Annotated in this window: 45 protein-coding genes (2 of these 45 cut by a window edge); 22 read left to right on the forward strand and 23 right to left on the reverse strand. The window is 53.1% G+C overall.

The genetic code is table 11. From position 1 onward, the window contains the following. A protein-coding gene (gene ggt, locus IMQ48_RS03975) for a gamma-glutamyltransferase (RefSeq protein WP_196207996.1) crosses the window boundary here: on the forward strand, positions 1–778 show its 3' portion. 965 nt of this gene lie to the left of the window's left edge; the window shows 778 of its 1,743 coding nt (coding positions 966–1,743); its start codon lies off the left edge, out of view; it ends in the stop codon at positions 776–778. A gap of 44 nt (positions 779–822) precedes the next feature. Here the strand turns inward: ggt and IMQ48_RS03980 are convergent, their stop codons facing one another. The 6 genes from IMQ48_RS03980 to yhhY all read right to left on the reverse strand — a co-directional run bounded on the left by IMQ48_RS03980 (position 823) and on the right by yhhY (position 6,612). After that, positions 823–1,857, reverse strand: a complete 1,035-nt coding sequence (locus IMQ48_RS03980; RefSeq protein WP_196207997.1) for a phosphotriesterase — start codon at positions 1,855–1,857, stop codon at positions 823–825. Further along, on the reverse strand, positions 1,854–2,825 hold the full coding sequence (locus IMQ48_RS03985) for a DMT family transporter (protein ID WP_196207998.1): 972 nt from the start codon (positions 2,823–2,825) through the stop codon (positions 1,854–1,856). The genes IMQ48_RS03980 and IMQ48_RS03985 overlap by 4 nt, the downstream gene beginning before the upstream one ends. A 53-nt stretch (positions 2,826–2,878) precedes the next feature. Then, on the reverse strand, positions 2,879–3,640 hold the full coding sequence (locus IMQ48_RS03990; protein WP_196207999.1) for a glutamine amidotransferase: 762 nt from the start codon (positions 3,638–3,640) through the stop codon (positions 2,879–2,881). 15 nt (positions 3,641–3,655) lie between these two features. Next, on the reverse strand, positions 3,656–4,870 hold the full coding sequence (locus IMQ48_RS03995; protein WP_196208000.1) for a PfkB family carbohydrate kinase: 1,215 nt from the start codon (positions 4,868–4,870) through the stop codon (positions 3,656–3,658). A 322-nt stretch (positions 4,871–5,192) separates the two neighbouring features. Further along, positions 5,193–6,077: a hypothetical protein gene (locus IMQ48_RS04000; protein ID WP_196208001.1), complete on the reverse strand. Its 885-nt coding sequence runs from the start codon at positions 6,075–6,077 to the stop codon at positions 5,193–5,195. A 46-nt stretch (positions 6,078–6,123) separates the two neighbouring features. Continuing rightward, on the reverse strand, positions 6,124–6,612 hold the full coding sequence (gene yhhY / locus IMQ48_RS04005) for an N-acetyltransferase (RefSeq protein WP_196208002.1): 489 nt from the start codon (positions 6,610–6,612) through the stop codon (positions 6,124–6,126). Positions 6,613–7,082: 470 nt separating this feature from the next. Here yhhY and IMQ48_RS04010 point away from each other — a divergent pair, with 470 nt between their 5' ends. The 5 genes from IMQ48_RS04010 to gntU all read left to right on the forward strand — a co-directional run bounded on the left by IMQ48_RS04010 (position 7,083) and on the right by gntU (position 12,075). Further along, a complete protein-coding gene (locus tag IMQ48_RS04010; protein WP_196208003.1) occupies positions 7,083–8,120 on the forward strand; it encodes an oxidoreductase in 1,038 nt (345 codons plus the stop codon). Positions 8,121–8,242: 122 nt separating this feature from the next. Continuing rightward, positions 8,243–8,938, forward strand: a complete 696-nt coding sequence (gene yhhW / locus IMQ48_RS04015; RefSeq protein ID WP_115257283.1) for a quercetin 2,3-dioxygenase — start codon at positions 8,243–8,245, stop codon at positions 8,936–8,938. A gap of 129 nt (positions 8,939–9,067) precedes the next feature. Continuing rightward, the gene (gene gntR / locus IMQ48_RS04020; protein ID WP_096759245.1) at positions 9,068–10,063 is read left to right on the forward strand and encodes a gluconate operon transcriptional repressor GntR; all 996 of its coding nucleotides are present in this window, start codon (positions 9,068–9,070) and stop codon (positions 10,061–10,063) included. Positions 10,064–10,204: 141 nt separating this feature from the next. Next, the gene (gene gntK, locus IMQ48_RS04025; protein WP_196208004.1) at positions 10,205–10,735 is read left to right on the forward strand and encodes a gluconokinase; all 531 of its coding nucleotides are present in this window, start codon (positions 10,205–10,207) and stop codon (positions 10,733–10,735) included. Next, a complete protein-coding gene (gene gntU / locus IMQ48_RS04030) occupies positions 10,735–12,075 on the forward strand; it encodes a gluconate transporter (protein ID WP_115257284.1) in 1,341 nt (446 codons plus the stop codon). Before gntK ends, gntU begins: the two co-directional genes overlap by 1 nt. Positions 12,076–12,359: 284 nt before the next feature. Here gntU and yhgN read toward each other — a convergent pair whose 3' ends face one another. Then, the gene (yhgN, locus tag IMQ48_RS04035) at positions 12,360–12,953 is read right to left on the reverse strand and encodes an NAAT family transporter YhgN (protein ID WP_003023480.1); all 594 of its coding nucleotides are present in this window, start codon (positions 12,951–12,953) and stop codon (positions 12,360–12,362) included. A gap of 190 nt (positions 12,954–13,143) precedes the next feature. Here yhgN and asd point away from each other — a divergent pair, with 190 nt between their 5' ends. From asd to glgP, 6 genes are all read left to right on the forward strand, one after another. Next, positions 13,144–14,250 (forward strand): aspartate-semialdehyde dehydrogenase, encoded by a 1,107-nt coding sequence (gene asd, locus IMQ48_RS04040; RefSeq protein ID WP_096759248.1) that lies wholly within the window; start codon positions 13,144–13,146, stop codon positions 14,248–14,250. 314 nt (positions 14,251–14,564) lie between these two features. Then, positions 14,565–16,748 (forward strand): 1,4-alpha-glucan branching enzyme, encoded by a 2,184-nt coding sequence (glgB, locus tag IMQ48_RS04045; protein ID WP_196208005.1) that lies wholly within the window; start codon positions 14,565–14,567, stop codon positions 16,746–16,748. Then, positions 16,748–18,721, forward strand: a complete 1,974-nt coding sequence (gene glgX / locus IMQ48_RS04050; protein WP_196208006.1) for a glycogen debranching protein GlgX — start codon at positions 16,748–16,750, stop codon at positions 18,719–18,721. The genes glgB and glgX overlap by 1 nt, the downstream gene beginning before the upstream one ends. Before the next feature lie 17 nt (positions 18,722–18,738). Next, positions 18,739–20,034, forward strand: coding sequence for a glucose-1-phosphate adenylyltransferase (gene glgC / locus IMQ48_RS04055; RefSeq protein WP_196208007.1), 1,296 nt, complete (start codon positions 18,739–18,741; stop codon positions 20,032–20,034). Next, positions 20,034–21,467, forward strand: a complete 1,434-nt coding sequence (glgA, locus tag IMQ48_RS04060; RefSeq protein WP_196208008.1) for a glycogen synthase GlgA — start codon at positions 20,034–20,036, stop codon at positions 21,465–21,467. The genes glgC and glgA overlap by 1 nt, the downstream gene beginning before the upstream one ends. Before the next feature lie 19 nt (positions 21,468–21,486). Next, positions 21,487–23,934, forward strand: a complete 2,448-nt coding sequence (gene glgP / locus IMQ48_RS04065; RefSeq protein ID WP_196208009.1) for a glycogen phosphorylase — start codon at positions 21,487–21,489, stop codon at positions 23,932–23,934. A 182-nt stretch (positions 23,935–24,116) separates the two neighbouring features. Here the strand turns inward: glgP and glpD are convergent, their stop codons facing one another. After that, positions 24,117–25,625, reverse strand: coding sequence for a glycerol-3-phosphate dehydrogenase (gene glpD, locus IMQ48_RS04070; RefSeq protein WP_196208010.1), 1,509 nt, complete (start codon positions 25,623–25,625; stop codon positions 24,117–24,119). A 191-nt stretch (positions 25,626–25,816) separates the two neighbouring features. Between glpD and glpE the strand changes: the two genes are divergently transcribed. The 3 genes from glpE to IMQ48_RS04085 all read left to right on the forward strand — a co-directional run bounded on the left by glpE (position 25,817) and on the right by IMQ48_RS04085 (position 27,977). Next, a complete protein-coding gene (gene glpE, locus IMQ48_RS04075; protein ID WP_135324964.1) occupies positions 25,817–26,143 on the forward strand; it encodes a thiosulfate sulfurtransferase GlpE in 327 nt (108 codons plus the stop codon). Between the two features lie 170 nt (positions 26,144–26,313). Then, entirely contained in the window at positions 26,314–27,144 is an 831-nt protein-coding gene (glpG, locus tag IMQ48_RS04080; RefSeq protein ID WP_196208011.1) for a rhomboid family intramembrane serine protease GlpG, read from the forward strand. A 74-nt stretch (positions 27,145–27,218) separates the two neighbouring features. After that, complete coding sequence (locus IMQ48_RS04085) at positions 27,219–27,977, forward strand: DeoR/GlpR family transcriptional regulator (protein ID WP_196208012.1); 759 nt, start codon at positions 27,219–27,221, stop codon at positions 27,975–27,977. Positions 27,978–28,022: 45 nt separating this feature from the next. Here the strand turns inward: IMQ48_RS04085 and malT are convergent, their stop codons facing one another. Then, positions 28,023–30,728: an HTH-type transcriptional regulator MalT gene (gene malT, locus IMQ48_RS04090; RefSeq protein ID WP_196208013.1), complete on the reverse strand. Its 2,706-nt coding sequence runs from the start codon at positions 30,726–30,728 to the stop codon at positions 28,023–28,025. 631 nt (positions 30,729–31,359) lie between these two features. Here malT and malP point away from each other — a divergent pair. Both malP and malQ read left to right on the forward strand, forming a co-directional pair. After that, positions 31,360–33,753: a maltodextrin phosphorylase gene (gene malP, locus IMQ48_RS04095; protein WP_196208014.1), complete on the forward strand. Its 2,394-nt coding sequence runs from the start codon at positions 31,360–31,362 to the stop codon at positions 33,751–33,753. 9 nt (positions 33,754–33,762) lie between these two features. Beyond that, positions 33,763–35,850 (forward strand): 4-alpha-glucanotransferase, encoded by a 2,088-nt coding sequence (malQ, locus tag IMQ48_RS04100; protein ID WP_196208015.1) that lies wholly within the window; start codon positions 33,763–33,765, stop codon positions 35,848–35,850. 31 nt (positions 35,851–35,881) lie between these two features. Here the strand turns inward: malQ and gntT are convergent, their stop codons facing one another. From gntT to gntX, 3 genes are all read right to left on the reverse strand, one after another. Continuing rightward, complete coding sequence (gene gntT, locus IMQ48_RS04105) at positions 35,882–37,198, reverse strand: gluconate transporter (RefSeq protein WP_045448464.1); 1,317 nt, start codon at positions 37,196–37,198, stop codon at positions 35,882–35,884. Between the two features lie 316 nt (positions 37,199–37,514). After that, positions 37,515–38,090 (reverse strand): Fe-S biogenesis protein NfuA, encoded by a 576-nt coding sequence (gene nfuA / locus IMQ48_RS04110; protein ID WP_196208016.1) that lies wholly within the window; start codon positions 38,088–38,090, stop codon positions 37,515–37,517. Between the two features lie 58 nt (positions 38,091–38,148). Further along, the gene (gntX, locus tag IMQ48_RS04115; protein ID WP_196208017.1) at positions 38,149–38,832 is read right to left on the reverse strand and encodes a DNA utilization protein GntX; all 684 of its coding nucleotides are present in this window, start codon (positions 38,830–38,832) and stop codon (positions 38,149–38,151) included. Positions 38,833–38,869: 37 nt separating this feature from the next. Between gntX and bioH the strand changes: the two genes are divergently transcribed. After that, entirely contained in the window at positions 38,870–39,640 is a 771-nt protein-coding gene (gene bioH / locus IMQ48_RS04120; protein WP_196208018.1) for a pimeloyl-ACP methyl ester esterase BioH, read from the forward strand. A gap of 45 nt (positions 39,641–39,685) precedes the next feature. Here bioH and IMQ48_RS04125 read toward each other — a convergent pair whose 3' ends face one another. The 6 genes from IMQ48_RS04125 to greB form a co-directional block, all read right to left on the reverse strand. Next, entirely contained in the window at positions 39,686–40,624 is a 939-nt protein-coding gene (locus IMQ48_RS04125; RefSeq protein WP_196208019.1) for an Rpn family recombination-promoting nuclease/putative transposase, read from the reverse strand. 195 nt (positions 40,625–40,819) lie between these two features. Further along, on the reverse strand, positions 40,820–41,056 hold the full coding sequence (gene feoC / locus IMQ48_RS04130) for a [Fe-S]-dependent transcriptional repressor FeoC (RefSeq protein ID WP_003023516.1): 237 nt from the start codon (positions 41,054–41,056) through the stop codon (positions 40,820–40,822). Between the two features lie 11 nt (positions 41,057–41,067). Continuing rightward, entirely contained in the window at positions 41,068–43,386 is a 2,319-nt protein-coding gene (gene feoB, locus IMQ48_RS04135; protein WP_196208020.1) for a Fe(2+) transporter permease subunit FeoB, read from the reverse strand. A gap of 18 nt (positions 43,387–43,404) precedes the next feature. Beyond that, positions 43,405–43,632: a ferrous iron transporter A gene (feoA, locus tag IMQ48_RS04140; RefSeq protein WP_096759266.1), complete on the reverse strand. Its 228-nt coding sequence runs from the start codon at positions 43,630–43,632 to the stop codon at positions 43,405–43,407. A gap of 431 nt (positions 43,633–44,063) precedes the next feature. After that, a complete protein-coding gene (locus IMQ48_RS04145; RefSeq protein WP_196208021.1) occupies positions 44,064–46,397 on the reverse strand; it encodes a Tex family protein in 2,334 nt (777 codons plus the stop codon). Positions 46,398–46,493: 96 nt separating this feature from the next. Further along, on the reverse strand, positions 46,494–46,967 hold the full coding sequence (gene greB, locus IMQ48_RS04150; protein ID WP_005121627.1) for a transcription elongation factor GreB: 474 nt from the start codon (positions 46,965–46,967) through the stop codon (positions 46,494–46,496). Positions 46,968–47,193: 226 nt separating this feature from the next. Between greB and ompR the strand changes: the two genes are divergently transcribed. Both ompR and envZ read left to right on the forward strand, forming a co-directional pair. Further along, the gene (gene ompR / locus IMQ48_RS04155) at positions 47,194–47,913 is read left to right on the forward strand and encodes a two-component system response regulator OmpR (protein WP_001157751.1); all 720 of its coding nucleotides are present in this window, start codon (positions 47,194–47,196) and stop codon (positions 47,911–47,913) included. Continuing rightward, positions 47,910–49,262, forward strand: a complete 1,353-nt coding sequence (envZ, locus tag IMQ48_RS04160; RefSeq protein WP_196208022.1) for a two-component system sensor histidine kinase EnvZ — start codon at positions 47,910–47,912, stop codon at positions 49,260–49,262. The genes ompR and envZ overlap by 4 nt, the downstream gene beginning before the upstream one ends. Before the next feature lie 80 nt (positions 49,263–49,342). Here the strand turns inward: envZ and pckA are convergent, their stop codons facing one another. Then, positions 49,343–50,965, reverse strand: a complete 1,623-nt coding sequence (pckA, locus tag IMQ48_RS04165) for a phosphoenolpyruvate carboxykinase (ATP) (protein WP_196208023.1) — start codon at positions 50,963–50,965, stop codon at positions 49,343–49,345. Between the two features lie 378 nt (positions 50,966–51,343). On the opposite strand from pckA, the gene IMQ48_RS04170 reads away from it, so the two are divergent. Beyond that, positions 51,344–53,062 (forward strand): DUF4153 domain-containing protein, encoded by a 1,719-nt coding sequence (locus tag IMQ48_RS04170; RefSeq protein WP_196208024.1) that lies wholly within the window; start codon positions 51,344–51,346, stop codon positions 53,060–53,062. 50 nt (positions 53,063–53,112) lie between these two features. Here IMQ48_RS04170 and hslO read toward each other — a convergent pair whose 3' ends face one another. From hslO to igaA, 4 genes are all read right to left on the reverse strand, one after another. Beyond that, entirely contained in the window at positions 53,113–53,991 is an 879-nt protein-coding gene (hslO, locus tag IMQ48_RS04175; protein WP_096759272.1) for an Hsp33 family molecular chaperone HslO, read from the reverse strand. A gap of 24 nt (positions 53,992–54,015) precedes the next feature. Continuing rightward, positions 54,016–54,417, reverse strand: coding sequence for a ribosome-associated heat shock protein Hsp15 (gene hslR / locus IMQ48_RS04180; protein WP_146718096.1), 402 nt, complete (start codon positions 54,415–54,417; stop codon positions 54,016–54,018). A gap of 10 nt (positions 54,418–54,427) precedes the next feature. Beyond that, positions 54,428–55,096 carry a GMP/IMP nucleotidase gene (gene yrfG, locus IMQ48_RS04185; protein WP_196208025.1) on the reverse strand — a complete coding sequence of 223 codons (669 nt, stop codon included), beginning with the start codon at positions 55,094–55,096 and terminating at the stop codon, positions 54,428–54,430. A gap of 62 nt (positions 55,097–55,158) precedes the next feature. Continuing rightward, complete coding sequence (gene igaA / locus IMQ48_RS04190; protein ID WP_196208026.1) at positions 55,159–57,294, reverse strand: intracellular growth attenuator protein IgaA; 2,136 nt, start codon at positions 57,292–57,294, stop codon at positions 55,159–55,161. A gap of 323 nt (positions 57,295–57,617) precedes the next feature. On the opposite strand from igaA, the gene nudE reads away from it, so the two are divergent. Continuing rightward, positions 57,618–57,671, forward strand: partial view of an ADP compounds hydrolase NudE gene (gene nudE, locus IMQ48_RS04195; protein WP_003827667.1) — the beginning only. 507 nt of this gene lie beyond the right edge of the window; the window shows 54 of its 561 coding nt (coding positions 1–54); the start codon lies at positions 57,618–57,620; its stop codon lies off the right edge, out of view.

Below are 57,671 nucleotides of genomic sequence, written 5' to 3' on the forward strand. Positions count from 1 at the left end.
CATGCAGGTGATGGCGGAGGCGGAGAAATATGCTTACGCCGACCGATCGGAATATCTGGGTGACCCGGATTTTGTGAAGGTGCCGTGGCAGGCGCTGACTAACAAAGCGTATGCCAAATCGCTTGCCGAGCAGATCGATATCAATAAAGCCAAACCCTCCAGCCAGATCAAACCGGGCAAGCTTGCCCCGTATGAAAGTAACCAAACCACCCACTTCTCGGTGGTGGATAAAGACGGCAACGCCGTGGCGGTGACGTATACCCTGAATACCACCTTCGGCACCGGTATTGTGGCGGGTAACACCGGCATTCTGCTCAATAACGAAATGGATGACTTCTCTGCCAAACCGGGTGTCCCGAACGTTTACGGGCTGGTGGGCGGCGATGCCAACGCGGTAGGGCCGAATAAGCGCCCGCTGTCGTCCATGTCGCCGACTATCGTGGTAAAAGACGGTAAAACCTGGCTGGTTACCGGCAGCCCTGGCGGAAGCCGAATTATCACAACCGTGCTGCAAATGGTAGTCAACAGCATTGATTTTGGGATGAACGTCGCCGAAGCGACCAACGCGCCGCGCTTCCATCATCAGTGGTTGCCGGATGAGGTGCGCATCGAGAAAGGCTTCAGCCCGGACACCATCAAACTGTTGGAACAGAAAGGGCAAAAAGTCGCGCTCAAAGAGGCGATGGGCAGCACCCAGAGCATTATGGTCGGGCCGGATGGCGCACTGTATGGCGCGTCCGACCCGCGTTCCGTGGATGATTTAACGGCGGGATACTGATTATTGATTAATAGCCCGGTTTCAGGCACCGGGCTATTTGTTAGTTATGCCGTGAGTAGCCGCGCTGGATTATCAACACAGAGCTTGCGAAGAGTATCGTTGTCTACTCCACGTGAAGCTAGATAGGCGAGGAAAACATTCGGGACAAATCCCCAACCATTCCCCCCATTTTTTGCCCACATTTGTTTGAGAAAAACATCATGGCTCAAAACGATCTGATCGGCGTAACCCAATTCAATCAGATGTGCAACCGCATCAGCGGTCTCCTGAACGCCTGGGGCGATACCTTCTTTAGGGAAAGTGATATCCAGACCAATCATGTCAAATTCAAGCCATACGCCGCGGTCGAGCATTTTACGTTGATAGGCAACATCCTTGCCTGAAGGGTCTGAATGCGCCAGCGAAACTTTTGCCGGAGAGACGTTCATCTCTTCAAGGACAATATCCAGCACCTCATCACCTAGCCGTAGCCACCCTGGCATATGGATATTCATCGCTGTATGAGGATTATTGCGTTGTGCCAGAGACGCCGCCCGTAGACTGTTACGCTCCGCTTGGGTAAACGCGGGGGATACGCCAATTTCGCCGATCATACCGGCGCGAATATCCGTCTCGCCAATCCCCTGATTCAGTTCCTTATCGATAAGTGAGGCTAACAAATCGACAGGTTTGTGGATCCTGGTGCTTTCAAACTTCTCCAGATAAGGTCCTGATGAAGCGACGATATTCAAACCGGTTTTTAATGCAACTTCCCGCAACGATGAGGCGTCCCTACCGATAGACTCAGAACCCGTCGCGTCGACAATAGTCCTGCCTCCTAGTGACATAAAATTATTGATTTCAAAGATGACATCATCAATCTCTTTTCTGTCCATGTTATCGGCGCAGCAGTATGGGTCGTGTTTCAGTCCCCACTGTAGGTCAGCGCTGACTTTTTTCCCTACCAGTTGCTGTGAAAAGGCATAATGTGGTTCATCAACAACGGATGACAGATCGTTAAACAGATGCTCATGCGGTAGCGTCAGACCCATATCCGTGTGCGCCACAGGACCCGTCACGGTTTGCAGAAAACCTTTCATCCTGACACCTCCATTTTTTGCGCCATTTTGGATGCTCTGTATTCAGGGATGGTGGTAACAATTGCGCCCACTAATGCGAATAACGTGCCGATGATGGTGACCAGATAGACCGTATTGCCTAAGGATGGGATTAATTCATCAATTAACACCGACCCAAGCAACTGGCCTGCGGTAGAAGCTACACCCAGCATCAGCAGACCTAAGCCTCTGACCAGAATCGCCATCAGCCCGATGGACAGCAGACCCAGCGGGCCACCGAGATACATCCACCACATATCGGGTAACTGGACGGTGACATGACCTAATGCGACACGTATCGCCAGCGCAGCGCCCAGGACGCAAAAGCCAACGATGAAGTTCCAGGTAATGGAAACCAGCATGGAGCCCGTTGCCTCAGCGACTTTGGCATTCCCTGCAGGCTGCCAGCCAGCGAGTAATCCTGCCAAAAATGGAAGGATAGCGAGCAGGATAAAAGAGGTTGAATGCCACTGTGGCGACACGACAAAAATCGTGGCAATAACCGCAAACAATGCGCCAGCAACGCGCCATGGCGTGAAATATTTCTTCTCATCCACACCAACGCCGAAACGGTCGCACAGCAGACCGGAAAGGAGCAGGGCGGAAATTAATGCAGTTTGAAAAGTGGCAACGCCCAACGCACTGGCTGATGCCCCTTCAGAAAATACAACCATCGCCCCACATAACCCGGCAAACCAATTCCACAGCGGAATTTTTCTCTTTTTAATCAGAGTGGGGATCGACGCGAATTGCTGGCGTGTATTTTTTCGCGCAATAATAATAAAAAACATGACGACCAGACCGCTGGCGAATGAGATTACTGCGCAAGCATTACCATCCTGCAACCAGTGTCCCAATTGCCCATTAACGGCAGACTGCATTGGGGAAAGCATACCGGCTAGGATGGTTGCAAGCATCAGTAAGGGAGTTGAGTACTTATTCTTGTTCATACATCAATCCTTATTTTTTATAAAAGGAGTAACTTTTGTTACTCCATTGTTTTTTATTTTCTGGCGATGAATTGAAGCGTGTTAACCCACAGGTCGGTATAAAACGGCCAGGACATAAATTGCTGTGTTCCCCAGTGCGGCGAACAGTCACTCATAAAGCAGGCGGTTTTACCCTGTTGGTATTCACCGAACACTAACAGCGGGTCATTATTTATTGTTAAAACGACATCGGCATCTTCTCTGGCGACAACCTGGTTATATCCAAGAAACACCGGGTAGTCTGAGAATCCGTTAACGACAGGATGTTCAGGCGAGACAGCCTCAGCGTAGATACCTTCTGGTTTTTCTACCCGGTCATCGCCGTCAAGCATAATAATTGGCAGGACCTCGGCAAGAATGGTGTTCTTGTAATTGGCTTTGGCCTCAATGCCCATAAATGAAAGATAGCCGCCAATCATGAGCAGTCCACCACCATTTTTGACATACTCTTTAATAGATTCCAGAGCATTTGGCTTTATTTTTAGCTGATAGAACGTCTCGTTTTGCAACAGAAACGTATTACTGCCTATATCGCTAATGACAATGACATCATAATGGTTTAACTCATCCATGTTTTCGGGAAATGCGATTTGTACCGTGTGAGCCGGCATGTAATCAATTTTCACATTGCTTTTCTTTAAGCATTCCAGTAACCATGTGGCGCCTTCTTCATATTTACTGGAGGTGAAACTGTCATAACCTTTTGAATGAATCATGTGAATATGCCAGGATTCTCCAATAAAGAGCACCTTTAGTTTTTTCTGCGTATTGTTCATAGTCTGCTCCTTGATTTAGTGAGTAGAGATAGTTTGTTTGTAATGTGAACCCTGAATGCGATGAAGAACGGATTCGTTTTCTGGCATGTCAGAGGCATTGGATGTTTCAACAGCAAGCGAAGCGAATGCACTGGCGTAGCACAATGCGGATGCCAGTGATTTTCCTTTAGCAAGGCCAGACGCGAGTGCACCGTTGAAGGCGTCACCAGCTCCAGCGGTATTTTTTACAACTGCAGGGAATGCCGGAGAATAGATGAATTGCGTTCCGTCATAAGCGAGAGAACCTTTGCTACCTAATGTGATAATGGTATTTTTGACACCTTTCTGATGAATAATCTTCGCTGCACATTTGGCTGATTCAATATCATTGACGGACATGTTTGCCAGCAGGCCAGCTTCTGTTTCATTTGGCGTGATATAATCGATGTCATCAATGATGGTGTTAACCATTTCATTGTATGGTGCTGGATTGATAATTACCGGTATGTCATTTTTCTGTGCGAGACGAATTGTTTGTTGAAGCGCCTCATAATTCGTCTCCAGTTGTACGAGAACAATATCTGAATGAATAATAGCTTCTTTTTGTATGGTGATTTCATCAGGTGAAATTGTCATATTAGCACCAGGATAGATAGCGATGACGTTATCTCCGGTATCTCCATTCACCATGATGGTCGCAGTACCAGTTTGAGTTTCTTTGGTCTGATAGATAACGCTTTTATGGATTTTTGATGAGTTCATGAAATTAATAGCATAATCACTAAAATGGTCTGACCCTACTTTAGTGATAAAATGTACGTCAGAATCAGCATAGCTTGCCGCTAATGCCTGATTACATCCTTTACCACCGGGCGAAAAAATAAATTTATCGGCAAGTAATGATTCTCCCGTCGAGGGTAATCTTGGTAGATAACTGATAATATCAACATTGAACGAGCCAATAACACATACATTACTTTTCATGGCAGAGAGACCTTTTTTTATTTTCTGTGCTGATTCATATTGTTCCAGCACATAAGCAATTTCGTTTTTTGCAACGTTATCAAGAGAATCAAGGGTAATAAATGCACCACCATGACAGCGAGTGAGATATCCCTGTCCGGCAAGTTCATTGAGATCTGAACGAATAGTTTCCTTTGTTACTTTAAGATTTTTCGCCAGATTTGAAACTTTTACAACTCCCGAAATACTGAGTTCCTTCAATATCCTATGATGGCGTTCAAATTTCATTTTTTACCTCACCGTGGTTAAATTAATCCCAAGGGAAGTATATTGTTGTGATTGTCACCGTAAAGTGATGGCAGAAACCAAAAAAAAACAAAAATGTAATATTAATTTTATTAAAGTTACGAAAAATAGAGATGAAGATAAAACGTGAATAACCATATAATTTAGATGGTTATTAGGCCTGAACATGACGGCGACGAGGCAATGGACTGCAATCAATAACTTTATGCCAGGACTGGATGGCGCTTTCGCTCCTGGGCTTAACGGCGGGAAATTAAGGATAACTGCCTACAGCGTTCTGAACGATGTAGGCCTGATTGAGTAGTTACGGCGCATATCCCTGCAGTGATTCAGACCAGCGAAATATGTGACTGCTTTTATCCTCCAGGTTAACGCGCTCTAAATCATAAAATCCGTGCGTCTTTGCCGAGCGCATTTTGAGAATGTACTTACTTTCGCTGATGTCGTGCTGCCTTGTGCCGTCTTTATTCCAGTCTCCGGCGATATCCTGATATTGGTAAACAAGGTCGGAAAACACGTTGATTATCCTGTTATCTTTGATCGCGTAGAGCTCCAGCACTTCATAGAAGGCACCGCCGCCGGAATACGCATCAGAGTATCCGCCGCGCACCCCAAATGCCAGGGTATCGGGTGCGATCCGATAAGGGGCCAGATCCAGTTTGGTATAATAAGCCAGCGGTCTGACCGATTCATCATTGCTCTCTTTTTCGGCGGCTTTATTCCACTCCGAGAGTTGGTTTAACGGTTTTTCCGAGCGGGCAATCGGCGTTAGCCGTTGGTTCTGCCAGGAAAATACGCCGAGATATAATTTATTGACGCGGCTGGTGCTGTAATTTTCCGGACAGCCGTTATCTGCGCGTTTCCTGGTTTGTTCTGCCTCTGCCTGATTATCGGCAAAACAGGCGACGCCAATGTATTTCCCGTTTTTGCCCCAGGCTTTGGCACCGGTCATAATCAGTTTTTTGGGGTCTTCATTCGGCGCAACCCAGGCAATCCATTGGGCCACTTCTAATCCTTGCGGCAGTTCACCAAACCCTTTGGCGGGCGTCGTACCCATCATTTGCTCGGCGAAAATCTGCTTGCCTTCCGGATGTTGAATGGCGCTGGGTATGGAATCGAGATTTTGTACGGTAGTGGCAAAAGCAGGGGAGAGCGTTGCCAGCAACACCAGGGGAAGGTACTTTTTCACTATTGCGTCCTTTCAATAAGCAGGGCGATAAGACTCGCCCTTAAATTTATTTCACGCGCGCCATAAAGTAGGCATCAACGTACTCACCATTGCGCAGGCCGTATTTCTTACCAGTGCCTTCGATTTCAAAGCCGTATTTCTTATACAACGCCACAGCAGGCTCATTATCGACAAACACCGTCAGCTCAATGCGCTCGACGCGCAGCCAGTTGTCGCACATGTCGATCATGGTACGGATGAGTGCGCTGGCGACGCCGCGATTTTGCCAGCGGGCATCTACGCAGATCCCAAAATCAGCGACGTGACTGCGGCGTGGCCGCTGGGCGACGGCAATAGAAAGATGACCCACAACGATATCATCAATGCAGGCAACCAACTGTTTGACCCCGGCTTGCTCGGTAAGTCGTTCTTGCCACATCTCCATGGAAGGATGAGGAACCTGTAGCGTATTGTGATACACCTCCGGCTGGGCATGGATCTGACGAATAGCGTCGTAATCTTTCTTTTCAGCGTGGCGTATCACTATCTCACTCATTCCTTATCTCCTGCAGGGTTAATTGTGCAATTACCCTCGCTGAGTTTGAAAATTCCGTCAACTGCATTTTTTTGCAAAAAGAAGTAGACAAGTGCGAATGAGAATGATTATTATTGCTCTGCGTTCAGGGGAACCCTACGGAGAACCTGAAAGCACGACATTGCTCACATTGCTTCCAGTATTACTTTAGCCAGCTTTTGCTGGCTTTTTTTTTGGGGTTTTGTTTCAGCCTGGCTTACTTGCCATTTTGTCCCCGGGAAGTGCTCGTGCTCCTCACGTACATTTAGTATGCTCCGGGCCCTGCGCGCTTGCCGTGAACAAACTGACCGCGACGCCGCCGGCCGATCTTGAGGCTACTGCTTTTGTAGGCCGGATAAGGCTCCGCCGCATCCGGCACGATGACAGGATGGATTCAGTCTCCCCCCACTTTGCGCTATGGTGTAGACAATCACTTTCAAAAGGATCGTCTCATGACCTTACACTGCGCATTTATTGGTTTTGGTAAAAGTACCACCCGCTACCATTTGCCGTACGTCCTCAATCGCAAAAATAGCTGGCACGTTGCGCACATTTTCCGCCGCAACGCCAAGCCGGAAGAGCAGGCGCCGCAGTATTCACATATTCACTTCACCAGTGACCTCGACGAGATCTTAAACGATCCGCAGGTGAAGCTGGTGATCGTCTGCACACATGCAGACAGCCATTTTGAATACGCCAAACGCGCGCTGGAAGCGGGTAAAAACGTGCTGGTGGAGAAACCTTTCACACCAACGCTTGCGGAAGCAAAAGAGCTATTCGAACTGGCGCAAAGCAAGGGGCTGACCGTTACGCCGTATCAGAATCGTCGTTTTGACTCCTGTTTCCTCACCGCTAAAAAGGCGATTGAGAGCGGCAAGCTGGGCGAGATTGTTGAAGTGGAGAGCCATTTTGACTACTACCGCCCGGTGGTGGAAACCCAGCCGGGTCTGCCGCAGGACGGCGCGTTCTATGGTCTGGGTGTACACACCATGGACCAAATTATCTCTCTGTTTGGTCGTCCTGATCACGTGGCCTATGACATTCGTAGCCTGCGCAACAAAGCGAATCCTGATGATACCTTTGAAGCGCAGTTGTTCTACGGTGACCTGAAGGCTATCGTCAAAACCAGCCACCTGGTGAAAATCGACTATCCGAAGTTTATCGTTCACGGCACCAAAGGCTCGTTTGTGAAGTACGGTATCGACCAGCAGGAAACCAGCCTGAAGGCCAATATCATGCCGGGTGAGCCCGGTTTTGCCGCCGATGATTCAGTGGGTGTGCTGGAATATGTCAACGATGACGGCATCACGGTGAAAGAAGAGGTTAAACCGGAAGTGGGTGACTATGGTCGCGTCTATGATGCGTTGTATCAGACGCTGACAGCTGGTACGCCTAATTATGTCAAGGAATCTGAAGTTCTCACGAATCTGGAGATCCTCGAACGCGCCTTTGAACAGGCAACGCCTGCCACAATAACCCTCGCCAAATAGCGTTCATTGGCTCCTTTGGCTTATTCATATTTTTTGAACAGAGGAGTCAATTTTCACCCTCTATGATCCCTGAGTGATTGAGTCCACACTGACTCCATCGAAAACATCTGGGGGTGAACACAATGATCTTCTTACGCAAAGCAAACGACCGTGGTCATGCAAATCATGGCTGGCTCGATTCCTGGCATACCTTTTCGTTTGCCAACTACTATGACCCGAATTTTATGGGGTTCTCGGCACTGCGCGTGATTAACGATGACGTGATCGACGCAGGCCAGGGGTTCGGTACGCACCCCCATAAAGACATGGAAATCCTGACCTACGTACTGGAAGGTGCGGTGGAGCATCAGGACAGTATGGGTAACAAAGAGCAGGTACCTGCAGGTGAATTCCAGATTATGAGCGCCGGGACAGGGATCCGTCACTCGGAGTACAACCCAAGCGACACCGAGAAGCTGCATTTGTATCAGATTTGGATCATCCCGCAGGAAAACGGCATTACGCCACGCTATGAGCAGCGCCGTTTTGATGCCGCGCAGGGCAAACAACTGGTGCTGTCGCCGGATGCGCGTGACGGTTCGCTGAAGGTTTACCAGGATATGGAGCTGTACCGCTGGGCGCTGCTCAAAGATGAGCAATCGGTACATCAGATAGCCGCGGAACGCCGCGTGTGGATCCAGGTCGTGAAAGGCAATGTCACCATCAACGGGACCAAAGCGTCCACCAGTGATGGTCTGGCAATCTGGGATGAGCAGGCCATTTCGATTCATGCCGACAGCGACAGCGAAGTATTGTTGTTTGATCTGCCGCCTGTATAACGTGCTGTAACCCTTTGTAGGCCGGATAAGACGCGATAGCGTCGCCATCCGGCTTTTCATCGTTTGTCATTAAATCTGCACGTCCGTGGTAAACTTGGGGAATCTATCCCTTTTTAACGCTTCAGGACGATGAAAAAGAAAAGACCCGTACTTCAGGATGTAGCCGACCGCGTGGGCGTGACCAAAATGACGGTTAGTCGCTTTTTGCGCAACCCGGAGCAGGTCTCCGTGGCGCTGCGGGGCAAAATTGCCGCTGCACTTGATGAGCTGGGTTATATTCCCAATCGTGCTCCTGATATCCTTTCAAATGCCACCAGTCGTGCCATTGGCGTGCTGTTACCTTCTCTCACCAACCAGGTTTTTGCTGAAGTGTTACGTGGCATTGAAGCCGTGACTGACCGCCACGGTTATCAGACCATGCTGGCGCACTACGGCTATAAGCCAGAGATGGAGCAGGAACGTCTGGAATCAATGCTGTCGTGGAATATCGATGGTCTGATCCTCACCGAACGCAGCCATACTCCGCGCACGTTGAAAATGATCGAAGTAGCGGGGATCCCAGTTGTTGAGCTGATGGACAGCCAGTCTCCGTGTCTTGATATCGCCGTCGGTTTTGACAACTTCGAAGCCGCTCGCCAGATGACCGCAGCCATTATCGCGCGCGGGCATCGCCACATTGCCTATCTGGGGGCGCGTCTGGATGAACGTACTATCATCAAACAGAGGGGCTACGAGCAGGCAATGCGCGACGCCGGTCTGGTGCCGTACAGCGTGATGGTAGAACAATCTTCTTCCTATTCGTCTGGTATTGAGCTTATCCGTCAGGCGCGGCGTGAATACCCGCAGCTGGACGGTGTGTTCTGTACCAACGATGATCTGGCGGTCGGGGCGGCATTTGAATGCCAGCGCTTAGGGTTGAAAATTCCGGATGATATGGCGATTGCTGGTTTCCACGGTCACGACATCGGGCAGGTAATGGAACCGCGTCTGGCGAGCGTGCTCACGCCGCGTGAACGGATGGGCAGCATTGGCGCTGAGCGTCTGCTGGCGCGCATCCGCGGTGAAGCAGTCACACCTAAAATGTTAGATTTAGGTTTCACCTTGTCACCGGGCGGATCTATTTAAGCCGACAAGTTTGATGTAGCTCACACTTATACACTTCGGGCACGAATGGATATTGCTTCTCCATTTGTCCGGCTGGACAATGTTACCGATAACAGTTACCCGTAACAATTTCCTGATTCTTGTACCAGTGGGGGCAACGCTTTGAGCACGACTAATCATGATCACCACGTTTACGTTCTGATGGGCGTATCAGGCAGCGGTAAATCTGCTGTCGCCAGCGAAGTGGCGCATCAACTGCAGGCCGCGTTTCTTGATGGCGATTTTCTCCATCCGCGCAGCAACATCACGAAAATGGCTGCTGGTGAGCCGTTGAACGACGACGACCGTAAGCCGTGGTTACAGGCGCTCAACGACGCCGCCTTTGCGATGCAGCGTACCAACAAGGTCTCACTGATCGTGTGTTCTGCGCTGAAAAAACACTATCGCGACCTGCTGCGCGACGGTAATCCGAATCTCTCTTTCATCTATCTGAAAGGGGACTTCGACGTGATTGAAAGCCGCCTGAAAGCGCGCAAAGGTCACTTCTTCAAAACGCAGATGCTGGTTACCCAGTTTGACGCGCTGGAAGAGCCGGGTGCGGATGAAAGCGATGTGCTGGTGGTCGATATCGATCAACCACTGGACGGTGTGGTAGCTAGCACCATTGAGGTTATTAACCAAGGCCGTAAGTAGTGACTACATTAACGCTTGTTTTAACAGCAGTAGGGTCCGTTTTATTACTGCTGTTTTTAGTGATGAAGGCGCGTATGCACGCCTTCGTTGCTTTGATGGTGGTGTCTATTGGCGCAGGTCTCTTTTCCGGTATGCCGCTCGATAAAATCGCGGCGACCATGGAAAAAGGGATGGGCGGCACGCTGGGCTTCCTGGCGATTGTGGTCGCCCTCGGTGCCATGTTCGGTAAGATTTTGCATGAAACGGGCGCAGTCGATCAGATTGCCGTCAAAATGCTGAAATCCTTCGGGCACAGCCGCGCGCACTATGCGATTGGGCTGGCTGGTCTGATTTGCGCATTACCGTTGTTCTTTGAAGTGGCGATTGTGCTGCTGATAAGCGTAGCGTTCTCGATGGCGCGCCACACCGGCACCAACCTGGTTAAGCTGGTCATTCCGCTGTTTGCGGGCGTGGCGGCAGCGGCGGCGTTTCTGCTGCCGGGGCCCGCGCCGATGCTGCTGGCTTCTCAGATGCACGCCGACTTTGGCTGGATGATCCTGATTGGCCTGTGCGCGGCGATCCCAGGTATGATTATCGCCGGGCCGCTATGGGGTAATTTCATTAGCCGTTACGTCGAGCTGCACGTGCCGGAAGACATTACCGAGCCGCATCTGGGCGAAGGCAAAATGCCGTCATTTGGCTTCAGCCTGTCGCTGATCCTGCTGCCGTTGGTACTGGTGGGCCTGAAAACCATCGCCGCACGCTTTGTGCCGGTCGGTTCTTCAACCTACGAATGGTTCGAGTTTATCGGTCACCCGTTTACCGCGATTCTGGTGGCGTGTCTGGTGGCGATTTACGGCCTGGCCATTCGCCAGGGGATGCCAAAAGACAAAGTGATGGAGATCTGCGGCCATGCGCTGCAACCGGCGGGGATTATTCTGCTGGTGATCGGGGCCGGTGGCGTATTCAAGCAGGTGCTGGTGGATTCTGGTGTCGGTCCGGCACTGGGCGAAGCATTAACCGGTATGGGCCTGCCGATTGCCATTACCTGCTTCGTACTGGCGGCGGCGGTGCGTATCATTCAGGGTTCTGCAACCGTGGCCTGCTTAACGGCGGTCGGTCTGGTGATGCCGGTGATTGAACAGCTGAACTTCTCCGGCGCGCAGATGGCTGCACTGTCTATTTGTATCGCGGGTGGCTCTATTGTGGTCAGCCACGTGAATGACGCCGGTTTCTGGCTGTTCGGTAAGTTTACCGGTGCAACTGAAGCGCAAACGCTGAAGACCTGGACGATGATGGAAACCATCCTCGGTACGGTCGGCGCAATTGTCGGTATGATTGCTTTCCAGCTATTGAGCTGAGTCTTGTTGCCCGGTGGCGCTTGCGCTTACCGGGCCTACAAACGAGCACATTTCCACACCGTAGGCCGGGTAAGCGCAAACGCTACCCGGCTTTTTTGTCTTTATTTCAGCGACTGAATGGCTCTTATTACTACATAACTAGCCGCGCCGCCGTTGGCTCGGCTGAAAATCGCTGAGTCGTTTCCTTAACACGTTCACCGGTGACGAGATTTCAGAGAAGCAATGAACATAACGTGAACGGAACCGTTATCCGGGTAACATGTCATCCAGTCAAAAAGGATAAATCACCCCTTCATCCACATCCGTACGCCATCGAGGAACATCTGGGTTGCCATCATCACCAGAATCAGCCCCATCAGGCGCTCGAGCGCGTTAACCCCTTTCTCACCCAGCAGGCGCAGGAACAGCGACGACTGCAATAAAATCACAAACGTTCCGCCCCAGGCGATCAGCAGGGCAATCACCAGATGTCCCATCTGATTCGGATACTGATGCGATAACAGCATCAACGACGCCAGGATTGTCGGGCCAGCTACCAGCGGAATGGCCAGCGGAACGATAAACGGTTCTTCACCCGCTGGCAGTCCGGTGCTGTTGCCGGTCGCACTGGGGAAAATCATCTTGATGGCGATCAGGAATAAAATGATGCCCCCGGAGATCGATACGGTTTCTGCGCGCAGGTTAAGAAATGCCAGAATTTTCTCGCCCGCAAACAGGAAGATCAGCATCACCAGCAGCGCGATGAACAGCTCGCGAATCATAATTGCGCGACGACGTTTCGGTTCAGTATGTTTCAATACGGACATGAAAATGGGCAGGTTTCCGAGCGGATCCATAATCAGGATCAATAAAACTGCCGCTGAAATGATTTCATTCATAACTCAAATTCCCTGATAATTACCGCGGACTTTCTGCTTGCTCACGCAGCGGGATAAGTCGCATTACTGATGGCTTGGCTATCATTGATTAATTTCACTTGCGACTTTGGCTGCTTTTTGTATGGTGAAGGACACGTCACAGGATAATGACGTACATACACAGCACACATCTCTGCAGGAAAAAAACGCTATGAAAAATGTTGGTTTTATCGGCTGGCGCGGTATGGTCGGCTCTGTACTCATGCAACGCATGGTAGAAGAACGCGACTTCGACGCCATTCGCCCTGTTTTCTTTTCTACTTCCCAGCTTGGGCAGGCAGCACCGACGTTTGGTGCGACCTCCACCGGCATGCTTCAGGATGCATTTGATCTCGATGCGCTGAAGGCGCTTGACATTATTGTGACCTGTCAGGGCGGCGATTATACCAACGAAATCTATCCAAAGCTTCGTGAAAGCGGTTGGCAGGGTTACTGGATTGACGCGGCCTCTTCACTGCGCATGAAAGACGATGCCATCATTATTCTCGATCCGGTTAACCAGAATGTGATCACCGATGGTCTGAACAACGGCATCAAGACTTTTGTCGGCGGTAACTGCACCGTTAGCCTGATGCTGATGTCACTTGGCGGCCTGTTCGCCAACGATTTGGTGGACTGGGTGTCCGTGGCGACCTACCAGGCGGCTTCCGGCGGCGGCGCGCGTCATATGCGTGAACTGCTGTCGCAGATGGGCCATCTGTATAGCCATGTGGCCGATGAACTGGCGACCCCTTCTTCTGCTATCCTCGATATCGAACGTAAAGTGACAACCCTGTCCCGTAGCGGCTCCCTGCCGGTTGATAACTTTGGCGTCCCGCTGGCCGGGAGCCTGATTCCGTGGATCGACAAACAGCTCGATAACGGCCAGAGCCGCGAAGAGTGGAAAGGGCAGGCGGAAACCAACAAAATTCTCAATACGTCTTCCGTGATCCCGGTGGATGGCCTGTGCGTACGCGTCGGTGCGCTGCGCTGTCACAGCCAGGCGTTCACCATTAAACTGAAAAAAGATGTGTCTATTCCGACCGTGGAAGAACTGCTGGCCGCGCACAATCCGTGGGCGAAAGTGGTGCCAAACGATCGGGATATCACCATGCGTGAGTTAACCCCAGCGGCCGTTACCGGTACGTTGACCACGCCAGTCGGCCGTCTGCGTAAGCTGAATATGGGACCGGAGTTCCTGTCAGCCTTTACCGTAGGCGACCAGCTGCTCTGGGGGGCAGCGGAGCCATTGCGCCGGATGCTGCGTCAGCTGGCGTAATGCTGGACTGCCGGATAAGCGTAGCGCCATCCGGCAGACACAAATTGTGTTTAAACATTGGGTGCTGAGTCGCCCTTTTTTTTGCGTAATACAGGAGTAAGCGCAGATGTTTCATTTTTTACCGGGAGTAAGATAAAGCATTGGCTATTCTTTAAGAGTGACTTAATACCGGAGGTATTAAGTTGTTGCCTGAAGGTGGGACGACGCAGAGAGGATGCACATTTGTGCTGCGCCGTTCAGGTCAAAAAAAAGTGTCGCTACCTGATGTCGAAAATCAGTTGGAAGGGGTGACACCATAAAACAGGATGACAACCATGTCCGTTCGTATCGATAGAGACGTGATTAATGCGCTAATTGCAGGCCATTTTGCGGATCCTTTTTCCGTACTCGGTATGCACCAAACTGACGCCGGACTTGAAGTCCGTGCTCTTTTACCTGACGCCACCGAAGTGTGGGTGATCGAACCAAAAACCGGACGCAAAGTCGGCAAGCTGGACTGCCTCGACCCTCGCGGTTTTTTCTGTGCTGTAATTCCCCGCCGTAAAAATTTCTTTCGCTATCAGCTGGCTGTTGTCTGGCATGGACAGCAGAATCTGATCGATGACCCTTACCGTTTTGGCCCGCTTATTCAGGATATGGACGCCTGGCTGTTGTCCGAAGGGACGCATCTGCGCCCGTACGAAACGCTGGGCGCACATGCCGATACTATGGACGGCGTGACCGGCACGCGTTTCTCCGTCTGGGCACCAAACGCACGACGCGTTTCGGTAGTAGGACAGTTTAACTACTGGGATGGTCGCCGCCACCCGATGCGCCTGCGCAAAGAGAGCGGCATCTGGGAGTTGTTTATCCCTGGCGCACAGCAGGGGCAGCTGTACAAATACGAGATGATCGATGCCAACGGTCATTTGCGTGTCAAAGCCGACCCGTATGCCTTTGAAGCGCAAATGCGCCCGGAAACGGCGTCGGTGATCTGCGGTTTGCCAGAAAAAGTGGTGCAAACCGAGGAGCGCAAAAAAGCCAACCAGTTTGATGCGCCGATCTCAATCTACGAAGTGCATCTGGGCTCGTGGCGTCGCCATACGGACAACAACTTCTGGTTGAGCTATCGCGAACTGGCGGATCAACTGATCCCCTATGTGAAGTGGATGGGCTTTACCCATATTGAGCTGTTGCCGGTTAGCGAGCACCCGTTTGACGGTAGTTGGGGCTACCAGCCGACCGGCATGTATGCGCCGACCCGACGCTTCGGTACGCGCGATGACTTCCGCTATTTTGTGAATGCTGCGCATCAGGCGGGGCTGAACGTGATCCTCGACTGGGTGCCCGGCCATTTCCCGTCGGATGACTTCGGTCTGGCTCAGTTTGACGGTACCAACTTGTATGAGCACAGCGACCCGCGCGAAGGTTATCACCAGGACTGGAACACGCTGATCTACAACTACGGTCGCCGTGAAGTTAGCAACTATCTGGTGGGCAACGCCCTGTACTGGATTGAGCGTTTTGGCATTGATGCGCTGCGCGTGGATGCCGTGGCGTCGATGATTTATCGCGATTACAGCCGCAAAGACGGCGAGTGGATCCCGAACGAATTCGGCGGGCGTGAGAACCTCGAAGCCATCGAATTTTTGCGTAATACCAACCGTATTCTCGGCGAACAGGTGCCTGGTGCGGTAAGCATGGCTGAAGAATCAACCGACTTTGCTGGTGTTTCCCGACCGCAGGATATGGGGGGTTTAGGCTTCTGGTACAAGTGGAATCTCGGCTGGATGCACGACACGCTGGACTACATGAAGCTGGACCCGGTTTATCGTCAACACCATCACGATAAGCTGACCTTCGGCATGCTGTACAACTACACCGAGAACTTTGTGCTGCCGCTATCACACGATGAAGTGGTGCATGGTAAGAAATCGATCCTCGACCGCATGCCGGGCGATGCGTGGCAGAAGTTTGCCAACCTGCGCGCCTACTATGGCTGGATGTGGGCCTTCCCGGGTAAGAAACTGCTGTTTATGGGTAACGAGTTTGCCCAGGGCCGTGAATGGAACCACGACGCCAGCCTCGACTGGCATCTGCTGGAGGGGGGCGATAACTGGCACCACGGCGTACAGCGCCTGGTGCGCGACCTGAACCACACTTATCGTCACCACAAAGCGCTGCATGAACTCGACTTTGACGGCTATGGTTTTGAATGGCTGGTGGTCGATGACAACGAACGGTCGGTGCTGATTTTTGTTCGTCGTGATAAAGCCGGTAATGAAATTATCGTTGCCAGTAACTTTACGCCGGTACCCCGCTACGGCTATCGCTTCGGCGTCAATCAGCCGGGGAAATGGCGAGAAATCCTCAACACCGACTCAATGCATTACCACGGTAGCAATATCGGTAACGGCGGTGCGGTACACAGCGATGAAATCGCCAGCCACGGCCGTCAGCATTCACTGAGCCTGACGTTGCCGCCGCTGGCTACGATTTGGCTGATGCGGGAGGCGTAATGACGCAACTGGCAACCGGCAACGCCACTCCCCATGGTGCAACGTATGACGGCCATGGTGTCAATTTTACCCTTTTTACGGCGCACGCCGAGCGTGTCGAGCTGTGTGTGTTCGATGCGCAAGGCTGTGAGCATCGCTATGATTTGCCGGGGCGTAGCGGTGATGTCTGGCACGGCTATCTGGCCGATGGCAGGCCGGGTTTGCGCTATGGTTATCGCGTACATGGCCCGTGGCAGCCGCAGCAAGGACACCGTTTTAACCCGGCGAAACTGTTGATTGACCCCTGTGCGCGCCGGGTGGACGGTGAGTTAAAAGATAACCCGCTGCTGCACGGTGGAATGAACGAACCGGATCATCACGATAACGCGGCGATTGCCCTGAAAAGCGTGGTGGTGTCAGACCATTATGACTGGGAAGACGATGCCCCGCCGCGCACGCCGTGGGGCAATACCGTTATCTACGAAGCGCATGTTAAAGGGCTGACGTATCTGCACCCGGATATTCCGCAACAGATTCGCGGCACTTACAAAGCGCTCGGCCATCCGGTGATGATCGACTATTTCAAACGTCTCGGTATTACTGCGCTGGAACTGCTGCCCGTGGTGCATTTCGCCAGCGAGCCGCGACTGCAGCGGCTGGGGCTGTCGAACTACTGGGGCTACAACCCGGTAGCGATGTTTGCGCTGCATCCGGCTTATGCCTGCTCGCCTGAGCACGCGCTGGATGAGTTTCGCGATGCCGTCAAAGCGCTGCACAAAGCGGGGATTGAGGTCATTCTCGATATCGTTTTGAACCACAGCGCTGAGTTGGATCTTGAGGGGCCGGTCTTCTCCCTGCGCGGAATTGATAACCGTAGCTATTATTGGATCAGGGACGATGGTGATTACTACAACTGGACCGGCTGTGGGAACACCCTCAACCTGAGCCATCCCGGTGTCGTTGAGTATGCCTGCGAATGCCTGCGTTATTGGGTGGAAACCTGCCACGTGGACGGCTTTCGCTTTGATTTAGCGTCCGTCATGGGACGTACACCTGCGTTTCGTCAGGATGCGCCGCTGTTTACCGCGATCCAAAACTGCCCGCTGCTTTCAGGCGTTAAGCTGATTGCAGAACCGTGGGATATCGGTGAAGGCGGGTATCAGGTAGGGAATTTTCCCCCGCCGTTTGCCGAGTGGAATGACCATTTCCGCGACGCAAGCCGACGCTTCTGGCTCCAGCGTAATCTGCCCCTCGGGGAGTTTGCCGGACGTTTTGCGGCCTCCAGCGACATGTTTAAACGTCATGGTCGCAAACCCAGCGCATCGGTCAATCTGGTGACGGCGCATGACGGTTTTACGCTACGTGACTGTGTGTGCTTCACAAATAAGCACAATGAAGCGAACGGTGAGGAAAATCGCGACGGCACCAGCAATAACTACAGTGACAATCATGGTAAAGAAGGATTAGGCGGCACGCTGGACCTGATTGAACGGCGGCGCGACAGCATTCATGCCCTGCTAACGACGCTGTTGCTTTCACAGGGAACGCCGATGTTGCTGGCGGGCGATGAACATGGCCATAGCCAGCACGGCAACAATAACGCTTACTGCCAGGATAACGCCTTAACCTGGCTGGACTGGCAGCAGGCAAACAGCGGGCTAACCACATTTACCGCCGCGTTGATTCATCTTCGCCAGCAGATCCCTGCCTTAACAGACGATCGCTGGTGGGAAGAGGGCGACGGCAATGTGCGTTGGCTGAACCGATACGCACAACCCTTAAGTGCGGATGAGTGGCAAAACGGCCCGAAGCAGATGCAGATCCTGCTTTCAAACCGTTTTCTGATTGTGATAAACGCCACGCTTGAGGTAACAGATATCGTTTTACCCGAAGGGGAATGGCACGCCGTTCCTCCATTTGCCGGAGAGGATAATCCGGTTATTACGGCTGTCTGGCAGGGACCTGCGCACGGACTGTGTGTGTTCCAAAGATGATAAAAAAGGAGTTAGTCATGGTAAGTTTAGAGAAGAACGATCGTGTAATGTTGGCGCGCCAGCTGCCATTAAAATCTGTTGCCCTTATCCTGGCCGGTGGTCGTGGTACCCGCCTGAAAGATTTAACCAACAAACGCGCCAAGCCTGCCGTGCACTTTGGCGGTAAGTTCCGCATTATCGATTTTGCTTTATCCAACTGCATTAACTCCGGGATCCGCCGTATTGGTGTGATCACGCAGTACCAGTCCCACACGCTGGTGCAGCATATTCAGCGCGGCTGGTCGTTCTTCAGTGAAGAGATGAACGAGTTTGTCGATCTGCTGCCCGCCCAGCAAAGAATGCAGGGTGAAAATTGGTATCGCGGTACGGCGGATGCGGTCACCCAAAACCTGGACATCATTCGACGCTATAAAGCGGAATATGTGGTGATCCTCGCGGGCGATCATATCTACAAACAAGACTACTCGCGCATGCTGATCGACCACGTCGAAAAGGGCGCACGTTGCACCGTGGCCTGTATGCCAGTGCCGATTGAGGAAGCCAGCGCTTTTGGCGTCATGGACGTCGACGACAGCGACAAAATCATTGAGTTCGTGGAAAAACCGGCTAACCCACCGGCTATGCCAAACGATCCGACCCGATCTCTCGCCAGTATGGGGATCTATGTTTTCAACGCTGATTATCTGTATGAATTACTCGAAGAAGATGATCTCGATGACAACTCCAGCCACGACTTTGGCAAAGATATTATCCCGAAAATCACCGCCGCTGGCATGGCTTATGCACATCCATTCCCTAAATCCTGTGTTCAGTCCGACCCGGAATCTGAGCCGTACTGGCGCGACGTTGGGACGCTGGAAGCTTACTGGAAAGCCAACCTCGATCTGGCGTCAGTCACTCCGGAACTGGATATGTACGATCAGAACTGGCCGATTCGCACACATATGGAATCACTGCCGCCAGCGAAGTTTGTGCAAGACCGTTCCGGTAGCCACGGCATGACGCTGAACTCGCTGGTTTCGGGCGGTTGTATTATTTCCGGTTCGGTGGTGGTGCAGTCCGTTCTGTTCCCGCGGGTGCGGGTGAATTCTTTCTGTAACATTGATTCGGCAGTGTTGTTACCTGAAGTGTGGGTTGGGCGTTCGTGCCGCTTACGCCGTTGCATCATCGACCGTGCCTGCGTTATCCCTGAAGGTATGGTGATTGGTGAAAACGCGGAAGAAGATGCACGTCGTTTCTACCGTTCAGAGGAAGGTATTGTGCTGGTCACGCGTGAAATGCTGCGCAAACTGCAGATCAAACAGGAGCGATAATGCAGGTTTTACACGTATGTTCAGAGATGTTCCCCCTGTTAAAAACCGGGGGACTGGCAGATGTTCTTGGGGCGTTACCGGCCGCGCAAATTGCCGACGGCGTGGATGCTCGCGTTGTGCTTCCGGCGTTTCCGGATATCCGTCGCGGTATTCCAGATGCGCAGGTAGTGACGCGTCGCGATACCTTTGCCGGACGCATCACGCTGCTGTTCGGCCATTACAACGGCGTCGGTATTTATCTGATTGACGCGCCGCACCTCTACGACCGTCCCGGCAGTCCGTACCACGATACCAACCTGTTTGCCTACTCTGATAACGTCCTGCGCTTTGCGCTGCTTGGGTGGGTGGGATGCGAAATGGCCTGCGGGCTTGACCCATTCTGGCGCCCGGATGTGGTGCACGCGCACGACTGGCATGCGGGTTTGGCCCCGGCGTATCTGGCTGCACGCGGCCATCCGGCGAAATCGGTGTTCACCGTGCACAACCTGGCCTATCAAGGCATGTTTTATGCAAAGCATATGGATGACATCCAATTGCCATGGTCATTCTTTAATGTGCATGGACTAGAGTTCAATGGGCAGATTTCATTCCTGAAAGCGGGGTTGTACTACGCCGACCATATTACGGCGGTGAGTCCGACCTACGCGCGGGAAATCACCGAAGCGCAGTTTGCCTATGGGATGGAAGGGTTGTTGCAGCAGCGTCACCGCGAGGGGCGCCTTTCCGGCGTGCTGAACGGTGTTGATGAAAATATCTGGAGTCCGGAAACGGACTTGTTGCTGGCGTCACGCTATACCCGCGACACGCTGGAAGACAAAGCAGAGAACAAGCGTCAGCTACAGATTGCGATGGGGCTTAAGGTTAACGACAAAGCGCCGCTTTTTGCAGTGGTGAGCCGTCTTACCAGCCAGAAAGGGTTGGATCTGGTGCTGGAGGCGTTGCCTGGATTACTGGAGCAAGGTGGACAGCTGGCCCTGCTCGGTGCAGGCGATCCGGTACTGCAGGAAGGGTTCCTCGCCGCTGCGGCGGAGCATCCGGGCCAGGTTGGTGTGCAGATTGGCTATCACGAAGCCTTCTCGCACCGCATTATGGGAGGGGCTGATGTTATTCTGGTGCCCAGCCGCTTTGAGCCGTGTGGCTTAACACAATTGTATGGACTGAAGTACGGTACGCTACCGCTGGTGCGGCGTACCGGTGGGCTGGCTGATACGGTGTCTGACAGTTCGCTGGAAAACCTGGCGGACGGTATCGCCAGTGGGTTTGTATTTGAAGATAGTAATGCCTGGTCGTTGCTGCGGGCAATCCGGCGTGCTTTCGTGTTGTGGTCGCGCCCTTCGCTCTGGCGGTTTGTGCAACGTCAGGCAATGGCAATGGATTTTAGCTGGCAAGTCGCGGCGAAGTCCTACCGTGAGCTTTACTATCGCTTGAAATAGATATCCAGGAATCACCTATATGAATGCTCCATTTAGTTATGCATCGCCCACACTCAGCGTAGAGGCTCTTAAGCATTCTATCGCCTACAAGCTGATGTTCACGATTGGCAAAGATCCGGTCATTGCCAACAAACATGAGTGGCTGAACGCCACGTTGTTCGCGGTGCGCGATCGCCTCGTGGAGCGCTGGCTGCGTACTAATCGTGCGCAATTATCTCAGGAAACGCGTCAGGTCTATTACCTGTCAATGGAGTTTCTGATTGGCCGCACGCTTTCCAATGCACTGTTATCATTGGGAATTTATGACGATGTCAAAAATGCGCTGGAAGGCATGGGGTTGGATCTCGAAGATCTGATCGACGAAGAAAATGACCCCGGCCTCGGTAACGGCGGCCTCGGGCGTCTGGCAGCCTGCTTCCTTGACTCGCTGGCGACGTTAGGTCTGCCGGGCCGCGGCTACGGTATTCGCTACGACTACGGCATGTTTAAGCAGAACATTGTTGATGGCCGACAGAAAGAGTCGCCGGACTACTGGCTGGAATACGGCAACCCGTGGGAGTTCAAACGCCACAATACGCGCTACAAAGTACGCTTTGGTGGCCGTGTTCAGATGGAAGGCCGGAAGATGCGCTGGGTCGAGACCGAAGAGATCCTCGCGGTGGCATACGACCAGATTATTCCGGGCTACGACACTGACGCGACCAATACGCTGCGCCTGTGGAATGCTCAGGCCAGTAGCGCCATCAATCTCGGTAAATTTAACCAGGGCGACTACTTTGCGGCGGTGGAAGATAAAAACCACTCTGAGAACGTCTCCCGCGTACTGTATCCGGATGACTCCACCTATTCCGGACGCGAGCTGCGTCTGCGTCAGGAGTACTTCCTGGTCTCCTCGACGATCCAGGATATTCTGAGCCGCCATTACCAGTTGCACAAAACCTACGACAATCTGGCGGATAAAATCGCCATCCACCTCAATGACACCCACCCGGTGCTGTCGATCCCTGAGCTGATGCGCCTGCTGATTGATGAGCATAAATTCAGCTGGGACGATGCGTTTGAGGTCTGCTGCCAGGTGTTTTCGTACACCAACCACACGCTGATGAGTGAAGCACTGGAAACCTGGCCGGTGGATATGCTGGGCAAAATTCTGCCGCGCCATCTGCAAATCATCTTTGAGATTAACGACTACTTCCTGAAGACGCTGCAGGAGCAGTATCCGAACGATACCGACCTGCTGGGGCGCACCTCGATCATTGATGAATCTAACGGTCGCCGCGTACGAATGGCGTGGTTGGCGGTGGTGGTTAGCCACAAAGTCAACGGCGTTTCTGAGCTGCACTCCAACCTGATGGTGCAGTCGCTGTTTGCTGATTTTGCGAAAATTTTCCCGACGCGTTTTTGCAACGTCACCAACGGTGTGACGCCTCGCCGCTGGCTGGCGCTGGCAAACCCGCCGCTCTCTGAGGTGTTGGACGAGAACATTGGTCGTACCTGGCGTACCGATCTCAGCCAACTCAGCGAGCTGGAACAGCACTGTGATTACCCGCTGGTTAACCAGGCGATACGCCGTGCGAAGCTGGAGAATAAAAAGCGTCTGGCGACGCTTATTGCCCAGCAGCTTAACGTGGTGGTGAACCCGAAATCGCTGTTTGATGTGCAGATTAAGCGTATTCACGAGTACAAACGTCAGCTGATGAACGTGCTGCATGTGATCACTCGCTACAACCGCATCAAGGCCGACCCTGATGCTGAGTGGGTGCCGCGCGTGAATATCTTCGCTGGGAAGGCGGCCTCAGCCTATTACATGGCGAAGCACATCATTCACCTGATCAACGATGTAGCTAAGGTGATTAACAACGATCCGCAGATTGGCGACAAGCTGAAGGTGGTGTTCATCCCGAACTACAGCGTCAGTCTGGCGCAGGTGATCATTCCTGCCGCCGACCTGTCTGAGCAGATTTCACTGGCCGGGACCGAAGCCTCCGGGACCAGCAACATGAAATTTGCGCTGAACGGTGCGTTGACCATCGGTACGCTGGACGGAGCCAACGTCGAGATGCTGGAGCATGTGGGTGCGGAGAATATCTTTATCTTCGGGAATACCGCGGAAGAGGTGGAGGCCTTGCGTAGCAAAGGTTACAAGCCGCGCGAGTATTACGAAAAAGATGAGGAGTTGCATCAGGTGCTGACGCAAATCGGCAGCGGGGTCTTCAGTCCTGAAGAGCCGGGGCGCTATCGCGACCTCGTGGATTCGCTGATTAATTTTGGTGATCACTATCAGGTGCTGGCGGATTATCGTAGTTATGTCGATTGCCAGGACAAGGTTGACGAACTGTACCGTGAACCGGAGCAGTGGACCACCAAGGCAATGATTAACATCGCTAACATGGGCTACTTCTCGTCGGACAGAACCATCAAAGAGTATGCCGAGAACATCTGGCATATTGATTCGGTACGGTTGTAACAAGGGATAGGGCTATCTGTAGGCCGGATAAGGCGTTAGCCGCCATCCGGCAAAATGCCCGGTGGCGCTGACGCGTACCGGGCTTACAGGGAGCTTGTTGCCGGGGACGCTTCGCTTGCCCGGCCTACGTTAATGCACTCTTGTAGGCCGGATAAGGCATCAGCCGCCATCCGGCATTTTTATCAGGACGCCAGCGACAGCTGGTGTTTTTCAACATATTCGGCCAGCCACTGGGTCATGCGTGCCTGCTGTTCAGCGTTCAGCCACATGCCTTCTTTCGTGCGGCGCCACAGCGCATCGTCGGCGCGGCGTACCCATTCGTGATCGACCAGATACTTCAGCTCTGCCTCATAGAACTCGTGCCCGAAGTCTTCGCCTAACTCGGCCAACGAGGTTGCTTCGCCGATGATCCACTCGGTGTTGCTGCCGTAGGTACGCGAATAGTGGCGCGCCAGCGACTCGGTCAGGAACGGATAACGACGGCGCAGTTTGGCCGCGTAATCTTCGCGATCGCCGCCGATGTCGCCGCCAGGCAGGATGCACTCTTTAGTCCATGCCGGGCCAATACCCTGATAGTACGACGACAGTTTTTCCATCGCGTGCTCGGCCAACTTACGGTAGGTGGTTAGCTTGCCGCCGAAGACTGACAGCAGCGGTGCTTTGCCGTTTTCGTCGTGGATATCCAGCGTGTAATCGCGGGTAATAGCCTGCGGTGAGTCGGACTCGTCATCGCATAGCGGACGCACGCCCGAGTAGGTCCAGACGATATCGTCGCGGCCCAACTGTTTCTTAAAGTGTGCGTTGTAGACCTGCAGCAGATAATTGATTTCGCTGTCGTCAATTTTCACCGCTTTAGGATCGCCTTTGTATTCGACGTCGGTGGTGCCGATAATTGAGAACTCATCCATCCACGGAATGACAAACACAATACGTTTATCTTCGTTTTGTAGGATGTATGCCTGTTTCTGGGTGTGTACACGCGGCATCACAATGTGGCTGCCTTTAATCAGGCGGATACCGTAAGGTGAAGGCAGGTGCATACCGTCGTCGAAGAACTCTTTCACCCACGGGCCGGTGGCGTTAACCAGGCCGCGTGCCTGCCAGGTGTGTTTCTTGCCGGTATCGATATCTTCTGCTTCGACAATCCACAGACCGTTTTCACGACGTGCGGAGGTGGCGCGAGTACGGGTTAACACTTCCCCGCCTTTACGCACAACCATTTGGGCATTTGCCAAAACCAGTCGCGCATCGTCTACCCAACAGTCAGAATATTCGAAACCGCGCACAATCTCGGGTTTCATCACGGAATCTGCGCCAAAACGCAAACCAGTGGAACTTGGTAAACTGGTGCGTTTGCCCAGATGATCGTACATAAACAGACCAATACGGATCATCCATGCCGGACGCAGGTGCGGGCGATGGGGCAGGCGAAAACGCATCGGGAAGGCGATATGCGGTGCCATTTTCAACAGCACTTCACGTTCAGCCAGCGCTTCGCTGACCAGGCGGAATTCGTAGTGTTCCAGGTAGCGCAGGCCACCGTGGATGAGTTTGGAGCTGGCGGAGGAGGTTGCACAGGCTAAATCCTGCGCTTCCAGCATCAGCACGGATAAACCGCGTCCAGCGGCATCTGCCGCGATACCGGCACCGTTGATGCCTCCACCTATCACAATCAGATCTTTGGTTTCCATGCTGGCCTCTCGCACTTTCGTTATAGCTCATTAATGTTCGTTATCGAGCATAATAGCAAAGAATCGCGCCATTGGTAACATCGGATAAACAATTTACAGTGATACATATAACATTATGGCGTTTACCTGTGCAGGCGACGTACACTGCCAGGTAATATTGGTTACCTGCTCAGAAATAATAAGAGAACATCATGGATCAGTTTGAATGTATTAATGTCGAAGAAGCCCATCAGAAGCTGCTGCACGGAACGGCGGTGCTGGTGGATATCCGCGATCCGCAAAGCTATGCCATGGGCCATGCGCCACAAGCGTTTCATCTGACGAACGACACGCTGGGTTCTTTTATGCGTGACCATGACTTTGATACCACCGTGTTGGTGATGTGTTACCACGGCAACAGCAGTAAAGGTGCGGCGCAATATCTTCTTCAACAAGGCTATGACGCGGTGTACAGCGTCGACGGTGGCTTTGATGCCTGGCATCGACACTTTCCGGCAGAAGTGGCATACGGTTCGTAAGGCTATACCCAAATTAATTCGAGTTGCATCGCGACGGCGACGCAGCGAATCTCCGGGAGTGTACGAACAGTACGTGACCGGAGTGAGCGAGGAAAACCAACAAAGATGCAGCTCGAAGTAAGAAGGGTATATATACTGTCCTCTTTTGTGTGGAATAAGCGACAGCAACGATGTTGATGATTACCTCTTTTGCTAACCCCCGCGTGGCGCAGGCCTTTGTTGATTATATGGCGACACAGGGCGTTATCCTGACGATTCAACAACATAGTCAAACGGATGTCTGGCTGGCGGATGAGTCCCAGGCTGAACGCGTGCGCGCTGAGCTGGCGCGTTTTCTGGAAAACCCAGGCGACCCGCGTTACCTGGCGGCCAGTTGGCAGTCTGGCCAAACCGATAGTGGCCTGCACTATCAACGTTTTCCGTTTCTTGCCACGCTGCGCGAACGCGCCGGCCCGGTAACCTGGGTGGTGATGGCCGCGTGTGTGCTGGTGTTTATCGCCATGAATGTGGTGGGCGATCAGGCAGTAATGCTGTGGTTAGCGTGGCCGTTTGATCCTACGCTGAAATTTGAATTCTGGCGTTATTTCACCCACGCTTTTATGCACTTCTCACTGATGCACATTCTCTTCAACCTGCTGTGGTGGTGGTATCTCGGCGGAGCGGTAGAAAAGCGATTGGGCAGCGGAAAACTGATTGTTATTACCGTCATCAGTGCTCTGCTGAGCGGCTATGTGCAGCAGAAATTCAGCGGCCCATGGTTTGGCGGATTGTCTGGCGTGGTGTATGCGTTGATGGGCTACGTGTGGCTGCGCGGTGAGCGCGATCCGCAAAGCGGTATTTTTCTGCAGCGTGGTTTGATTATCTTTGCCTTGATTTGGATTGTTGCTGGTTGGTTCGATCTGTTTGGCATGTCGATGGCAAATGGCGCGCATATGGCTGGCCTGGCCGTTGGTCTGGCGATGGCATTGGCAGACACGCTCAATGTGCGAAAACGAACTTGAATGAGAGTGTTGTGATAGCAAACTGTAGGCCGGATAAGCGTTAGCGCCATCCGGCAAAATTCCAGGGAACAATAATGAAACAAACACAACGACATGACGCGATCATTGAACTGGTAAAAAAACAGGGATACGTCAGTACTGAGGAGTTGGTGGAGCATTTCTCCGTCAGCCCACAAACGATTCGCCGGGACCTTAACGAACTGGCCGATCAGAACATGATTTTACGCCATCACGGCGGCGCGGCGTTGCCATCCAGCTCGGTGAATACCCCCTGGCATGATCGTAAGGCCACGCAGACGGCAGAAAAAGAGCGTATTGCCCGTAAGGTCGCCACGCAGATCCCGAACGGCTCCACGCTGTTTATTGACATTGGTACCACGCCGGAAGCCGTTGCTCACGCGCTGCTGAACCATAGCAACTTGCGTATTGTGACCAACAACCTCAACGTGGCCAATACGCTGATGGTGAAAGAAGATTTCCGCATTATTCTGGCCGGAGGCGAACTGCGTAGCCGGGATGGCGGCATTATGGGCGAAGCCACCCTCGACTTTATTTCACAGTTTCGTCTGGATTTCGGTATTTTGGGGATCAGCGGTATCGACAGCGATGGTTCATTGCTGGAGTTTGATTACCACGAAGTTCGTACCAAGCGCGCCATTATTGAAAACTCACGCCATGTGATGTTGGTGGTGGATCATTCGAAGTTTGGCCGTAATGCGATGGTGAATATGGGCAGTATCAGCATGGTGGACGCCGTGTATACCGACACCCTACCGCCCGCTGGCGTGATGCAGGTGATTGCCGACCACCATATTCAGCTAGAGCTGTGTTAATGATCTTTGCCGGATGACGGCTCACGCCTAATCCGGCCTACAAAATTACACCCCGTACCCCATCATCTTCAACAGTTTCTGCGCATGCTGCACCGCGTCCTGGCGGTGGGCCACGCCGAGTTTCTGGTACAAATTACGGATATGCGTTTTGATGGTCGTTGCGGCAACGGCCAACTCTCCGGCGATCTGCTCGTTGCTGTAACCGGAATAAATCAGCCCTAACACCTGCCATTCGCGCTGGGTCAGTGGACTGGTGCGGATAAGCTCCGGGACTTCGGGATGGGTCAGCAGACGCTCAACGAACCCTTCATCAAAGTGGGCGAATTTGTGGCGGTGATGCTGGTTAATCTCGCGCAGAATGCGCTGGGCGCGATGCTGATCGAGCTCCGGCAGCGTATTGAGCTGAATCAGCTGGCGCAACTGCTGCGCCATGGCTTCGCCTTCAATCACAAAGTGGCTGATAAACCCGGTGCGGTTTGCCAGCTGCAGCGCATCAAGTAACACCCGCTGCGCATCATTTTTGCGTCCAGCCTGCCAGTACAGCTGATTTAGCAGCAGCAGGTTGCGGTTGAGATCGCTCATCAGGCGCAGGTTGCGCGCATTTTCATTGAGTTCTTCCAGCACAATTTCTGCCGGTTCAAATTCACCGAGCAGGATCTGCGCGCGGGCGATGTTACGCCACTGCCCCTGCAGGAAGTGGTTGTTAGCAAACTCCGGTTTCGGCGTATGACGCAGCCAGTTGGCGGCCGAATTTTTGTCACCGACCATTTGCCAGTAAATCACGCGGACCTTATCGGCATTGGAAATCCAGTCGCTGTGATAATGTCCGTTGCCCAGCAGGTTTTCCAGACGGTTGAGCAAGCTGCGGGCATTATCCAGATCGCCCCGGGCCAGCGAACACTGTACCAATAGCGCCAGACACTGCAGCTGCTGCTGCGGCTGGAAGGTGGAAAGCAGCTCAATGCCACTACGGGCAGAGGCTTCGGATTCATCCAGACGCGCCCATGCCCACAGGAGCTGTGCGCGGATACGCACCAGAAACTCGTGCATAGGCAGCTGTTCCAGATGCTGCTCTTTAACTAACTGGAAGGCTTTTTCCTGGGTTTCCCAGGCGGCCTGCAAAAAGCCCTGGGCGAATAAAATTTCGCTTTGTTGGATCAGACTCCACAGCGCGTAATGCCAGACATCATGATGTCGCGCCATTTGCTCCGTTTGCTGCATTAACGACAGCGAGCGCGTCAGGTCGCCCTTGCAATGCAGCACCTCGCCGTGCACTGAGGTGGCGACGATACGGCTGTAGAACCAGGCGATCGGCAACTCATCCAGCGCCAGTTTTGCCAGACGCTCAGCTTCGTCAGGATTACCGTCGTTAATCGCTACCTGAGCACGCAGTGCATTAAATTCGGCATGCAGCGTTGGCTCCATATCACCTTTCATTTCCTGCTCAGCGCGCGCCAGCAGGGTGTTCACTTCACTGTAGCGGTGCTGACTCTGCATCAGCCAGGCCTGCAGCAGCACCAGACGCGGGTTTTCCAGCAGGCTTTCCCACGGCAGGGCTTTCAGCGATTCTTCCAGTAATGCCAGCTCGCTGTGGTTAAACAGTCCCCACGCATGATTGAGCAGAATGTCACGCAGCATATGGGCATCGCCCGCCGCCAGAGCGTGGTGGATGGCTTCGCTGGGAAAACCTTGCGCCATCCAGCTCTCCGCGGCGGCGCGGTGAATTTCGGGAAGTTCGGTCGCCAGTTCCCACTGGCAGCGCTGGCGTAAGAAGTTGCCAAACAGCGGGTGATAGCTAAACCATTCACCGATGTCGTCCATCCGCTGCAGGAATAATCCCTGACGCTCAATCTCTTCCAGCCGCATTTGGCCGTTTTCTTCTCCGGTCACCCGCACAATCAGCGCATCATTCATAGAGCGCAGGATGGCGCTTTTCAACAGGAAGTGGCGGGTACTGAGATCCACGCTGTCCAGCACTTCATCGACCAGATAATCCGATAAATGGCTGGCGTTGATCCCAGCCAGACGCCGAGCCGACTGGTGAGCGGAGTGATTGTTCTGGCGAGCGGAAAGGGCGATCAGCTGTAATGCGGTGGCCCAGCCCGCGACGTCATCGCACATGCGGCTGCTTTCCGCTGCTTCGATGGGTGTGGACAAGCGACGATCGAAGAACTGTTTCGCTTCCTGATGGTTAAACGCCAGCTGTTGGCTGCCGATTTCCAGTAGTTGATCGCGTACCCGCAGGTTGGCAATACCCAGCTGCGGTAAGTTACGTGACAACACCACCAGCGTGAGATTCTCAGGCTGATGACGCAGGAAAAAACGCATAGCTTCATGGATAGCCGGATTAGAGATCAGGTGGTAATCATCCACGACCAGGTACAATGGACGATGCCACTCCGCCAGTTCAATGAAGAGCTGGGCAAACAGTGAGGCCAGGCTGGCGTACTGGCGTTTTTGTACCATGGCTTCACTGGTCGTACAGTGTCCACCGGTCGCCTGTTGGATAGCGGCGATCAAATAGCTGGCAAAGCGTTCCTGCTGGTTATCACCTTCATCCAGTGAGAACCAGCCTAATTCATTTTTCCCCGCCGCCCATTGCGAAACCAGCGTTGTTTTTCCATAGCCAGCAGGACTTGTTACCAGGGCGAGCCTGAAATTGTTCGCGCCGGAAAGTTTAGCCAACAGGCGCTCACGAACCACCGTATGGTCGAGTCGAACCGGACGACTTAATTTGGACGGAATCAACATAATTTAGTCACTTCACTGTGTGAAAATGGGGAAAAATGATTTTTTTGCGCTTCGTAATTAATGGTTATAAGGTCGGCCAGAAAGGGATTTATTGCAAGCTAAGCGGGTTTTTTGTGTGTCTGAATTTGCACTATGTCACAATTTTATACATCTATTGCAATAATTGCTCTTAGGGGCCACAAAGGGCATGGCGTCTGGGTTTAGCGTTATTTTGATGGTCGCGAAAATACCCATTCAATTTTTATGACTATTGTATTGTTTTGGGTATCGTCGTGGGTATTGGCGATCGACTTAAAACTTTCGTATGAAATATCTTAATCACTATATGTATTTCAGGTTAGTAACTATTTCTCCCTTTACATATTTTTTCTCAACCGCATCTCGCTATTTGATATTGTCTGCTGAGTCCTTTTGTTTAATGCGAAAACTCTGTTGTATTTGTAGGGATTTTATGTGGGTATTCTGCGTATATACGGGCAATACCCCCTCCTTTAAGTGGCGGTGATCACATTTTTATGCTCATCCCCGTACCTCCTCCCTCCCTAATCATCGCCAGGATGAGGAAGGTCAACATTGAGCCTGGCAAACTAGCGATAACGTTGTTTTATTACCTAAAGGATCTGGAACCTCTATGTCACAGCCAACCTTCAACAAAGATCACTTTCAGGCGGCCCTGACACGTCAGTGGCAGCGCTTTGGATTACTGTCGGCTCACGAAATGACATCACGTCAGTGGTGGCAGGCCGTGAGTGGGGCGTTGGCTGAATTGCTCAGCGCCCAGCCTGTGGCGAAACCGGCCAAAAACCAGCGTCATGTTAACTACATCTCGATGGAGTTTTTGATTGGTCGCCTGACGGGCAATAACCTGCTTAATCTGGGTTGGTATCAAGGGGTGAGCGATGAGCTGAAAGCGCACGACATCAATTTGACCGATCTGCTGGAAGAAGAAACCGATCCGGCGCTGGGCAACGGCGGTTTGGGACGCCTGGCAGCCTGTTTCCTCGACTCTATGGCGACGGTGGGGCAATCTGCGACGGGCTACGGCTTGAATTACCAGTACGGCCTGTTCCGTCAGTCGTTTGCCGATGGTCAACAGATGGAAGCCCCGGATGACTGGCATCGCGGAAGCTATCCGTGGTTCCGTCATAATGAGGCGCTGGATGTGCAGGTCGGTATTGGCGGCAAAGTCAGCAAAGAAGGTCACTGGACGCCCGGGTTTATCATCACCGGCCAGGCCTGGGATCTGCCGGTGCTCGGTTATCGCAACGGCGTGGCGCAACCGCTGCGTCTGTGGCAGGCCAGCCACGCGCATCCGTTTAACCTGACCAAATTCAACGACGGCGATTTCCTGCGTGCAGAGCAGCAAGGTATCGACGCTGAAAAACTGACTAAAGTGCTGTACCCGAACGATAACCACACGGCGGGCAAGAAACTGCGCCTGATGCAGCAGTACTTCCAGTGTGCCTGTTCGGTAGCCGATATTCTGCGCCGACATCATCTGGCAGGGCGTAAGCTGCATGAGCTGGCTGATTTCGAAGTCATTCAGCTGAACGACACCCACCCGACCATCGCGATTCCTGAGCTGCTACGCGTATTGATTGACGAGCATCAGATGAGCTGGGACGACGCATGGGCGATCACCAGCAAGACGTTTGCCTACACCAACCATACTTTGATGCCGGAAGCGCTGGAGTGTTGGGATGAGAAACTGATAAAAGCGCTGCTGCCGCGTCATATGCAGATCATCAAAGAGATTAACGACCGCTTTAAGAAACTGGTCGAGAAGACCTGGCCAGGCGATGATGCGGTGTGGGCGAAGCTGGCGGTTGTGCACAACAAGCAGGTGCGTATGGCTAACCTGTGCGTGGTCAGTGGCTTTGCGGTCAACGGCGTGGCGGCGCTGCACTCTGATCTGGTCGTGAAAGACTTGTTCCCGGAGTATCACCAGCTGTGGCCGAACAAATTCCATAACGTCACCAACGGGATCACCCCGCGTCGTTGGATCAAGCAGTGCAACCCGGCGCTTGCTGCGCTGCTGGATAAATCACTGAAGAAAGAGTGGGCCAACGACCTCGACCAACTGATCAACCTGGAAAAATACGCCGACGATGCGAAGTTCCGTCAGCAGTATCGCGATATCAAGCTGGCAAACAAACAGCGTCTGGTGGCGTTTATTAAAGCGCGTACCGGGATTGAAATCACTACCGATGCCATCTTTGATATTCAGATCAAACGTCTGCATGAGTACAAGCGTCAGCACCTGAATCTGCTGCATATCCTGGCGTTGTATAAAGAAATTCGCGAGAACCCGCAGGCGGATCGCGTCCCGCGTGTATTCCTGTTTGGCGCGAAAGCGGCACCGGGTTACTACCTGGCGAAAAACATCATCTTTGCTATCAACAAAGTGGCGGAAACCATTAATAACGATCCGCACGTCGGCGACAAGTTGAAGGTGGTATTCCTGCCGGATTATTGTGTCTCGGCGGCGGAAATGCTGATCCCAGCGGCGGATATCTCTGAGCAGATCTCGACGGCGGGCAAAGAAGCGTCCGGCACCGGCAACATGAAGCTGGCGCTGAACGGCGCGTTAACGGTGGGCACGCTGGACGGGGCAAACGTCGAAATCGCCGAGAAGGTTGGTGATGAGAATATCTTTATCTTTGGCCACACCGTGGAAGAGGTGAAGGCGCTGAAGGCGAAAGGCTATGACCCGGTGAAATGGCGCAAGAAAGACAAAGTGCTGGATGCGGTACTGAAAGAGCTGGAAAGCGGCAAATACAGCGACGGTGACAAACACGCTTTTGATCAGATGCTGCACAGCATCGGCAAGCAGGGCGGTGACCCTTATCTGGTGATGGCCGACTTCGCCGCCTACGTTGAGGCCCAGAAGCAGGTTGACGTGTTGTACCGTGACCAGGAAGCCTGGACCCGGGCAGCGATCCTGAATACCGCACGCTGTGGCATGTTCAGCTCGGATCGCTCTATCCGCGATTATCAGGCTCGTATCTGGCAGGCAAAACGCTAAGGAACCGCGATGGAAAGCAAACGTCTGGATAATGCCGCGCTGGCGGCGGGGATCAGCCCCAATTACATTAATGCCCACGGTAAACCGCAGTCTATTGGCGCCGACACCAAACGGCGTTTGCTTGACGCCATGCATCGTACTACTACCGCCACGAAAGTGGCGGAGGCTCCGGTGCCAAACGTGATGGTGTATACCGTCGGCAAAAAAATGCCGCTGGCGGTTGAAGGAAGTGGTGAATTTAGCTGGCTGCTGACTACCGAAGACGGTGTGCAGCACAAAGGACACGCCACTGGCGGTAAATCTTTTCACCTCCCGGCGAAGTTGCCTGAGGGATATCACACGCTCACCCTGACTCAGGGCGAGACGCGTAGCCATTGTCGTATTATCGTCGCGCCAAAACGTTGCTATGAGCCACAGGCGCTGCTGGTCGGGAAAAAGCTGTGGGGCGCCTGCGTCCAGCTCTATACCCTGCGTTCAGAGAACAACTGGGGGATTGGCGATTTTGGCGACCTGAAGGTGATGTTGCCGGAAGTCGCTAAGCGTGGCGGGGCGTTTATTGGCCTCAACCCGATCCACGCGCTGTATCCGGCGAACCCGGAGAGCGCCAGCCCGTATAGTCCGTCTTCACGCCGTTGGCTGAATGTGATCTACATTGATGTGAATGCGGTAGAGGACTTCCGTCTTAGCAAAGCGGCGCAGGCCTGGTGGCAGAAGCCTGCCACGAAGCAAGCCCTGCAACAGGCCCGCGATGCCGAGTGGGTGGATTACACCACCGTGACCACGCTGAAGATGACCGCGCTACGTCTGGCATGGAAAGGGTTCTCTGTGCGTGATGATGAGCAGATGGCGGCATTCCGTCGTTTTGTTGCTCAAGAAGGTGACAGCCTGTACTGGCAAGCGGCGTTTGACGCGCTGCATGCGTATCAGGTGAAAGAAGATGAATCTCGCTGGGGCTGGCCTGCGTGGCCGGAAGACTTCCGGTCGGTGGACTCACCGGCGGTGAAAGAGTTCTGTGCAGAACACCGCGATGAGGTGGATTTTTACCTCTGGCTACAGTGGCTGGCGTATACCCAGTTTGCTGCCTGCTGGGAAACCAGCCAGGGCTTTGCGATGCCTGTTGGGCTGTACCGCGACTTGGCGGTCGGCGTAGCAGAAGGTGGGGCGGAAACCTGGTGTGACCGTGAGCTGTACTGCCTGAAAGCGTCCGTTGGTGCACCGCCGGATATTCTTGGTCCGCTCGGACAGAACTGGGGCCTACCGCCGATGGATCCGCATATCATCACCGCGCGCGCCTACGAGCCGTTTATCGAACTGCTGCGTGCCAATATGCAGAACTGCGGGGCGCTGCGTATCGACCATGTAATGTCGATGCTGCGTTTGTGGTGGATCCCCTACGGCGAAACCGCCGATCACGGCGCCTACGTGCATTATCCGGTCGACGATCTGCTTTCTATCCTGGCGCTGGAAAGTCAGCGTCATCACTGTATGGTGATTGGTGAAGATCTGGGTACCGTACCGGTAGAAATTGTCGGCAAACTGCGTGACAGCGGCGTGTATTCCTACAAAGTGCTCTATTTTGAGAATGACCATGAGAAGAACTTCCGCGCGCCGCAGGCGTACCCGGAACAATCCATGGCTGTCGCGGCGACGCATGACCTTCCGACGCTTAAAGGCTATTGGGACAGCGGTGACCTGACGCTTGGCAAAACGCTGGGGCTGTACCCGGATGAGGCTGTGCTGAGTGGGCTGTATCAGGACCGGGAACTGGCGAAGCAAGGCCTGCTGGATGCGTTGCACAAATACGGTTGCCTGCCAAAACGTGCCGGGCACAAGGCGTCGCTGATGTCGATGACGCCGATTCTTAATCGGGGCATGCAACGCTACATCGCCGACAGTAACAGCGCGCTGCTGGGCCTGCAGCCGGAGGACTGGCTGGATATGGCGGAACCGGTCAATATTCCGGGCACCAGCGACCAGTACAAAAACTGGCGGCGTAAGCTGACGACGACGCTTGAGGCGATGTTTGCCGATGACGGCGTGAACAAGCTGATTAAGGATTTGGATAAGCGCCGAAAAGCGGCTGCGAAGAAGAAGTAAAAAAAGCCGGGAAAATCCCGGCTTTTTTACATCAGATAGCCATATTTAACAGCAGGCATCCTACCAGACCGCATACTGAAATAATGGTTTCCAGCATTGACCATGACTTGATGGTCTCGCCGATGGTCAGGTTGAAGTACTCCTTGAACAGCCAGAAGCCCGGATCGTTCACGTGGGAGAAGATGACGGAACCGGAGCCTACTGCAATAACCATCAGCTCAGGGCTCACACCGGTCGTCGCAATCAGCGGCGCCACAATCCCACCTGCGGTGATGGCTGCCACGGTAGCAGAACCCAGCGCGATACGCAGTACAGCGGCAATTGACCATGCCATCAGCAGCGGAGAGACGTTGGTTTCATGCATCATGGAGGCGATATATTTGTCGACGCCGCTATCCACCAGCACCTGTTTGAACGCACCACCACCGCCGATAATCAGCAGCATCATCGCGATTATCTTGATGGAGGACACCAGCGTGTCGTTAATCTGGTCCATCGAACGCCCACGGTTCAGACCAAAGGTGAACATCGCAATCAGAACGGCAATCAGCGTTGCCATCACCGGGTCACCGAGGAACTCTGCAACCGGCAGGAAAGCATGACCTTTCGGCAGGATCATCTCTGCGATAGCACGCATCGCCATCAGCACGACCGGAACCAGAGAGGTCCAGACACTGACGCCAAAGCCTGGCATTTCTTCTTCAGTGAAGGTTTTTGCGCTGTACAGACCTTCCGGGATTGGCTTATCAATGCCCTTCAGGAAACGTGCGTACACCGGACCGGCCAGAATAACGGTCGGGATCGCCAGAATCGTACCAAACAGCAGGGTTTTACCCATATCGGCGTGGAAAATGGTGGCAATTGCGGTCGGACCCGGGTGTGGCGGCAAGAAGCCGTGGGTCACAGACAGCGCGGCGGCCATTGGCACACCTACATACAGCAGCGGGATGTTCGCGGCGGCAGCGATGGTGAACACCAGCGGCAGCATCAGCACGAAGCCCACTTCGTAGAACAGCGCAAAGCCCACGGTGAAGCCGGTTAATACTACCGCCCACTGGATGTGCTTTTTGCCGAATTTAGCAATCAGCGTGGTGGCAATACGTTGCGCACCGCCGCAGTCTGCCAGCATTTTGCCCAGCATGGCGCCAAAACCCATAATCAGGGCGAGGCTGCCAAGGGTTCCGCCGACGCCGGCTTTAATAGAACCGATGACTTTATCCAGTGGCATCCCTTGCATCAATCCGACAGCAAGCGCCACCAGGACGAGAGCGATGAAGCCGTTCATTTTGAAACGGATCATCAGGAGGAGTAACAAGATTACACCGATAGCAACGATGACTAATGGCATGATTTACCTGGCCTTTACTTTGTTATGGGTAACGTCAGTGTTTAGATGACAAATTCTTATTGTCCCGACCGGGAACAGATTTTTTACGGCACCAATGCTGATTGCCTTCAAAACTACGTAGTTTAGCTGGCTGTTATGAGTGTTCCTGGTGCGTGCGATAATGATACGGGTAACATGTGGTGATTGAAAATCACCTGGGCAGGCAAAATTTAAATTATGAGAGGCAGGTCAAATTATAACGGAGAGTGTTGCAGAGGCCGTGCGGAGGAATGTTAGCCCGGTGAACAAAAATCCACCGGGAAAATACAAACGGGGCTTAGTAGTAAGAGTGTTCGCCGCGCTGGTGTTCGGTCAAATCGCGAACGCCTTTCAGCTCCGGGAATTCACCCAACAGCTGTTTCTCGATGCCTTCTTTCAGCGTGACATCGACCATTGAACAGCCGTTACAGCCGCCGCCAAATTGCAGAATGGCATAACCTTCTTCGGTGATTTCCATCAGGGTCACACGACCACCGTGGCCGGCCAGTTGTGGGTTGATCTGCGACTGCAGCATATACTCCACGCGTTCCATCAGCGGTGCGTCATCAGATACCTTACGCATTTTTGCGTTAGGTGCTTTCAGGGTCAGCTGGGAGCCTAACTGGTCGGTGACGAAATCGATTTCTGCCTCTTCCAGGTACGGTGCGCTCAGTTCATCAACATAAGCGGTCAGCAGGGAAAATTTGATGGCGGTGTCGGTTGCTTCCACGGCGTCCGGCGGGCAATAAGAAACGCCGCATTCAGCGTTAGGCGTGCCGGGATTAATCACAAATACGCGAATTTGTGTCCCTTCTTCCTGATTTGCCAGCAGTTTGGCAAAGTGCGCTTGTGCAGCATCGGAAATATGGATCATAGTAATGGCCTAATAGTTGACTATTTTACTTGGTTATAATACGCCCATCATCGAGGCTCTACAAGGTTCGACACAGGCACCATACCTGGACAGTCGCCGCGCCGTTGCGTAAAAGTAGCTGCGCAATCTCCGCGACGGTACTTCCGGTAGTGACGACATCATCCACAACAACCATATGGAGTCCCTGTACCGGCAATTCAAGGCGAAACGCATTTTTCAGGTTGCGCTTGCGTAATCGGGCGCTGAGATGGTGCTGTGTGGCGGTGGGCCGAACCCGAGTGATGGCCTGGCTGTCCCAGTCGCAGCAAAGCCAGTGGGCTAATGGGCGACACAGTAAGTCGCTTTGGTTAAATCCTCTGCGCCAATGACGGCGTTGCCAGAGAGGAACGCTGATAAGGCGGTCCGGTCGGGGAAACCCTCCGGTGCGGCGAGCCTGCAATACATCCAGCAACAGCAGGCGTGATAGTGCGGTGGCGATTTCACTGCGCCGGGAAAACTTGAGCTGCTGGATAAGCCCGCTCAGTGGTGGCACGTAGTCGCTGACTGCAATCAGTCGCTGCCATGGCGGTGGTTTTTGCAAGCAGCGTCCGCAGGGAATGTTGGGGTGGGCGGCGGGCAGCCCACACTGCGGGCACAGGCAGACATGATGCCGTGTCGCCCGCGTGCAGACGGAACACATTCCCCAATGTCCGAGCATCAACGGCATTCGGCATAGCCAGCACAATCCTGGTACTGTTAGCATAGGTTCATCCTTGTTGGTCAAAAGAGAACAGTAACTGATGAATGACATCTGGTGGCAGACCCGTGGCTCGGGAAATTGCCATCTTGTGCTGCTGCACGGATGGGGACTGAATGCGGAAGTCTGGCATTGCATAAGTGAGGAATTGAGCTCGCATTTCACGCTGCACCTGGTCGATTTACCGGGATTTGGGCGCAGTCAGGGTTTTGGTGCGATGCCGCTGGAAGAAATGACGGAGTGCGTTTTGCAACAGGCTCCGGAGAACGCCATCTGGCTGGGCTGGAGTTTGGGCGGGCTGGTGGCAAGCCAGGTAGCGTTAACCCATCCTGAGCGCGTTCAGGCGCTGGTTACCGTCGCCTCTTCGCCATGCTTTAGCGCGCGCGACGAGTGGCCGGGCATTAAGCCTGAAGTGCTGGCGGGCTTCCAGCAGCAGCTTAGCGAAGACTTCCAGCGGACGGTGGAACGTTTCCTGGCGCTGCAAACTATGGGTACGGAAACGGCGCGTCAGGATGCACGGGCGCTGAAGAAAACAGTGCTGGCGTTACCGATGCCGGATGTGGCAGTGCTGAATGGTGGGCTGGAGATCCTGAAAACGGTCGATTTGCGTGAATCGCTCAGTGCCCTGAATATGCCGTTCCTGCGTTTGTACGGCTATCTTGATGGGCTGGTGCCGCGTAAAGTGGTGCCGATGTTGGATGCACTGTGGCCGCAGAGTGAGTCGTTGGTATTTGCCAAAGCGGCACATGCGCCGTTCATTTCGCATCCTGCTGAGTTCTGCGCAGCGCTGGTGGCGTTGAAGCAGCAGATATAGCTCTGTTGGCTTGCCCGGTTACGCGACGCTAGCCGGGCCAGGCGATCAATGATCTTTCGCCGCCAGGTCTTCAGCCATCAGGCCGGTAATTCTGAGGATTGTCAGTTTGTCGATACCATCGGCCTGCATGGTTGCTGCAATACGTAATGCTTCCTCTCGCTTACCTTGTTGCAAGCCCGTTTGTAGCCCAGTTTGTAACCCTTCTTGTAACCCATTCCTGTGACCTTCCTGACGTAATCTTTCGGCGATCGTCATCAATCTTTCCTTTTGCTGAGGTAAACGTTCGGCGACTTGTTGAATAAACTCAGTAAAATGTGTTGAGTCACCAGCCTGCACAAGGTAATTAAACAGTGCTTTCAACTGGTTGTCATTAGCGTGTCCTTTAACAAGCAGGGTGACCAGTTTCTCTACTAACCCCATTAAATCGCGTTTACGGATGTGCTTTTGGATCAGTTCCAGCAATGCCATGCGGCGATGCTGCATGATCTCGTCATCCGGTATTATCGTAATATCTACCAGTGGAAACGCCGTGGCATAAAGTTGTCTGGCTGCTTTCGGGTCGTCAAACTCGTCCAGCCAACACAGTGAGTAGGGATAGGGGCTGGTTGTGCCGTGGTAAAAAAGCATGGGTATAACCAGTGGAAGTTTCTTGTGCCCCGTATCCAGATGTCGCTGCATTACAGCAATGGCATAACGTATAAGCCGAAACGCCATATGGGCATCAGCGGTACTCTGATGTTCAATGATAGTGTAAATATAGCCATCACCTTCGCGCGTTTTTAGCGACCACAGAACGTCGGAATAGTAGGCGCGCAAATCGTCTTCAATAAAGCTTCCCGATTCCAGCTTCAGTGTTTTCAGGTCGCAAATAGCACGTAAAGCGTCTGGTAGATGGAGTTGAAGAAAATCTTGCGCAGTAGCTGGGTGGTTCAAAAAAGTTTTGAAAATCGCGTCATGCGGCGTAGGTGTAGCGTCAGTATTCATGGCGGTCCGTCACCTGAAGAACAAGATGACGAGACTCTACTTGTCAGAGCGATGGCGTGCATCCCCATATTCTTGACGATGCGTAGAGGGCCGGAGGATAAATCTAGTTTGCTGAAACAACGGTTTTTTTGCGGAACCTGGTACACAAAACGCCGGATAGTGGCATGAATGCTTTATCCGGCATATCGCAACAGATTAGCGCAACGCCCACCACTCGCGCAGACAGGCTTTTCCTTCCGGGCAGCTCTTGCAGCTTCCAGAAAGACACCCGTCGGCATCTTCCTGAATACGTACGGCCTTACCCATCTTTTCTAACTGATTCAGCATGGCGTCAATCATTGGCTGCGGGGTATGCAGCGTATGGCTGATTTGTGTTGCCTCCATACGCCCCCGCAGAGCCAGTAAATCACGCACCTGGATAAGCGATGCCATCATCTACCGCCCTAGTGGCAATCGCCGGTGGTGCTGGCACAGCAGGAACTCGGCGTCTTATTGGTCGCCAGTAGTTCGATATCCACTCGACTGCGGGCGCGGCGCAGCATTCCCAGCAACACGATGTTAAACAGAATGACGGCTAAAATGCACACCAGACTGTAGGTGGGGTGTTCTTTGTAGCTGACTGCCTGGTAAAACAGCGTTGACAGAGAGTAGGCGATATTCAGGCCCCACAGAATGGAGAAGCCCATCCAGCCGCGGCTGGATTCACGTGCGATGGCCCCCATCACTGAAATGCACGGTACATACAGCAGAACGAAAATCAGGTAGCTATATGCGGCGGCAGCGCTGCCGAACTTCGCACCCATCACGCCCATTGCGCCGGTTGCCATCTCACCGTCGCCTTTGCTGGCTTCGATAGGGTTAGCCAGCACGCTCAGGCTGAAGGTGTCTTTCAGACTTTGCCAGGTTTCACCCAGCGCACCTGCCAACTCGTCACCGAGGTTGAACTCGGCCGGGTTGAACTCTTCTTCCTGAATATTTTCAGCGGTATAGAGCGTATTCAGCGTACCGACAACCACTTCTTTTGCCATGGCCCCGGTGAACAGACCCACGGTGGCCTGCCAGTTATCTTCGTGTACGCCAATCGGTTTGAAGATAGGGGTGATTACGCGACTGACGGACGCCAGCGCCGAGTCGTTGATGTTATCGACGATTTTTCCGCTCAGTGAGAAACTGTTAAACGCGCTGAGGAAAATACTGACGATGATGATGACTTTACCGGCGCGCAGGACAAAGCCTTTCAGGCGCTGCCAGGTCTGAATGACCAGGCTTTTAACGTGCGGTACATGGTAAACCGGCAGCTCCATCACGAACGGTGTGGCTTCGCCACGCATAATGGTGTGCTTGAGCATCAGACCGGTCAGTACCGCCATGACGATACCCAGTACGTACAGTGAGAAGACGGCCAGCGCACCGTTCTGGCCAAAGAACGCCGCAGCAAACACGGCGAAAATCGCCAGACGCGCACCGCAGGACATAAACGGCGCCATCATGATGGTCATCAGACGTTCACGCGGTGCATCCAGCGTGCGTGCGCCCATCACGGAAGGGACGTTACAGCCGAAGCCGACAATTAGCGGGACAAACGATTTACCCGGTAATCCCAGTGCCTGCATCAAACGGTCCATCACAAACGCAGCACGCGCCATATAGCCGGAGTCTTCGAGGAACGAGAGGAACAGGTACATCATGCCGATTTGCGGCACCAGCGGCAGCACGGTGTTAATCCCGCCGCCAAGACCCTGCGCCAGGAAGATGGTTAGCCAGTCCGGGAAATGCAGGGTGTAGCCAATCCACTGAATACCATGGATAAAGAGTGCCACGGAACCGACGTCAAACAGCGGCTGCAGCGCGCCACCGATGTTAATGGCGAGCAGGAACATCAGGTACATCACGAACAGAAATACTGGCAGGCCGAGGAAGCGATTAAGTACGACCTTATCGACCGCGGTGGTGAAGCGGCTTGGCTCTGCGGTCAGGGTGTTGCTGACGGTATCGCAGATGGCGGCAATGCACTGGTAACGTGCATCAGCAATATGCAGCGCCGGATCGTCCATTGTTTCACTCAGGCGAGTCAGCGCGGCATCCAGATTTTGTGCCGCATCACCCGCGTAGGCGCGGCTGTAGATATCGCCTTCCAGCATCTGCAGACCGAGCCAGCGACGTTGTTGCTGCGGCATCTCTTTGGCCATCGCGTCAGCCAGAGACTCGGCTTCACGCAGCAGCGGTTGGGCATAATGTACCAGCTCGACGGTGTCGTTTTCTTTGTAGCGATCGATAGCCAGCTTCAGTGCTTCAATCCCGCGACCGCGGGTTGAGACCAGCGGCACCACCGGGCAGCCCAGACGAGCGGAAAGGGCATCGATATCAATCCGGATTTGCTGTTTCTCAGCAATGTCCAGCATGTTCAGCGCGACGATGCAGGGGATGCCCAACTCAAGCAGTTGCAGCGTCAGGTAGAGGTTACGCTCGAGGTTTGAGGCATCAACCACGTTGATCAGCAGGTCAGCGTCGCCGCTTAAGATATAGTGACAGGCAATTTGCTCATCGAGAGAAGTCTGCGATGAGATGGTCGTCAAAGAATAGGTGCCGGGTAAATCCACCAGCGTAACCTGATGGTCAGTCGTTGAGAAATGACCTTCTTTGCGCTCAACGGTAACGCCAGCCCAGTTACCCACACGCTGACGCGCGCCGGTAAGCTGATTGAATAATGTTGTCTTGCCGGAATTAGGATTACCAATTAAACCAATGGTTAGTTTTTTCATTTTTATAGACTCACTGTATTAACAGGAAACCGCTTCCACTTCTAATAACGCCAGATCTTTTTTCCGCAACACCAGGCTGACTCGGCGTGTTTCAATATGGATAGGATCGCCTAACGGGGCGATGCGAACCACATTGAACGATGAGCCTGGCAGCATGCCGAGCGACAAGAGCTTCTGTCGGTACGCCGGGCTGATATCACGAGAAAAACCGGTAATTTTCCACGCAGTGTCTGGAGTGAATTGCATAGGGACCTACTTATATCTCGCTAACTGGATGATTACCTCATGGGGCGACAAGGCGGCATGAGACCAGATGATTAGCCAACGAAGGAAAGAGTAAATAATCAACAAAACAATGATAATGAGAATGGTTTCTATCATCAATACATTAAATGTGACGGAATGTAGGATTGGATAATAATTTGAGTCAATTTTGATATGGCTCAACATTTATTCAGGTCTGACACGAATGATTAGAGGGCGAAACTATTGGAATTTATTAATGTTTAATTAAGGTTTCAGCTGTTAATAAAGTGATAAATATATTGTATTGGGAAGCGGTAAATATAATAAATATGCCGGATTGTGACGCTCGCGCGTCTTGTCCGGCCTATAAATTAATTGCGACAACCAGGCCGGACAAGGTGTTTACACCGCCATCCGGCACACGATCTACACTAGCGTTTTTTACCCATTGCCGCCGCTAATGCATCCATCATCGCGCTGTTACCGGCTGACTGCGCTTCACGGCCGCGCGGTTTCGCGGCTTTCGGCGCCGGGCGGTTACCCGGCGCGCGTTCGTTACTGCCGCCGCTGCGACGAGTATTGGTTTCACCCGGCTGTTCGTCCAGACGCATGGTCAGGGCGATACGCTTACGTGGCAGATCAACTTCCAGCACTTTTACCTTCACGATGTCGCCCGCTTTCACCACGGTGTGTGGATCTTCGACGAACTTGTTCGACAACGAGGAGATGTGCACCAGACCGTCCTGGTGAACGCCGATATCGACAAACGCGCCGAAGTTAGTGACGTTGGTGACCGCGCCTTCCAGAATCATCCCCGGCAGCAGATCGTTCATGGTTTCTACACCGTCAGCAAACTGTGCGGTTTTGAACTCAGGACGCGGGTCACGACCCGGTTTTTCCAGCTCTTTGATGATGTCGGTTACGGTCGGCACCCCGAAGCGCTCGTCGGTAAAGTCGGCTGCTTTCAGGTTACGCAATTCGGTGCTGTTGCCCATCAGGTCGCGCAGCGACTGCTCGGTGGCGGCCAGAATGCGTTCCACTATCGGATAGGCTTCCGGGTGAACGGTTGAGGCATCCAGCGGGTTATCGCCGTGGTTAATGCGCAGGAAGCCCGCGCATTGCTCAAAGGCTTTGGGCCCCAGACGGCTGACTTTTAGTAACTGCTGACGGTTCTGGAACTGACCGTTCTCATCACGCCAGGCAACAATATTCTGCGCCATCATGCGGGTTAAACCGGCTACGCGAGTCAACAGCGGAACGGAGGCGGTATTCAGATCAACGCCGACGGCGTTTACGCAGTCCTCGACTACCGCATCCAGTTTACGGGCAAGCTGGGTCTGGCTAACGTCGTGCTGGTACTGGCCGACACCGATCGATTTCGGGTCGATTTTCACCAGTTCTGCCAGCGGATCCTGCAGACGGCGGGCAATAGAGACCGCGCCACGCAGTGAAACGTCGAGATCCGGGAACTCCAGCGCCGCCAGTTCAGAAGCAGAGTACACGGAGGCCCCGGCTTCGCTGACAATTACTTTTTGTGCGGTGACTTTCGGGAACTGTTTCTGCACGTCGAGGAAGAAGCGTTCGGTCTCACGCGATGCGGTACCGTTGCCAATCGCCACCAGCTCAACGTTGTATTTTTCGCACAGCGCGGCCACCGCAACGGCGGCTTTGGCTGCCTGCCCGGTATGCGGATAAATGGTGTCGGTTGCGACCAGCTTGCCGGTCCCGTCAACAACCGCGACCTTCACACCGGTACGCAGGCCAGGATCGAGACCCATGGTGGCGCTCAGCCCGGCCGGGGCGGCCATCAGCAGGTCGTGCAGGTTGCGGGCAAAGACGTTAATGGCCTCATCTTCCGCACGTTCGCGCACGGTGCCCATCAGTTCGGTTTCGAGGTGCATCAGCACCTTGATGCGCCATGTCCAACTGACAACGCCTTTACGCCAGCTGTCCGCCGGTGCGTTGTTCAGACGCAGACCCAGATGATCGCGAATTATCTGCTCGCCGTGACTCTCTTTTGGCGGCTCATCGAACTGTGGATCGGCATTCAGAGAAAGCTGCAGTACGCCTTCGTTACGCCCACGGAACATCGCCAGCGCACGGTGAGAAGGAACAGTGGAAATAGGTTCGTGGTGATCGAAGTAATCGCGGAATTTGGCACCTTCCTCTTCTTTCCCGCTCACTACGATGGAAACCAGATGGGCGTTCTTCCACAGGTAATCACGGACTTTTGCCAGCAGCGCGGCGTCTTCGGCAAAACGCTCCATCAGAATGTAGCGCGCGCCGTCGAGAGCGGCTTTGGTATCCGCCACGCCGTTTTCGGCATTGAGGTATTTGGCTGCTTCGGTTTCCGGGTCGTGAGAGGGATCGTTCCACAGCAGGTCGGCCAGCGGCTCAAGACCCGCTTCAATGGCGATTTGCCCACGGGTGCGGCGTTTAGGTTTGTACGGCAGGTAGAGGTCTTCGAGTTCGGTCTTACTTAACGTGCCGTTGATCGCTTTCGCCAGATCGTCGGTCAGTTTGCCTTGCTCGCCGATAGATTTGAGGATCGCCTGACGGCGGTCTTCCAGTTCCCGCAGATATCCCAGACGGGTCTCCAGATTACGCAACTGCGTGTCATCCAGACCGCCGGTGATTTCCTTACGATAACGTGCGATAAACGGCACGGTGTTCCCTTCATCAAGCAGGCGAACGGCAGCTTCTACCTGTTCAGCACGAGCCTGAATTTCACCTGCGATAATGCGGCAGAAAGAATCATTCATCATGGATAGCTTCGTCTTTAGGATAAAAATCAGGGGATAGTTATACGGATTGACTGGCAAAAATGCCAGTCATCAGCAGGGGCTTCGGATTGTTCCGTCTTATTTAACGTACTCAATCTCATTCACGTACCAACTTGCTTCCCCGGCAGGGGTGTTCACTACCGCGAGATCGCCGACCTCTTTTTTGAGAAGAGCGCGCGCCATCGGTGAGTCGATAGAGATGTAATCCTTACGACCAAAGATTTCATCGTAGCCGACAATGCGAAATTTGCGGATATCGCCGTCATCATTTTCAATCTCGACCCATGCGCCAAAGAACACTTTGCCTTCTTGCTGCGGGGAGTAATCGACAATTTTCAGATTCTCCATGCACTTGGTCAAATAACGGACGCGTCTGTCGATCTCGCGCAGGCGTTTTTTATTATACTGGTAGTCAGCGTTTTCACTGCGGTCACCCAGACTGGCAGCCCAGGTCACTTTCTTGGTGACTTCCGGGCGCTCTTCACGCCAGAGGTAATTCAGCTCTTGTTTGAGTTTTTCATACCCTTCACGGGTTATCAGGGGCGTTTTCATCTTATTGTTTTACCTTGATTCTGTGATGATGAGCACAATTAGTATTACGTGAGCATATCAACAGAATAAATAATGTATTACGAGAAACATTGTATACTTAAGCTGCTGTTTAATATGCTTTGTAACAATTTAGCCTGGAATTTATACCAGAATTTGCTGGTTACTCAGGTGAGCTTTCTTAAGAATACACACTTACAATTGTTGCGAACCTTTGGGAGTAATAACAATGCAAGAGAACTATAAGATTCTGGTGGTCGATGACGACATGCGCCTGCGCGCGCTACTGGAACGTTATCTGACCGAGCAGGGCTTCCAGGTTCGAAGCGTCGCAAACGCTGAGCAGATGGATCGTCTGCTGACCCGTGAATCCTTCCACCTTATGGTACTGGATTTGATGCTGCCTGGTGAAGACGGTCTGTCAATTTGCCGCCGCCTGCGTAGCCAGAGCAACCCAATGCCGATCATTATGGTGACGGCGAAAGGTGAAGAGGTTGACCGTATTGTTGGACTGGAAATCGGCGCTGACGACTACATCCCGAAACCGTTTAACCCACGTGAGCTGCTGGCGCGTATTCGTGCCGTACTGCGTCGTCAGGCTAACGAACTGCCGGGCGCGCCGTCTCAGGAAGAAGCAGTTATTGCCTTTGGTAAGTTTAAGCTGAACCTCGGCACCCGTGAGATGTTCCGTGAAGATGAACCTATGCCGCTGACCAGCGGTGAATTTGCTGTGCTGAAAGCGCTGGTCAGTCACCCGCGTGAACCGCTGTCCCGCGATAAGCTGATGAACCTGGCCCGTGGTCGCGAATACTCTGCAATGGAACGTTCTATTGACGTGCAGATTTCCCGTCTGCGTCGTATGGTAGAAGAAGATCCGGCCCATCCACGTTACATTCAGACCGTATGGGGTCTGGGCTACGTCTTTGTTCCGGACGGTTCTAAAGCATGAGGCGAATGCGCTTCTCGCCACGAAGTTCGTTTGCTCGCACGTTATTGCTCATCGTCACCTTGCTGTTCGCCAGCCTGGTGACGACTTATCTGGTGGTGCTGAACTTCGCGATCCTGCCTAGCCTCCAGCAGTTTAATAAGGTCCTGGCCTACGAAGTCCGTATGCTGATGACCGATAAACTGCAGTTGGAGGACGGCACGCAACTGGTGGTGCCTCCCGCATTCCGCCGGGAAATTTACCGTGAGCTGGGGATTTCCCTCTATTCCAACGAAGCCGCTGAAGAAGCGGGGTTGCGTTGGGCGCAGCACTATGAATTCTTAAGTCATCAGATGGCGCAGCAGCTGGGCGGCCCGACGGAAGTTCGCGTTGAGGTCAACAAAAGCTCGCCGGTCGTGTGGCTGAAAACCTGGCTGTCTCCGAACATCTGGGTTCGCGTTCCTCTCACTGAAATTCATCAGGGCGATTTCTCGCCGCTGTTCCGCTATACGCTGGCGATCATGCTGCTGGCAATTGGCGGTGCGTGGCTGTTTATTCGTATCCAGAACCGACCATTGGTGGATCTGGAACATGCGGCGTTGCAGGTGGGTAAAGGCATTATTCCTCCGCCACTACGCGAATATGGCGCCTCTGAGGTGCGCTCGGTGACCCGTGCCTTCAACCATATGGCTGCGGGCGTGAAGCAACTGGCCGATGACCGAACGCTGCTGATGGCCGGGGTGAGCCACGATTTGCGTACGCCGCTGACGCGTATTCGCCTGGCGACGGAGATGATGGGGGAAGAAGACGGCTACCTCGCAGAGTCCATCAATAAAGACATTGAAGAGTGTAACGCCATTATCGAGCAGTTTATCGATTACCTGCGCACTGGTCAGGAAATGCCGATGGAGATGGCGGATCTGAACGCGGTGTTAGGAGAAGTCGTTGCCGCAGAAAGCGGTTACGAACGTGAGATTGATACCGCGCTGCAGCCTGGCTTTATTCAGGTGAAGATGCATCCGCTGTCGATCAAACGCGCGGTCGCCAATATGGTGGTGAACGCTGCCCGTTACGGTAACGGCTGGATCAAGGTTAGCAGTGGCACAGAGCCGCATCGCGCCTGGTTCCAGGTCGAGGATGATGGTCCGGGCATCAAACCGGAGCAGCGTAAGCATCTGTTCCAGCCGTTTGTACGCGGCGACAGTGCCCGCAGTACCAGCGGTACCGGTCTGGGCCTGGCGATCGTGCAGCGCATCATCGATAACCATAACGGGATGCTGGAAATTGGCACCAGTGAACGCGGTGGGCTGTCGATCCGCGCCTGGCTACCGGTTCCTGTTTCCCGTATACCGGGAACAACCAAAGACGCATAAAAAAGGGAGGCTTTCGCCTCCCTTTTCATCTCTTTAACAGCCTGATGACGCTACGCTTATCAGGCCTACGAGTCTACTTATTACAGCTTCGGACCGGCGCTGACTAATGCAGCACCTGCAGGGGTGTCGGTATACTTTTCGAAGTTCTCGATAAACAGTTTTGCCAGCGCATTGGCTTTTTCCTGCCATTGTTCTGGTGACGCGTAGGTATTACGCGGATCGAGAATGCGCGTGTCTACTCCCGGTAGTTCGGTTGGGATTGCCAGGTCAAACATTGGCAGACGGAACGTTTCTGCGTTATCCAGAGAACCGTTCAGGATGGCATCAATAATGGCGCGGGTATCTTTAATAGAGATACGTTTGCCAGTACCGTTCCAGCCCGTGTTGACCAGATAGGCCTGCGCACCGGCAGCCTGCATGCGTTTCACCAGAACTTCTGCATACTGCGTCGGGTGCAGTGACAGGAATGCCGCACCGAAGCAGGCAGAGAAGGTTGGGGTTGGTTCAGTCACGCCGCGTTCAGTCCCGGCCAGTTTGGCGGTAAAGCCAGACAGGAAATGGTACTGAGTTTGATCAGCCGTCAGACGAGATACCGGTGGCAGAACGCCAAAGGCATCAGCGGTCAGGAAGATAACCTTAGTGGCATGGCCCGCCTTTGACACCGGCTTAACGATATTATCGATGTGATAAATCGGGTAGGAAACGCGGGTATTCTCGGTTTTAGAACCGTCATCGAAATCGATAGTACCGTCTTCACGTACGGTGACGTTTTCCAGCAGAGCGTCACGACGAATCGCATTGTAGATTTCCGGCTCTGCATCTTTAGACAGCTTGATGGTCTTCGCGTAGCAGCCGCCTTCGAAGTTGAACACACCGTCGTCGTCCCAGCCGTGCTCGTCATCGCCAATCAGACGACGTTTCGGGTCGGTAGACAGTGTGGTTTTACCGGTACCGGACAGGCCAAAGAACACCGCCACATCACCTTTTTCACCGACGTTTGCCGAGCAGTGCATGGAGGCAATGCCCTTCAGCGGCAGCAGGTAGTTCATGACGGAGAACATCCCTTTTTTCATCTCGCCGCCGTACCAGGTTCCGCCAATTAACTGAATGCGTTCAGTCAGGTTGAAGGCCACGAAGTTCTCAGAGTTGAGCCCCTGTTCTTTCCATTGCGGGTTGGTGCATTTTGCACCGTTCATTACGATGAAATCAGGTTTAAAATCAATCAGTTCTTCATCGTTTGGGCGGATGAACATATTTTTAACGAAATGCGCCTGCCAGGCGACTTCAGTAATAAAACGTACAGAAAGACGGGTATCAGCGTTCGCGCCGCAGAATGCATCAACGATAAACAGGCGTTTGCCTGATAGTTGATGGGTGACTAATCCTTTCAGGTGCTGCCAGGTTTCCTGGGAGAGCGGTTTGTTGTCGTTCTTACCTTTACCTTTGTCGGACCACCAGAGCGTATCTCGCGTGGTGTCGTCACGGACAATATACTTATCCTTTGGCGAACGCCCGGTAAAGATACCGGTATCAACAGCAACGGCACCCAGATTAGTCAACACTCCGCGCTCGTAGCCTTCCAGGTTTGGATCAAGTTCTTCCTGGTACAGCAGGTCGTAGCTTGGATTGTAAACGATATCCTGAACGTCATTGATACCATAAGCCTCGAGATCTTGCGGGGTTAAACTGTTGTTCACACGCATTTCACTGCTCCTTAGCCAATATGTATTACCTGGAATAGTAAGGTTTTTTAGGGATTGCTAACCGCGACAAGGCTCATAGATTTACGCATCCGGAAAATTCACAGATAACTGAATACGCTGCGACTCCTGTCACAAAGAGGCGGATATTATGGCAGGAAACCCTTTTTTGTTGTGGAAAATGTTCTTAAAACGTTAATGGAGAGTATATTTGGCGGGAATCTTGTGAGTGTAATCGCATTCATGTAGGAAAATAACGTAACTCATACATAAACAATATCGATTCACTTCCCGTAGTGACTGTCTGAAATCAGCCTGTTAGTGCTCAAAATTGTGAAGTTGATGCGATAATTAGGTTTTCTCTTCATTCTGGAAAACGACATGGACAGTGTTGAGCTTTCACGTACGACGCGTTGGGGCATGGTTTTTCTCGGCTTGTTACAGGGCATAGTGTGCTACCTGCTAATGACATATCTGGTGCCCCATAATGACGGCTGGTTGTTTTATGGCATGCCCGCGACGGTGGCACTGACTTCGGCGCTTTTGCTTACAGTGGTCTCTTTTAAACAGCGGGCGCTGTGGTGTTGGATGGCGCTGATCTTCTGCGTTGTGCTGGCGATGGGTGTGTGGCTGAAGTGGCATGTTGAGGGGAGCAATAAGTGGGCGCAGGATGAGGTTTTCTTTATCTTCGGTTGGCGTTTACTGCTTATGGGGATGCTGGCATTACCGTGGATTCAATACCATCTCCACACGGATACCGCTCAGGCGCGATATCCGCAGTTTTACACTCAGTTATGGCTTAACGTACTGACGTTGCTGATTGTTTTTGTGGCGAACGGTCTGTTCTGGATGGTGCTCCTGCTATGGAGCGAGATGTTTAAGCTGGTGGGTATCACCTTCTTTAAAACACTGTTCTTTGAGACCGACTGGTTTGTCTATGTGGCGTTAGGTCTTATTACCGCGCTGGCGGTGGTGCTGGCGCGTACGGAGTCACGTTTGGTTACGGCAGTACAAAAGCTACTGACGTTTATTGCCACAGGTCTGCTACCTCTGGTGGCGCTGTTAGCACTGATGTTTATGCTGACATTACCGTTTACCGGGCTGGAGGCTATCTCGCAGAGGGTTTCTGCCGCGGGGCTGATGTCGACGCTGACGTTGCTCCTCCTGCTGTTGATGGCAATCGTGCGTGAGCCGCAAAAAGACGCGTTACCTTATCCCGGCGCGCTACGCTATCTGATCAAATTCGCACTGGTAGTTGCGCCCATTTATATGCTGATTGCCGGTTGGGCACTCTGGGTGCGAATTCACCAGTATGGCTGGACGCCTGAGCGTTTACATGGCGTGCTGGTAGTTGTTGTACTGCTGGTTTGGTCACTCGGCTATCTGGTGAGCCTTTTGTGTCGAGGACGCAATCCACTGGACATTCAGGGCAAGGTTATTCTTGGCGTTTCGTTGCTGGCATTGGGGCTACTGATTCTGTTGACCTCGCCAGTACTTGATGCCTGGCGCATTAGCGTCAACAGCCATATGGCACGGTACTACAGCGGTAAAAATACGGCGGATCAGGTCAGTCTGTACATGCTGCGCAATAGCGGAAAACCGGGACGTGCTGCGTTGGCGGCGTTACAAAAAGATGAAGCCTTCAATAAAGAGAGTAAGCGCAAGCGTGATTTAAATGCCATTTTACGCGGAAACATTGACCCTATGCGGGAACTGACCGCGACGCAACTGGCACCGGTAGTGATGATTGCTCCAGGTAGCAAGAAACCTGATGAGGCATTCTGGCTGTTTGTAAAACAACAAAGCTATCGCATTACTTCCTGTATCGAGCAGGATGCGTGTGTGTTAGTGAATCAGGATCTTAACGCGGATGGTCAGCCGGAGCAGGTGCTCTATGCTTTTGGTGATGGAGAGAGTCTGATCTTTGGCATGAAGGAAAAGCAATGGTCTTTGCTTGGTACAGCCCAGCTAGCTGATGAATTCACGAAGGAGAAGCTTTTGCAGGCGGTGGCTAACCATACGCTGACTTCAGCCCCCAGAATCTGGCGGGATATCACCATTGATGGGGAACGGTTAGAGATTAACTACTACGCTGAGTAAGAGCAGGAATAGATAACCCGGCAGAATGGACTGTCTGCCGGGCTAAGAACTTAATGCACTTGCGGGTCTGCAGGGGATGCGTTGTTGCGGATCTCGGCAATATCCATCGCGTTAAACAGATAGTGGCTCGCGCAGTAATCGCAATTCATATCGATCTCGCCTTCTTCCGCCAGAATGCTGTCCACCTCTTCGTCCGGCAGGGTTCTAAGCGCGTCTGCACAACGTTCACGTGAACAGGTGCATTTGAACACCACGTCCTGCGGATCGTACAGGGTCACCTCTTCCTCGTGATACAAACGCCACAGCACATCATTCGCTGGCAGCGTCAGCAGCTCTTCGGCTTTAATGGTTTCCGTTAGCGTGGCGAGGTGGGTGAAATCATCGGCCTGCGCGTCTTGTGCCGGCATCACCTGCAGCAGCATACCGCCTGCTGCTGGCTTGCCATCGACGTCGCCAGTGCGGATAAACAGACGCGTTGGCAGCTGTTCTGAACGCAGGAAGTAATCTTCCAGACAGGCGGCCAGCGTGTCACCTTCCAAACCCACCACGCCCTGATAGCGTTCACCTTCTTCCGGTGTAATGGTGATCACCAGATAGCCGTTACCGACCAGCGTTTTCAGATCTGCATCTTCAGGGATATCGCCCTGAATGCGCGCGACACCGCGCATCTGCTGCTTGTTGTTACCGTTAATCACCGCCAGGCTCAGCGGGCCATCGCCCTGGAGCTGTACGGTGATATCACCGGCAAACTTTAGCGTAGCGGTCAGCAGGCTGGTGGCGACCAGCAGCTCGGCCAGTACGGTTTTGACCGGCTGTGGGTAAGTATGGTTTTCGAGGATCTGTTGCAGGGTTTGTGAAACGGTTACCAGCTCGCCGCGCACGGCAAAGTTTTCAAACAGATAGCGATGTAATTGGTCATGTTGCGGCATAATCATCTCTCTTGCGGGTGACAGTCATTCACTGTCGCCGTGTTTAAATCGTAACAGGTCGCGGCGCTCTTTTTTGTCCGGTCGCCTGTCCGGGTGCGGCATGGTCAACGCGTTAAGTTTACGTGCCAGCGCTATTTTTTCGCGCTTTTCCACGCTTTGCGCGGTTTCTTCGTACAGCGTAACGGCTTCCGTTGCCGGGCGACGCTGTTCGGTAATGGCCTTAACAATCACCGTCCGCTCGTCATTTCCCTGGCGCAGGGTGAGGGTGGCATTCAGCTCGACAATCTTGCTTGGCTTACTACGCTGCCCGTTGTAATGCACCTTACCGCCTTCAACCATTTCGCGAGCTATCGCACGCGTTTTATAAAAACGCGCAGCCCACAGCCATTTATCCAGCCTGACGTCAACAGGGGGCTTCTCTTTCATGGCATCTCCTTCACATCAGTGAGGGGATCAGTCGGCGGTAGTCATTCAGTGACGGATGGCGTGCATACTGTTTTTCCGCAATACCTGAATCGGGATTGGTCACGCCGAGGCAGTAACGAATGCCGAATTGAGCAGCGGCGTCGAGAATGGCTTCGCTGTCGTCAATAAACAGCGTTTTCTCAGCATGCATTCCCGTTTCTTCAGCTACAGCGTGCCATAACCGCTGATCCTCTTTGGGATAACCAAATGTATGGGTGGAAAGTAATAAATCAAGGTGTGAGGCCAGACCGGTATGCTCCAGCTTCACCGCCAGGTTATGTGGATGCGCGTTGGTCAGTAAAATACGCCGCTTGCCGCTGGCTTTTAGGGCATCAAGAAAGGGCACCGTATCTTCACGCAGCACGGCGCGCGGCCCTTGGGCTGTTGTCATGGCGCAAATATCCAGACCCAGGCGCTCGCTCCAGTAATCCAGGCAGTACCAGTTTAGCGTATGCTGCACGGCATGGTATTGCTGGCGAATATAGTTCTGGGCTTCCTCGGGAGAGATACCCTGCTGTGCGCCATACGTTTCCGGCACCAGTTTTTGCCAGAAATAGTTATCGAACGCCAGATCCAGCAGCGTACCGTCCATATCCAGCAACACGGTATCAACATTTTGCCAGGCGATATTGATATGCATAAGAACTCCCCAGAGGAACACATGATGCGCGACAGGGTAGCATATCCTGTTGCGCGGGCGTGTTATCGAATGAGGCTTTCCGGATCGTCAATCAGCGTGGGATTCAGGCAACTTTCGTAGTATCCCTGAATTTCTGCGATGCGTGAACGGTGGCGCTGGTAGCGTCTGAACGCCTGAACGCCGTTATAGAGTGCACAACCCAGCATGGAGAACATCAGTAAGGTGGTGCCGAGGTAACGCCACAGCCCTGAACGATCCGGGATACGATGCAGGCCGATGTGCTGGGTTCCGTTGGCGTCGGTCGTGATATTGGTGACGATCCCTTCCGCGCGGAACGGCGTTTGCATGAGCATCTGCGCCAGACGCTGGAAGGCGTTCCACTGCTCCTGAGGCGGATAGTCATACAACGATGTGGCGGGCCAGGGTTGATCGACGAGGTCGCTGCCTTCGTCGCTGATAATCAGGAAGCCACCTGGTGCGGGGCTGTTCAGTGCCTGAGCTGCGCGGGAAGTCTCACGTGCAATAAACGGTGCGGTGGAGGTATTAACCAGATTATCCAGCGACTCGGCGCTGACCGGGCGCAGCAACACGTTAACACCATCCAGCTTACCTGCGTTCGCACGCTTCACCAGCGCGGTCCAGTCTTTGCTGTTCCCCAGATTGACCAGCGCATTTTTCAGGCGCACACATTCATCTTCGGCGGCGCACAGGTCGGCGGTCTTCAGAACAATCTCGCCAAAATCATCCAGCAGCACCATGCCGGATTTTTGAATGGCCGAGCGTAACGATGCGCTGACACGGGAATCATCATCGGGTTTGGGGTGCAGTTGACGGCTGACGGCCTGCGTGAGTGCCGTAGCTTTATTCACCAAATCGGACTCGGGCAGCGGCAGCGCGCGGGCATCATTCCAGATAATCTGTGAGCAATCGAAAGGCAGAAAAGGCGTGGTGGGCTGTGCGTTCCAGCTTCCGGACGTATGAATATTGCACATTCCCGTGCCGCTCAGATGCAGGGTATCACCGACACGAACCCCGGCGTTTTCGAGCTGCTTAACGCTGGTGGCCTCGATAGTTTGCGCACCTTTCATCCAGGAAAGCGTGAATTTTATCGGCATATCCAGCGGGATCCAGAACAGCAGCATCAGCAGGACCAGCAGTGACCCGCCTGCGATAACGGCGCTGCGTAGCCAGTGCTGCAAGGGGAAGTTTTTCACTTCGTCATGCAGGGATAAAAAACGGCCCTGGCGCACAACGTGGCGATCGAGGTAAATATCGATATCTGTTTGTTGCCCAAGATCTTGCGCAATGTAGGGCTGCCAGTGAGGTGGATAAATCAGATCGATAATACCCAGTGAGATATTATTAATTTGCTCCTGGTCGTTTTCGCCAAAAAGCCCCCAACGACGAGGGGTTCCGCGCAGGCAATGGATCTCCCGCAGGGCGGTTTTAGACGGCGGGGCGAACAGTCCCCACAGGCCCGCGGCCAGCAGCAATACGGCACCACCGGCCATCCACGGTACAAAGCCATCCGGCACGATTAAGCAAAAGAAGAACAGCAGGAAGGACGCAGCAATCAGCAACGCTTCGCGAAGTCCTGTCGGGCGGCTCAGCGCATACTCTTCATGTGTTTCCTGGCGAATATTCAGCAGCTCAATCTGCTCGCTTTCTTCACCGCGAATGGAGGCCTGGGTTGATGCAGTGTGCTGCAACGCATAGCCACGCGCTTCCTGCATATATTCTTGCAGCGTATGGCCGTTTAACGAGATCACCAGCGGTAGCGTATTTGTGTGGATTAGCTCAACGCTATTTTCGTCATTGATGTATTGTTCCCAGAAGGGAGGCAAATGCACCTCGACGGAATCCAGATAATAACGCCACTTGTTGGGATCGTCGGTAGTGATGCCATAGCGCGTAATTGAATGAGTCAACACAATGACGCTATTACTTTGGGCATTCAGCGTCAGCGATACGGGGGCGGAACTGGCACCTGTTGGGCCAGGAACCTGCTGGTTTTGACTCAGGTTTTCCAGATAGTTTTCGACTGCGCTGCGCTCTTCAGACGTCAGTTTACGCTTATCGGCGTCTGAGAATACGTTGCTCCAGGGCAATTTTTGTCGCCTGGATTTTGATCTGAGTCGCCACCCTGCAAGCAACGAGCAGGCCAGCAAAGCAGCTAAAAAAATCAAAATGGTGCTCATGCTTTCCCCATCTTACTTAGTCTGTCAGGCGTGGTCAGTTGCACCCTGGAAAATAATCGTGATTTTGTCGTTGGCTATCGGCAAGCGTGGAGTTGAACTTGAGCATCTTTAAAGTACAGCCCAGTAAATGCAAATCATAGCAAAATCACTAAAAACGGCATATCAGCAAATTCCTGGAGTTATTTCAACCTATTGACTTTTAATTTGAAATGGGAATTAACTTTTAGTACGTTACATAAATGTAAATAAACGGCAATTCACATTGCCGAAACCGTGCGGTATATCGCACAATGACCCTAGATTTCACGGCAAAGATCCTCACAATGAGCAAATCATTACAAAAACCCACGATTTTGAAAGTGGAAACTGTCGCACAA

It is taken from the genome of Citrobacter sp. Res13-Sevr-PEB04-36, from assembly GCF_015672735.1.
GTDB lineage: Bacteria > Pseudomonadota > Gammaproteobacteria > Enterobacterales > Enterobacteriaceae > Citrobacter.

What these genes read in the sequence shown, in the direction of transcription:
- IMQ48_RS04010 (WP_196208003.1), top strand. Translation starts at nt 7,083, where the DNA reads ATGACCTTACACTGCGCATTTATTGGTTTTGGTAAAAGTACCACCCGC.
- IMQ48_RS03990 (WP_196207999.1), bottom strand. Translation starts at nt 3,640, where the DNA reads ATGAACAATACGCAGAAAAAACTAAAGGTGCTCTTTATTGGAGAATCC.
- feoA (WP_096759266.1), bottom strand. Translation starts at nt 43,632, where the DNA reads ATGCAATTCACTCCAGACACTGCGTGGAAAATTACCGGTTTTTCTCGT.
- yhhW (WP_115257283.1), top strand. Translation starts at nt 8,243, where the DNA reads ATGATCTTCTTACGCAAAGCAAACGACCGTGGTCATGCAAATCATGGC.
- yhgN (WP_003023480.1), bottom strand. Translation starts at nt 12,953, where the DNA reads ATGAATGAAATCATTTCAGCGGCAGTTTTATTGATCCTGATTATGGAT.
- glpD (WP_196208010.1), bottom strand. Translation starts at nt 25,625, where the DNA reads ATGGAAACCAAAGATCTGATTGTGATAGGTGGAGGCATCAACGGTGCC.
- IMQ48_RS03995 (WP_196208000.1), bottom strand. Translation starts at nt 4,870, where the DNA reads ATGAAATTTGAACGCCATCATAGGATATTGAAGGAACTCAGTATTTCG.
- asd (WP_096759248.1), top strand. Translation starts at nt 13,144, where the DNA reads ATGAAAAATGTTGGTTTTATCGGCTGGCGCGGTATGGTCGGCTCTGTA.
- IMQ48_RS03980 (WP_196207997.1), bottom strand. Translation starts at nt 1,857, where the DNA reads ATGAAAGGTTTTCTGCAAACCGTGACGGGTCCTGTGGCGCACACGGAT.
- IMQ48_RS04085 (WP_196208012.1), top strand. Translation starts at nt 27,219, where the DNA reads ATGAAACAAACACAACGACATGACGCGATCATTGAACTGGTAAAAAAA.
- envZ (WP_196208022.1), top strand. Translation starts at nt 47,910, where the DNA reads ATGAGGCGAATGCGCTTCTCGCCACGAAGTTCGTTTGCTCGCACGTTA.
- IMQ48_RS04170 (WP_196208024.1), top strand. Translation starts at nt 51,344, where the DNA reads ATGGACAGTGTTGAGCTTTCACGTACGACGCGTTGGGGCATGGTTTTT.
- IMQ48_RS04145 (WP_196208021.1), bottom strand. Translation starts at nt 46,397, where the DNA reads ATGATGAATGATTCTTTCTGCCGCATTATCGCAGGTGAAATTCAGGCT.
- nfuA (WP_196208016.1), bottom strand. Translation starts at nt 38,090, where the DNA reads ATGATCCATATTTCCGATGCTGCACAAGCGCACTTTGCCAAACTGCTG.
- IMQ48_RS04125 (WP_196208019.1), bottom strand. Translation starts at nt 40,624, where the DNA reads ATGAATACTGACGCTACACCTACGCCGCATGACGCGATTTTCAAAACT.
- glgC (WP_196208007.1), top strand. Translation starts at nt 18,739, where the DNA reads ATGGTAAGTTTAGAGAAGAACGATCGTGTAATGTTGGCGCGCCAGCTG.
- glpG (WP_196208011.1), top strand. Translation starts at nt 26,314, where the DNA reads ATGTTGATGATTACCTCTTTTGCTAACCCCCGCGTGGCGCAGGCCTTT.
- glgB (WP_196208005.1), top strand. Translation starts at nt 14,565, where the DNA reads ATGTCCGTTCGTATCGATAGAGACGTGATTAATGCGCTAATTGCAGGC.
- hslO (WP_096759272.1), bottom strand. Translation starts at nt 53,991, where the DNA reads ATGCCGCAACATGACCAATTACATCGCTATCTGTTTGAAAACTTTGCC.
- glgA (WP_196208008.1), top strand. Translation starts at nt 20,034, where the DNA reads ATGCAGGTTTTACACGTATGTTCAGAGATGTTCCCCCTGTTAAAAACC.
- gntX (WP_196208017.1), bottom strand. Translation starts at nt 38,832, where the DNA reads ATGCTAACAGTACCAGGATTGTGCTGGCTATGCCGAATGCCGTTGATG.
- pckA (WP_196208023.1), bottom strand. Translation starts at nt 50,965, where the DNA reads ATGCGTGTGAACAACAGTTTAACCCCGCAAGATCTCGAGGCTTATGGT.
- malQ (WP_196208015.1), top strand. Translation starts at nt 33,763, where the DNA reads ATGGAAAGCAAACGTCTGGATAATGCCGCGCTGGCGGCGGGGATCAGC.
- glgX (WP_196208006.1), top strand. Translation starts at nt 16,748, where the DNA reads ATGACGCAACTGGCAACCGGCAACGCCACTCCCCATGGTGCAACGTAT.
- yhhY (WP_196208002.1), bottom strand. Translation starts at nt 6,612, where the DNA reads ATGAGTGAGATAGTGATACGCCACGCTGAAAAGAAAGATTACGACGCT.
- glpE (WP_135324964.1), top strand. Translation starts at nt 25,817, where the DNA reads ATGGATCAGTTTGAATGTATTAATGTCGAAGAAGCCCATCAGAAGCTG.
- feoB (WP_196208020.1), bottom strand. Translation starts at nt 43,386, where the DNA reads ATGAAAAAACTAACCATTGGTTTAATTGGTAATCCTAATTCCGGCAAG.
- malP (WP_196208014.1), top strand. Translation starts at nt 31,360, where the DNA reads ATGTCACAGCCAACCTTCAACAAAGATCACTTTCAGGCGGCCCTGACA.
- gntR (WP_096759245.1), top strand. Translation starts at nt 9,068, where the DNA reads ATGAAAAAGAAAAGACCCGTACTTCAGGATGTAGCCGACCGCGTGGGC.
- malT (WP_196208013.1), bottom strand. Translation starts at nt 30,728, where the DNA reads ATGTTGATTCCGTCCAAATTAAGTCGTCCGGTTCGACTCGACCATACG.
- yrfG (WP_196208025.1), bottom strand. Translation starts at nt 55,096, where the DNA reads ATGCATATCAATATCGCCTGGCAAAATGTTGATACCGTGTTGCTGGAT.
- bioH (WP_196208018.1), top strand. Translation starts at nt 38,870, where the DNA reads ATGAATGACATCTGGTGGCAGACCCGTGGCTCGGGAAATTGCCATCTT.
- ompR (WP_001157751.1), top strand. Translation starts at nt 47,194, where the DNA reads ATGCAAGAGAACTATAAGATTCTGGTGGTCGATGACGACATGCGCCTG.
- greB (WP_005121627.1), bottom strand. Translation starts at nt 46,967, where the DNA reads ATGAAAACGCCCCTGATAACCCGTGAAGGGTATGAAAAACTCAAACAA.
- gntT (WP_045448464.1), bottom strand. Translation starts at nt 37,198, where the DNA reads ATGCCATTAGTCATCGTTGCTATCGGTGTAATCTTGTTACTCCTCCTG.
- feoC (WP_003023516.1), bottom strand. Translation starts at nt 41,056, where the DNA reads ATGGCATCGCTTATCCAGGTGCGTGATTTACTGGCTCTGCGGGGGCGT.
- IMQ48_RS03985 (WP_196207998.1), bottom strand. Translation starts at nt 2,825, where the DNA reads ATGAACAAGAATAAGTACTCAACTCCCTTACTGATGCTTGCAACCATC.
- hslR (WP_146718096.1), bottom strand. Translation starts at nt 54,417, where the DNA reads ATGAAAGAGAAGCCCCCTGTTGACGTCAGGCTGGATAAATGGCTGTGG.
- glgP (WP_196208009.1), top strand. Translation starts at nt 21,487, where the DNA reads ATGAATGCTCCATTTAGTTATGCATCGCCCACACTCAGCGTAGAGGCT.
- igaA (WP_196208026.1), bottom strand. Translation starts at nt 57,294, where the DNA reads ATGAGCACCATTTTGATTTTTTTAGCTGCTTTGCTGGCCTGCTCGTTG.